At 37.5% G+C, this 57,671-nt stretch carries 50 protein-coding genes (2 of these 50 only partly in view); 34 read left to right on the forward strand and 16 right to left on the reverse strand.

All coding sequences use genetic code 11. From position 1 onward, the window contains the following. From HNP36_RS00540 to HNP36_RS00565, 6 genes are all read left to right on the forward strand, one after another. On the forward strand, positions 1–347 hold the final stretch of the coding sequence (locus HNP36_RS00540; RefSeq protein WP_184161845.1) for a hypothetical protein. It extends 472 nt beyond the left edge of the window; 347 of the gene's 819 nt are visible here — the last part of the coding sequence; its start codon lies beyond the left edge, outside the window; the stop codon is at positions 345–347. A gap of 161 nt (positions 348–508) precedes the next feature. Further along, entirely contained in the window at positions 509–907 is a 399-nt protein-coding gene (locus HNP36_RS00545; RefSeq protein WP_184161842.1) for a hypothetical protein, read from the forward strand. A 7-nt stretch (positions 908–914) separates the two neighbouring features. Next, a complete protein-coding gene (locus HNP36_RS00550; protein WP_228456194.1) occupies positions 915–1,649 on the forward strand; it encodes a curli production assembly/transport protein CsgE in 735 nt (244 codons plus the stop codon). Positions 1,650–1,660: 11 nt separating this feature from the next. Further along, positions 1,661–2,071 (forward strand): curli production assembly/transport component CsgF, encoded by a 411-nt coding sequence (locus HNP36_RS00555; RefSeq protein ID WP_184161839.1) that lies wholly within the window; start codon positions 1,661–1,663, stop codon positions 2,069–2,071. A 25-nt stretch (positions 2,072–2,096) separates the two neighbouring features. Then, entirely contained in the window at positions 2,097–3,461 is a 1,365-nt protein-coding gene (locus tag HNP36_RS00560) for a CsgG/HfaB family protein (protein WP_184161836.1), read from the forward strand. Positions 3,462–3,472: 11 nt separating this feature from the next. Further along, a complete protein-coding gene (locus HNP36_RS00565) occupies positions 3,473–4,984 on the forward strand; it encodes a carboxypeptidase-like regulatory domain-containing protein (RefSeq protein WP_184161833.1) in 1,512 nt (503 codons plus the stop codon). A 259-nt stretch (positions 4,985–5,243) separates the two neighbouring features. Here the strand turns inward: HNP36_RS00565 and HNP36_RS00570 are convergent, their stop codons facing one another. The 6 genes from HNP36_RS00570 to HNP36_RS00595 form a co-directional block, all read right to left on the reverse strand. Further along, positions 5,244–5,894 (reverse strand): response regulator transcription factor, encoded by a 651-nt coding sequence (locus HNP36_RS00570; RefSeq protein WP_228456196.1) that lies wholly within the window; start codon positions 5,892–5,894, stop codon positions 5,244–5,246. A 225-nt stretch (positions 5,895–6,119) separates the two neighbouring features. Then, on the reverse strand, positions 6,120–6,590 hold the full coding sequence (locus HNP36_RS00575) for an OsmC family protein (RefSeq protein WP_184161830.1): 471 nt from the start codon (positions 6,588–6,590) through the stop codon (positions 6,120–6,122). Positions 6,591–6,600: 10 nt separating this feature from the next. Beyond that, positions 6,601–7,530, reverse strand: a complete 930-nt coding sequence (locus HNP36_RS00580) for a PD40 domain-containing protein (protein WP_184161827.1) — start codon at positions 7,528–7,530, stop codon at positions 6,601–6,603. A 137-nt stretch (positions 7,531–7,667) separates the two neighbouring features. Next, positions 7,668–9,227: a ribonuclease E/G gene (locus HNP36_RS00585; RefSeq protein WP_184161823.1), complete on the reverse strand. Its 1,560-nt coding sequence runs from the start codon at positions 9,225–9,227 to the stop codon at positions 7,668–7,670. A 369-nt stretch (positions 9,228–9,596) separates the two neighbouring features. Beyond that, positions 9,597–9,887: an HU family DNA-binding protein gene (locus HNP36_RS00590; RefSeq protein ID WP_002984212.1), complete on the reverse strand. Its 291-nt coding sequence runs from the start codon at positions 9,885–9,887 to the stop codon at positions 9,597–9,599. Positions 9,888–10,025: 138 nt separating this feature from the next. Next, positions 10,026–10,628, reverse strand: coding sequence for a response regulator transcription factor (locus HNP36_RS00595; RefSeq protein WP_228456198.1), 603 nt, complete (start codon positions 10,626–10,628; stop codon positions 10,026–10,028). Between the two features lie 248 nt (positions 10,629–10,876). On the opposite strand from HNP36_RS00595, the gene tssO (HNP36_RS00600) reads away from it, so the two are divergent. The 7 genes from tssO (HNP36_RS00600) to tssD (HNP36_RS00630) all read left to right on the forward strand — a co-directional run bounded on the left by tssO (HNP36_RS00600) (position 10,877) and on the right by tssD (HNP36_RS00630) (position 20,433). Next, on the forward strand, positions 10,877–11,407 hold the full coding sequence (gene tssO / locus HNP36_RS00600) for a type VI secretion system TssO (protein WP_184161816.1): 531 nt from the start codon (positions 10,877–10,879) through the stop codon (positions 11,405–11,407). A gap of 15 nt (positions 11,408–11,422) precedes the next feature. Continuing rightward, the gene (gene tssO / locus HNP36_RS00605; RefSeq protein WP_184161813.1) at positions 11,423–11,947 is read left to right on the forward strand and encodes a type VI secretion system TssO; all 525 of its coding nucleotides are present in this window, start codon (positions 11,423–11,425) and stop codon (positions 11,945–11,947) included. A 48-nt stretch (positions 11,948–11,995) separates the two neighbouring features. Further along, positions 11,996–12,904: a PKD domain-containing protein gene (locus HNP36_RS00610; RefSeq protein WP_184161810.1), complete on the forward strand. Its 909-nt coding sequence runs from the start codon at positions 11,996–11,998 to the stop codon at positions 12,902–12,904. A gap of 48 nt (positions 12,905–12,952) precedes the next feature. After that, a complete protein-coding gene (gene tssR, locus HNP36_RS00615; RefSeq protein WP_184161807.1) occupies positions 12,953–15,352 on the forward strand; it encodes a type VI secretion system protein TssR in 2,400 nt (799 codons plus the stop codon). A 732-nt stretch (positions 15,353–16,084) separates the two neighbouring features. Continuing rightward, positions 16,085–18,580: an ATP-dependent Clp protease ATP-binding subunit gene (locus HNP36_RS00620; RefSeq protein WP_184161804.1), complete on the forward strand. Its 2,496-nt coding sequence runs from the start codon at positions 16,085–16,087 to the stop codon at positions 18,578–18,580. Between the two features lie 65 nt (positions 18,581–18,645). Next, positions 18,646–19,515 (forward strand): lytic transglycosylase domain-containing protein, encoded by an 870-nt coding sequence (locus tag HNP36_RS00625; protein WP_184161801.1) that lies wholly within the window; start codon positions 18,646–18,648, stop codon positions 19,513–19,515. 507 nt (positions 19,516–20,022) lie between these two features. Next, entirely contained in the window at positions 20,023–20,433 is a 411-nt protein-coding gene (gene tssD / locus HNP36_RS00630) for a type VI secretion system tube protein TssD (protein WP_184161798.1), read from the forward strand. On the opposite strand, the gene HNP36_RS00635 is transcribed toward tssD (HNP36_RS00630), so the two are convergent. After that, positions 20,430–20,621 carry a hypothetical protein gene (locus HNP36_RS00635; protein WP_184429247.1) on the reverse strand — a complete coding sequence of 64 codons (192 nt, stop codon included), beginning with the start codon at positions 20,619–20,621 and terminating at the stop codon, positions 20,430–20,432. The two genes, tssD (HNP36_RS00630) and HNP36_RS00635, sit on opposite strands and share 4 nt — an antisense overlap. 36 nt (positions 20,622–20,657) lie before the next feature. Between HNP36_RS00635 and HNP36_RS00640 the strand changes: the two genes are divergently transcribed. The 7 genes from HNP36_RS00640 (at position 20,658) to polA (ending at position 30,184) form a co-directional block, all read left to right on the forward strand. Next, a complete protein-coding gene (locus HNP36_RS00640) occupies positions 20,658–22,835 on the forward strand; it encodes a type VI secretion system Vgr family protein (protein ID WP_184161795.1) in 2,178 nt (725 codons plus the stop codon). A 2-nt stretch (positions 22,836–22,837) separates the two neighbouring features. Further along, entirely contained in the window at positions 22,838–23,902 is a 1,065-nt protein-coding gene (locus HNP36_RS00645) for a LysM peptidoglycan-binding domain-containing protein (protein ID WP_184161791.1), read from the forward strand. 4 nt (positions 23,903–23,906) lie between these two features. Next, positions 23,907–24,593, forward strand: coding sequence for a hypothetical protein (locus tag HNP36_RS00650; RefSeq protein WP_184161788.1), 687 nt, complete (start codon positions 23,907–23,909; stop codon positions 24,591–24,593). A gap of 9 nt (positions 24,594–24,602) precedes the next feature. Further along, positions 24,603–25,916, forward strand: a complete 1,314-nt coding sequence (locus HNP36_RS00655) for a hypothetical protein (RefSeq protein ID WP_184161784.1) — start codon at positions 24,603–24,605, stop codon at positions 25,914–25,916. 97 nt (positions 25,917–26,013) lie between these two features. Continuing rightward, positions 26,014–26,445, forward strand: a complete 432-nt coding sequence (locus HNP36_RS00660; RefSeq protein ID WP_184161781.1) for a tetratricopeptide repeat protein — start codon at positions 26,014–26,016, stop codon at positions 26,443–26,445. A 312-nt stretch (positions 26,446–26,757) separates the two neighbouring features. After that, the gene (gene tssD, locus HNP36_RS00665; protein ID WP_184161778.1) at positions 26,758–27,168 is read left to right on the forward strand and encodes a type VI secretion system tube protein TssD; all 411 of its coding nucleotides are present in this window, start codon (positions 26,758–26,760) and stop codon (positions 27,166–27,168) included. Positions 27,169–27,349: 181 nt separating this feature from the next. Beyond that, positions 27,350–30,184 (forward strand): DNA polymerase I, encoded by a 2,835-nt coding sequence (gene polA, locus HNP36_RS00670; protein WP_184161774.1) that lies wholly within the window; start codon positions 27,350–27,352, stop codon positions 30,182–30,184. An 89-nt stretch (positions 30,185–30,273) separates the two neighbouring features. Here the strand turns inward: polA and HNP36_RS00675 are convergent, their stop codons facing one another. The 5 genes from HNP36_RS00675 to HNP36_RS00695 all read right to left on the reverse strand — a co-directional run bounded on the left by HNP36_RS00675 (position 30,274) and on the right by HNP36_RS00695 (position 33,484). Further along, entirely contained in the window at positions 30,274–30,687 is a 414-nt protein-coding gene (locus tag HNP36_RS00675; protein ID WP_184161771.1) for a hypothetical protein, read from the reverse strand. Positions 30,688–31,028: 341 nt separating this feature from the next. Next, the gene (locus HNP36_RS00680) at positions 31,029–31,760 is read right to left on the reverse strand and encodes a hypothetical protein (protein ID WP_184161769.1); all 732 of its coding nucleotides are present in this window, start codon (positions 31,758–31,760) and stop codon (positions 31,029–31,031) included. 174 nt (positions 31,761–31,934) lie between these two features. After that, a complete protein-coding gene (locus HNP36_RS00685) occupies positions 31,935–32,495 on the reverse strand; it encodes a hypothetical protein (protein ID WP_184161765.1) in 561 nt (186 codons plus the stop codon). 6 nt (positions 32,496–32,501) lie between these two features. After that, complete coding sequence (locus HNP36_RS00690) at positions 32,502–32,900, reverse strand: immunity 22 family protein (protein WP_184161762.1); 399 nt, start codon at positions 32,898–32,900, stop codon at positions 32,502–32,504. A gap of 26 nt (positions 32,901–32,926) precedes the next feature. Next, a complete protein-coding gene (locus HNP36_RS00695) occupies positions 32,927–33,484 on the reverse strand; it encodes a YdeI/OmpD-associated family protein (protein WP_184162355.1) in 558 nt (185 codons plus the stop codon). 440 nt (positions 33,485–33,924) lie between these two features. On the opposite strand from HNP36_RS00695, the gene HNP36_RS00700 reads away from it, so the two are divergent. After that, positions 33,925–34,572 (forward strand): MgtC/SapB family protein, encoded by a 648-nt coding sequence (locus HNP36_RS00700; RefSeq protein WP_184161758.1) that lies wholly within the window; start codon positions 33,925–33,927, stop codon positions 34,570–34,572. Positions 34,573–34,602: 30 nt separating this feature from the next. On the opposite strand, the gene HNP36_RS00705 is transcribed toward HNP36_RS00700, so the two are convergent. Further along, positions 34,603–35,091, reverse strand: coding sequence for a copper resistance protein NlpE (locus HNP36_RS00705; protein WP_228456199.1), 489 nt, complete (start codon positions 35,089–35,091; stop codon positions 34,603–34,605). A 290-nt stretch (positions 35,092–35,381) separates the two neighbouring features. On the opposite strand from HNP36_RS00705, the gene HNP36_RS00710 reads away from it, so the two are divergent. The 3 genes from HNP36_RS00710 (at position 35,382) to HNP36_RS00720 (ending at position 39,667) form a co-directional block, all read left to right on the forward strand. After that, a complete protein-coding gene (locus tag HNP36_RS00710) occupies positions 35,382–37,520 on the forward strand; it encodes a S46 family peptidase (RefSeq protein ID WP_184161754.1) in 2,139 nt (712 codons plus the stop codon). A gap of 69 nt (positions 37,521–37,589) precedes the next feature. After that, a complete protein-coding gene (locus tag HNP36_RS00715; protein WP_184161751.1) occupies positions 37,590–38,588 on the forward strand; it encodes a polysaccharide deacetylase family protein in 999 nt (332 codons plus the stop codon). Beyond that, on the forward strand, positions 38,585–39,667 hold the full coding sequence (locus HNP36_RS00720) for a GNAT family N-acetyltransferase (protein ID WP_184161748.1): 1,083 nt from the start codon (positions 38,585–38,587) through the stop codon (positions 39,665–39,667). Before HNP36_RS00715 ends, HNP36_RS00720 begins: the two co-directional genes overlap by 4 nt. 58 nt (positions 39,668–39,725) lie before the next feature. Here HNP36_RS00720 and HNP36_RS19230 read toward each other — a convergent pair whose 3' ends face one another. Next, the gene (locus HNP36_RS19230) at positions 39,726–39,893 is read right to left on the reverse strand and encodes a hypothetical protein (protein WP_228456202.1); all 168 of its coding nucleotides are present in this window, start codon (positions 39,891–39,893) and stop codon (positions 39,726–39,728) included. Positions 39,894–40,016: 123 nt separating this feature from the next. Then, the gene (locus tag HNP36_RS00730) at positions 40,017–42,884 is read right to left on the reverse strand and encodes a M16 family metallopeptidase (RefSeq protein WP_184161746.1); all 2,868 of its coding nucleotides are present in this window, start codon (positions 42,882–42,884) and stop codon (positions 40,017–40,019) included. Positions 42,885–43,272: 388 nt separating this feature from the next. Here HNP36_RS00730 and HNP36_RS00735 point away from each other — a divergent pair, with 388 nt between their 5' ends. The 10 genes from HNP36_RS00735 (at position 43,273) to HNP36_RS00780 (ending at position 55,933) form a co-directional block, all read left to right on the forward strand. After that, positions 43,273–44,598 (forward strand): sigma-54-dependent transcriptional regulator, encoded by a 1,326-nt coding sequence (locus HNP36_RS00735; protein ID WP_184161743.1) that lies wholly within the window; start codon positions 43,273–43,275, stop codon positions 44,596–44,598. A gap of 553 nt (positions 44,599–45,151) precedes the next feature. Next, complete coding sequence (locus tag HNP36_RS19340; RefSeq protein WP_077415921.1) at positions 45,152–45,229, forward strand: potassium-transporting ATPase subunit F; 78 nt, start codon at positions 45,152–45,154, stop codon at positions 45,227–45,229. Positions 45,230–45,235: 6 nt separating this feature from the next. Then, positions 45,236–46,930 carry a potassium-transporting ATPase subunit KdpA gene (gene kdpA / locus HNP36_RS00745; protein WP_184161740.1) on the forward strand — a complete coding sequence of 565 codons (1,695 nt, stop codon included), beginning with the start codon at positions 45,236–45,238 and terminating at the stop codon, positions 46,928–46,930. A 167-nt stretch (positions 46,931–47,097) separates the two neighbouring features. Next, positions 47,098–49,137 carry a potassium-transporting ATPase subunit KdpB gene (gene kdpB / locus HNP36_RS00750; protein ID WP_184161737.1) on the forward strand — a complete coding sequence of 680 codons (2,040 nt, stop codon included), beginning with the start codon at positions 47,098–47,100 and terminating at the stop codon, positions 49,135–49,137. A gap of 10 nt (positions 49,138–49,147) precedes the next feature. Beyond that, positions 49,148–49,705 (forward strand): K(+)-transporting ATPase subunit C, encoded by a 558-nt coding sequence (kdpC, locus tag HNP36_RS00755; RefSeq protein WP_184161734.1) that lies wholly within the window; start codon positions 49,148–49,150, stop codon positions 49,703–49,705. Positions 49,706–49,716: 11 nt separating this feature from the next. Then, a complete protein-coding gene (locus HNP36_RS00760) occupies positions 49,717–50,805 on the forward strand; it encodes a porin (protein ID WP_184161731.1) in 1,089 nt (362 codons plus the stop codon). A gap of 280 nt (positions 50,806–51,085) precedes the next feature. Then, positions 51,086–52,195 carry a sensor protein KdpD gene (locus HNP36_RS00765; RefSeq protein ID WP_184161728.1) on the forward strand — a complete coding sequence of 370 codons (1,110 nt, stop codon included), beginning with the start codon at positions 51,086–51,088 and terminating at the stop codon, positions 52,193–52,195. A 5-nt stretch (positions 52,196–52,200) separates the two neighbouring features. After that, complete coding sequence (locus tag HNP36_RS00770; RefSeq protein ID WP_184161725.1) at positions 52,201–53,916, forward strand: ATP-binding protein; 1,716 nt, start codon at positions 52,201–52,203, stop codon at positions 53,914–53,916. Between the two features lie 111 nt (positions 53,917–54,027). Continuing rightward, positions 54,028–55,464: a hypothetical protein gene (locus HNP36_RS00775; protein ID WP_184161722.1), complete on the forward strand. Its 1,437-nt coding sequence runs from the start codon at positions 54,028–54,030 to the stop codon at positions 55,462–55,464. 7 nt (positions 55,465–55,471) lie between these two features. Further along, positions 55,472–55,933, forward strand: a complete 462-nt coding sequence (locus tag HNP36_RS00780; protein WP_184161719.1) for a hypothetical protein — start codon at positions 55,472–55,474, stop codon at positions 55,931–55,933. Between the two features lie 86 nt (positions 55,934–56,019). Here the strand turns inward: HNP36_RS00780 and HNP36_RS00785 are convergent, their stop codons facing one another. Continuing rightward, on the reverse strand, positions 56,020–57,671 hold the 3' portion of the coding sequence (locus tag HNP36_RS00785) for a T9SS type A sorting domain-containing protein (RefSeq protein WP_184161716.1). It continues 814 nt past the right edge of the window; the window shows 1,652 of its 2,466 coding nt (coding positions 815–2,466); its start codon lies off the right edge, out of view — the gene reads right to left on this strand; it ends in the stop codon at positions 56,020–56,022.

The raw sequence follows: 57,671 nt of genomic DNA on the forward strand, positions 1-57,671 counted from the left end.
AGATCCAGCTTGGAAGAAGAAACGAAGCAAGCGGTCTTCAGATAGGTGACGATAACCTTTTAATACAATACCAGGATGGTAATGATAACAGTGCAATGCACGATCAGGTAGGTGACGATAACGTTGCTGCTTCCGTTCAGATCGGTGATGACAATACAGCTATGGGTGTACAGGTTGGAAACAGCAACCAGTTATATCAAATTCAATTAGGAGATTCCAATACAGCAATTGATGTTCAGATGGGTAACAATAACTTTACCTGGGTAGCACAAAGCGGAGACGCTCACATTCATGTAGGAACTCAAATGGGTAACGGAAATTCAATGGTGGTTAATCAATCTAATTAAAATATGTACTGTAATTTAAAATAAAAGGAGAGGCTGCGGTTATCTCCTTTTTTAAGCTTTTCATGATGAAACATACCCAGAAACCGTGATTTTATATCTATCCCTGCTGGGTGTGTTTTTCTCAATCTTCTATTCGTGTACCTTTATTAAAAATTAATACCATGTTTAAACCGGGATGGGGTGCCTTTACACTTTTCGCAGTACTCTGTGTGCAAGCGCAGCAACTAGACTGGGATAAGGTCAACAGCAATACGGTTCTTGATCTTATGGCAAGACAGCAGACGGAACAAACGCTTTATGGTTCCAGTATTATACAAATAGGGGACTATAATAATGCAGAACTTTCTCTTAATGCTAAAACAAACATTGCCGTACAACAGCTGGGAGATTTCAATACACTTTATTTCATCAATTCTTTTACAGATAAAGAAACCAGAACAGCAGTTACTGCGCAGGGGAATAACAATATTATTGATATTACCGGAAGCAACAGCGTTTCAGACGGGATGCAGATCAGTGTAAAAGGCGACAACAAGACCATTTTTATGAGGAATTATTAAAATACAAATGATGAAAACTTTTTATTCTTTAAGTCTGTATACTTTATTTATCTTCCTGTCTGCAATGGTTGATGGGCAGGAGGATAAAAAAGTAAATGCCAGGATAGAAAGCAGTATCCTTGAAAACCAGATCAGGCTTAAAGCGGTTGTAACCAATAATACAGCAGTTTATAAAGAATTAAATTACCTGTTAGTTTCCATCAAAAAAGGCAATGCCGGAAATCTTTCCAATAACCAGCAGAGCGGAAAATTCTCCATAAACCCCAATGAAGTAAAAATTTTATCCGAGATCAATGTTAACCTTCAGCAGAAAGATGCTTTGAAAGCTTTTCTCTACATAAAAGATGAAGAAACTCAGAAGCTCATTGCAAAAGACAGTCTTGAAGTAAATACAGATCTGTTCAAAAAGAAAACCGCCAAAGTAGAAGAAGATGCAGTCTTTGAACTGAAAGGGCTCACCATTGATGAAACCAAAACAAAGGTCGGGAAAGATTTTTATGACCTTTTCTATCTCCAGTACAGCCAGATTCCGGATAAAAGCAGCGGCGCGGTTACCATCTCCGAACTTCCCCTTCGCGGAACCAGCGGGCAGATCAACATCCAGATCGAGGATAAAGTAATTTACAGCTTTATGACCAATCCAGGCGAAGATTACCTGAAAGAACAGCTGGCAGCCAGCTTAAAATATATCAAAGAGTTTAATGCAAAGAAAAATCTTATTAAAAATGAATTTATCTACTAAAAACGTCCGCCATGAAAACCTTTATCATTATTTTAATCTTTATTGCGGGTATTTTCTCCGGAAAATCTCAGCAGCTCGTTTATAAGCCCATTAATCCGGCCTTCGGAGGTGATACTTTTAATTACCAGTGGCTTTTAAGTTCAGCAAATGCTCAGAATCAGTTTGATGAAAAAGATGATTACAGCAGTTTGCTTGATGATGTTAATTCTCTGAACAGTTTCAGCCAGAGCCTCAACAGGCAGGTACTGAGTGAACTGTCCAGGAAATTGTTTGAAGATCAGTTCGGGGAGGGCAGTATAAAGCCCGGAAATTATCTTTTCGGTTCGCTCTATCTGCAGATTACAACTACCGCCCAGGGACTTTTGATCAATATTTTGGATACCAGCACAGGCGATCAGTCCGAGATCGTAATTCCAAAATAAAAAATAACTAAAAACCAGACTTATCATGAGAACTTACACTTACACCAGAATTTTTTTCTGTACGTTCCTGCTGTGCCTAATGCAGGCCTGCAGTTCGATCCTGGGTCTTCCTTCCGATCCTGAAAGATCCACCATGGGAGAACTCACCCCTTCTACTACAGAACTGAGGAATCTTCCTCTCCCCAAAGAAAAAATCGTTATAGGTGTCTACAAATTCAGAGACCAGACCGGCCAGTATAAACCGTCAGAAAGCGGGAATAACTGGAGCACGGCGGTTCCCCAGGGAACTACAACCATCCTCATTAAAGCATTGGAAGACAGCAGATGGTTTATTCCAATCGAAAGAGAAAATATTGCCAATCTTTTAAACGAAAGGCAGATTATCCGGTCCACAAGACAGGAATACATGAAAGATGCCGAAAAAAACAGCCAGTCGCTTCCACCTCTTCTTTATGCGGGAATTCTTCTAGAAGGTGGCGTTATTTCCTACGACAGCAATGTAATGACCGGCGGTCTGGGAGCAAGATACTTCGGAATCGGAGCTTCCACACAATACCGCCAGGACAGGATTACCATATACCTGCGTGCTGTTTCTACCCTTAACGGCGAAATCCTTAAAACAGTCTATACTTCTAAAACCATTCTTTCCACAAGTGTGAACGGAAGCTTTTTCAGATATATTGATACGGAAAGATTATTGGAAGCGGAAGTGGGACTTACCCAAAATGAGCCTGTACAGCTTGCCGTAACCGAATCCATAGAGAAAGCGGTAAGATCTCTTATTGTAGAAGGAATCAGGGATAAAATATGGGGGAAAGCATCTGAAAACTTAACGGGATACCAGGCCCTGATCAATGATTATAATAAAGAGCAGGAAAAAAATGTAGGTAGATCGGTTGGCAATAAGTTTCCTGAAAATTACAGACAGAAAATGTCCGTTTTCGCCAACATAGAAGCTCAGAAAATCAAAGATGATTATGTGAATCCTGAGATGAATGCCGGTGGAAAACTGGGAATCAAATATTTTATAAGTCCCAATTTTAATCTTGAAGCCAGCGGAAGCTTTTTCACGTTAGAAAATAAGAATATTGTTAAAAGAAATTATATTGTTCCTGAGCTTAACCTCGAATTTCTTCTGTTTCCAAAATACAGGTTCAGTCCATATGTATATGGTGGATTGGGGGCTATGTTTTCAAAATACAAACCCCAGTATAAAGGCCAGGTGGGCGGAGGTTTGGAGTATATGATCGGTAATAATACCGCAATCCGGGCTTCCTCACAGTATGATATCGGCTTTAAAGATAACTGGGAAGGCATGGTAAATGGGAAAAGAAAAGACCAGGCACTCCGGTTCGCAATTGGAATCAACTTCTATCTTGGAAACAAATAAAAACATGAACTATGAAAACTTTAATCAAAATACTCAGCATATTCATCCTTACTTTTTGTCTGTTTTCATGTGATGAAGATCTTGTGGATCAGGCTCAGACAGGGATATTGAAAGGAAAAGTTGTAAAAAGAGGTACCAATGTGCCTATTCCTAATGTGAAAGTTTTTACAGCACCAACTACTCAGACTGTTTTCAGCGGTACAGACGGCACATTCGAAATTGCTTCTATGCCTGTGGGAAATTATTCTGTGAAAGCCGAATTATCAGGTTATATCACCACTTTTCAGGGTGTTAATATACAAAACCAGGGCCAGGTTGTTACCGTGGTCTTTGAGATGGACGATGACGAATCGCTCAACTCTCCTCCTTCTGCACCGCAGCTGCTAAGTCCGGTAGACAATGCGGTCAATCAACCTTTGAACGTTGAGCTGACATGGACTGCTACAGATCCTGATACTGCCGATGTTTTAAAATATAGTTTAACAATTAAAAATAACCTTGATACAAATGTTATTCAGGTTAATGATTTGGCAGTGAATCATTATTCGCTGACCAATTTGAAGTTTGGTGTTAGTTACTTCTGGCAGGTGTCTGTTTCGGACGGCATTCACCCGCCAGTTTTAAGTTCCATCAGTAAATTTACCACCAATACAGTTCCGGCCAACCGCTATCATTATGTACAGAAACAGAATGGAAACTTTGTCATCATGTCCAGTAATGATCAGGGAAACAGTTTCCAGTTTACCAATTCTTCCTATAACAGCTGGAGGCCGAGAAAAAACAATAATGCAGGACTGATTGCATTTCTGCGGACCGAGGGTGGAAGTACCCATATTTATACTGCAAATCCTGATGGGTCAAATCCTTTCAAGGTAACGACAGTACCTGCTGCAGGATTTAACAATTATGAATTGGATTTTGCATGGAATACAAACGGTCAGGAAATTCTCTATTCAAATTTCAATAAGTTATACAGAATTAATAAAGATGGAAGCGGACTGACTCTTGTTTACACAACTCCGGACGGCAGCATGATCTCTGAATGTGACTGGAGCTATGACGGCAGCCGGATTGCTTTAAAAACCAATGACTACAGCGGTTACAATACAAAGATTTATATTATAGATATGACAGGAAGCGTATTGAAAACCGTTCTGACAGGATCATTAGGAGCATCCGGAGGACTGAATTTTTCTGTAGACGGACAAATGCTTGTTTTCACCCGTGATATTTCAGGATATCAGGACGGAAGCGGAAATTACCGTCAGCTAGATTCCCATATCTTTATCTATAACCTGACCAATGATACGGTATACGATATTTCTGAGGAAAGCGAAAAACCAATGGGAACCAATGATCTTGATCCAAGATTCTCTCCAAATAATGCCCAGGTCATCTTTATGAATACTTCCAATGACAATATATCACAGAAAAATGTGATGGTTATTGATCTCAACAGTACGATGACCGATCTTTCCAGGGCTTCTCTTTTCAGCAACGGCGAAATGCCGGATTACGAGTAAAGGAAAGTAGAATAATAAGGAATGGCCAATTGTCAATAGATAATTGGCCATTTTTTGTAGGGGAGTGAAGGATGTATAGTTCGTGTTTCCGGATTCGGGGGTTGAAAGGCTTCAGAATTTTTTTATGTGTATTTTGGTGATTGCTGGCTCTGGGTAAAGATTTTATGAAGAAACCATTATGAAATCAATCCGGAATAAAAAAATTCCAAACATTGTGGTTTGGAATCTTCGGGAGTTAATCAAAATGGTTTTTTTTTCATCAGTCGATAATGTGGTTTTCTAAGGCATATTTTACTATTCCTACGGAATTTTTTGCGTTTAATTTTAGAAGTATCCTTTTGCGGTGGGTTTCTACGGTGTTGATGCTTATGAAGAGTTTTTCAGAAATATCTTTGCTGCTGAAGCCGTCGCATATCAGTTTGAGGATCTCCATTTCTCTGCGTGTAAGGGGCTCTTTAATATGCGGATTGGGTTTTCCTTCTTCGCTGCTGATAAAATTGATCATTCTTTCTTTTGCATGATCGCAAATATAGATTTCATTTAAAAGCAGGACATTTATAGATTTCAGGAATTCGTCGTATCTGCTGTTTTTGTCGAGATAGCTTTTTATGCCCTTGTTAAAAAGCTTCCGGATGTCGATCATATCATAACTATTGCCTATGACAATAATTTTGATTTGTTTGTTTGTTGAGGTAATGTCTTCTGTAAGTCTGAAAATATCTGTAAGCATCAGCATATTGGAGCTTAGTACCAGAATTTCCGGGGGATCTAATTTTAATTGTTCAAATAGGTGTTCATAAGAATTACAAATGTCAATCGTGTTAAAAATTTTGCTCTGTGAGAGCAGTTTTGATAAACCTTCTGTGTAGAGTAACGGTTCATCAAAAATAGTTAATCTCGGTTTCATCATGGTTAGTTTTGTTTATATAAAAATATAAAAAAATATTTACATTTTACATAAAAATAATAAATATTTACACTTTATTTTGATAATAATGATTATAAAATCGAAATATTATTGATTATTTGATAAATAATTCTCTTGTTGTGGAGTTTTAAATAAATATTTTAGAGTTATTATTTTTGAAACTTAATATTGATGGGATATTTGGTTTGTTTAAGTTTTTGATATGTATTATTTAACTAACGTGGTAGGGATATGTTTTACCGGAAAGTTAACAGACCTGGCAATAAAACAAAATTGATTTGCCTTATGGTGCAGTTCTCCAGCTCTCTCAATCATAGATTTTTCCTGTACAATAACTGTGGGGTGTAAAGTAACAGATGTAAAATGTCCGCTTCCGTCAGCGGTTTCTTCCATGATTCCGGTAGCTTCGTCCGTGTAATGGGTAACAATGATGCCTTCTTCCGAACAGAAATGAAGATACCATAGCATATGGCAGGAAGAAAGTGAGGATAGAAGCAGGTCTTCAGGGTTGTGCCTGGTTTTGTCTCCCCGAAATGCCGGATCGGAAGAGCCTTCAATAAGAGCCTTATTTTCAACCTGAATGGTGTGGCTTCTTTCATAGTTTCTGTAGCTGCTGGTTCCTGTTCCTGTATTTCCGGTCCAGCTGATGGTTGCTTTGTAGTGATGTTCTTTGCCCATTTTGCAGGAGTTATTTTATGATAAAATGAGTTTTGTAGATTTTACTTAAGCCGTTTTGGCCTTCGTTGATGTATTCCTGAAAATCCGATATATTTTTGAATTTTTTTGGAGACATATTATTTCTTTTACTGGTAAAGTATAAAATCTGGTTTTTTTCGTCATAAAAAGGACAGTATTCCATAGATTTTGTATTAATGGGTATTCCCAAATTCTCTGCTTTTTGCCATTTCCCCTCAGAATCCTTTTTGGAAATATAAAGATCGCCGCTTCCTTGTCCGCCTTTTTCATTATACTTTGTAAAGAGTATAAAATTTTCTTTTTTAGAAATAAAAGCATTGAATTCATATCCATCGCTGTTGATATTTTCATCCAGTATTTGCGGACCAGAATATTGGTTGTTTTCCCATTGGCATACATAGATATCATCTTTTCCCATCCCGGTTGGTGATTCCAGGGTGAAGTATAAATTTTTATTGTCAGAAAGGGTAGGAAAGAACTCGTTCAGATCGGAATTGACAGGTTTGCCCATATTTACAGGTTCGGACCATTCTGAATTCTGATTTTTTCTTTCCACATACCATATGTCGAAATCCTTCTTTTCTGATTTTGTTTTGTCCAGAGGACGGTCAGATGCAAAATACAAACGGGTTCCATTATCAGCTAAAAAAGGCTCCATATAGGAGTAATTGTCATTAAAGGATAATAGCTGAGTCTCGGACCAATTGTTTTTTCCATTCTTTTTGATGCTGGTGATTTGTGAAATTTCCTGGTTGGGGCTCTGTATTGTGAAAAAGACCTCATTTCCATCTTCTGAAACTGAAAAATCTCTTACATTAAGAAACTGATTGAGCTTTTTCTCAAAAAGTGTTATTGTATTTGAATCCTGGGCATTGAGCAGACTGACTATAAGAAAGAGCAGGGCTGTAAATATACTTTTCATCTTTAGAAATTAATTATCTAATTTAATTAAATAATATAATTCAATTGTGTCTGATGGTCATTTAATACTGTCTTATTTGAGTAACTATGGAAATAATAAAAGGCTGCCTCAAAATATGGCAGCCTTTTTGAATTTTTTTAATTAGAAAACTCTATCAATTCTTCTTTCTTGGAATTGTAAATTTTGTATTCTAAGTACTTAAAAGAATCCCTTGGGATAATGGTTACCCATTTTTTGTATTTGATAAACCATTTCATCTGGATGCTTTTGATGCCTTTGGTAAGGTAGGCTTCCACGAAGGGGTGCACATGCAGGAAAATTTTTCCTTTCTCTTTCTGCAGGATGCTTCTGAGGGTTTCACCCATTCTTTCCACGATCACAATTGGAGCTACAATTTCTCCGTCTTTGTTCGGGTTTTCTTCTTTGGTTTCGATCTGTTTTTCCGGGCGGTTCCTTTGTCTGGTAATCTGGATCAGTCCAAATTTGCTCGGAGGAAGAATTTTGTGGCGTGCTTTGTCACGTTTCATTTCTTCTTTCAGATGCTCGTACAGGTCCCTTCTGTGTTCAGGGTTCTGCATATCGATGAAATCGATTACAATGATGCCTCCCATATCACGGAGACGAAGCTGTCTGGCAATCTCGGTGGCTGCCATTTTGTTGACTTTAAGAGCGTGCTCTTTGTTTACGGCGGTTCCGGTTGTGATATTATTTCCGGAGTTTACATCAATCACATGAAGTGCTTCTGTATGCTCTATAACAAGATAAGCACCTTTTGAACTTGGAATATTAACGTGTTTTCCAAAGCTTTGTTTAAGCTGTTTTTCAACGTTGTAATATTCGAGAAGAGGAATGTGGGAATTGTAAAACTGGACAATATTCTTTTTTTCAGGGGCTATGACCTCTACATAATTGGTCATTTCATCTACCATCTGTTCATCGTCACAGATGATGCTTACGAAATCCTGGTTGAAATTGTCCCTCAAAATAGCTGAAGCTTTGTCTTCTTCGCTTAAAACTTTAGCCGGAACTTTGCTTCTCTGAATGTTTTTGAAAGTACTTTCCCATTTCTGGATCAGCTGATTCATATCATTATGAAGGTCTGCTACTTTTTTTCCCTCGGCTACAGTTCTTATAATAACACCGAAACCTTCTGGCTTGATACTGTCAATAAGTGTTCTCAGTCTTTCTTTTTCCTCAGTAGTTCTGATTTTTTTGGAAATGGAAACTTTGTTATCGAAAGGGATCAGGACCAGAAAACGTCCTGTTAAAGAAACCTGGGTAGAGATCCTCGGACCTTTGGTGGAGATAGGTTCTTTAGTAATTTGAAGCAGAACGAGATCGTCTTTTGCAATGACTTTGTCTACGGTTCCGTTTTTGTCTATTTCGGGTTGTATCTCGAAATTTTTTAAGCTTGAAGAACTCTGTTTTTTAGAAATAGTATCTTTTAAAAACTTTCTGTAGGTGAGGTATTGTGGTCCCAGGTCCTGATAATGCAGGAATGCATCCTTATCGTACCCGATATTTACGAATGCGGCATTCAGGTTGGGGGCTAACTTTTTTACTCTTCCTACAAACAGATCTCCAACTATAAATTCGCTTTTGTCCTCTTGTTCATGAAGTTCACATAGTCTTCCGTCTTCCAGCAGTGCAATCTTTGTAAGATCATCTTCATGCGAAACTATTAGTTCTTTCTTCATTTTGTATAAGATAAAAATTTATTAAGATTATAGAAAACTGGCGTATTTTTTAGCGAATAAATAATTTTAAATATAAGAATTTAGAATGAAATTGCTGTATATTTTTAAAAATATCTGCAAAAGCCTTGCTTTCCTTTGGAAATCTTATAGTTGCAAACAAAAATATAGTCGGTGAACGCTTAAATAATTAAAATCACCAACTATATTATTATATTGTAAATCCCGAAAAAAAGAGATTATTTTTTCTTATGTCTGTTTGCTCTTCTTCTTTTCTTTCTTTTGTGAGTTGCAACCTTGTGTCTTTTTCTTTTCTTTCCGCTTGGCATAATTTTAATTTTTTAGTAACTAGTTAATATTCAGTTAATGTTCTTATTTTACTGCAACTTTTGTTTTTACTTTCTCTACAAAAGATTTTGAAGGTTTGAAAGCAGGAATATTGTGAGCAGGAATCTCAATTGCAGTGTTCTTAGAAATATTTCTCCCTGTTTTAGCAGCTCTTGTTTTAATGATAAAAGATCCAAAACCTCTCAGATAAACGTTATCCCCATTATACATAGAAGTCCTGATCTCCTGCATAAAAGCTTCTACAACTTTCTGTGTTTCATTCTTTTCTGTTCCCAACTTATTTGAGATGGTGTTTACCAATTCTGCCTTTGTCATTTCCTTTTTTAATTTTAAATTTTAGGTGTGCAAATTTAGTTAAAAAAATTGAATACTAGCAAATTAGTGGTAAAATATTTTTGTTTAAAGAGTTGGAGTTTTCATGTTTGGTTTATATTAATATTACGTTAAATCTCTTTACATGCTGGAATTGTAGTAGCCATTTTCCACACAGAAACGGATGAGGTGCAGTTTTGTTTTCAGTCCCAGCTTTTCCGTAAGCCTGTTAATATAAGTATCAATGGTGCGGGTGCTGAGGTTCAGCTTTTCCGCAATTTCCTTATTGCTATAGCCTTCATAGCAGAATTTCATGAGCTGTATCTCAGTGGGGCTGAGTTCTTCCTGGCCTTTCTTCTGCCTTTCCATGTAGTTCTGTACTGCAAGAGGCTGCTGCTCCCATTCCTTGGAATATTTTTCGTAATCGAACCCGTCAGAAGCAATACTGCCTTTAATAATATCCTTTATAATAGTGCTTTTTTTCTGGCAATAATAAATATTGGGAATTTTCGAAAGAATCTCGGCCATATCTTCCTGATAAGTGCTGGAATAGGTTACAATAGGGGTTTCCGTATTGTTTTTCCTGATGTATTTAATGGCTTCTATGCCGCTTAATACAGGCATAAACAGTTCTATAATAAACACATCTTCCTGCCTCCTGTAAATCCTGTTTACAAGCTCGTGGCCGTTATTACAGTCATTCAGAAGCATATAGAAAGGATTTTCCATAAGCGTTTTAATCATGATTTTCTTAAAATAGAAATCACTGTCAGCTATAGAAAACCGCACTGTGTTTGATAATAATTTACTCACTTTTAATATCGATTTGGTGTGTGATATTTAAAATTCAGATGCCTAATTTATGAAAAACTTATTAAAGTTGAGATTAAACTTGATTAATTAGGGTTTTCACTAAATTATGTTGGGGAAAATACGTATTGTACATAAATTTTTTTTTTTATATTTTCACAAGCCAAACAAATCACAAAAATATGTCTTCTAACAGGGAAAAAAAATTAAACAAATCTGATGTCAGAGTTGGCATCTGGAAGTTTATTCTGTCTTTCGCCGCTCTCTCGGTGGTGTCTTTTCTGTGTCTGTTCCTGTTTTTTAAAAGCTATAGCATACAACGGGAAGGAATCGTAAGACAGGCAGATGCATACAAAGAACTTATGATGCGGGGCGATGTTCTCAGGACCCATGTAGATAAAATCTATGACCAGATGAACCAGCTTAACATCAACAAAGTCGAAAATGATGTTTTTCTCAAGACCAGGATTATGGATGATGTGAGAGAAGTGAAAAACATTATGGGAAAAGACAGTGTGGATAATTTCAAACATTATGCAGTTCTGATGAAACAGATAGAGCCTATGCTGAAATTAAAGAGTGATATTATAGGAGTGGAATACAATAAAAAGATCATCCTGAGGGACCTTGAAGAATGTATTGCAAAGGTGGGAAAAGCGAACGGACAGCTTAGAAAAGATCCTACAAGGAATTTTACAGGCAAAAGAAGATAATAAAAAAGAAAGCATATGCAGGGAACTATTACACTATCTAAGAAAGAAAGACATTATCAGTTTCTTTATTTAATACTGATGCTTTTAGCAGCTTTGATATTCTTCGGGATTCTTTTTTTAAAAGGATATGAATCTCCATTCTCAGAAGAAGATATAAGAGGAATACAAAGCCTTGAACAGAAAACGGCGTTCGAAGGCCACCAAAAGCTTTTACAGCCCGAAATGGACAGTACCTACACCATGATCAGCAGAATTGCAGATAAATCTCCAGAACCTTTTGCCGAGAATAATATTTTTAACGGGATTAATGGTCTTGCCAGCTATTTCCATGGTAACGATGTGATGGATATCCGTAAAGATGCATATCCGCAGATCGCCAAATTCTACAAAATGTATTTTGAAGACAAAAAAGTTATTTCTACCACTACAGAAGATATAAAAAGATTCGAAAAAGAGGTGGAAGACTGCAGGATTGGTTTTAAAGACAAGCAAAACCGTCTCTATGAAAGAGAAAACGCACTGAGGGCAAGAACCCAGTAATCAAGAAATAAACATTACAGGAACACAACACATCACAATCACTTAACTATGAATTATTTTCAAAAAAACAAAAAGAACATTATTATTGGTGTTATCGCAACGCTGCTTATTGCGGCACTCGTTGCGTTATGGCTGCAGAAAAAGGTGATCCATTCTGCCGATGATATTGTGGGAGTGGTTTATCCTTCCTCATTATCTGTGGGAGATACACTTTTATTTGAAGACAAGACCCAGTTTGCCAAAACCAAAAGATGGAACTTCGGGGACGGAACCACTTCAGACAAAAGTACCGGGATACACTTTTACAACAAACCGGGATATTATTCGGTAAGTCTGATTATTGACAATAAATATACAAAGACCTTCCCCGTAATGGTTTCGCCAAGGTACCAGAAACCGAAAGACAGCACAAAGGCCGTTACTACTATAGAAGCTCCCACACAGGCAATGCAGAACGAAAATGTGCAGTTCCGTGCCGTTTCGGAAGCCAGCCAGTTCGCATGGAAATTCGGTGAAACAGGAAATACAGATTCCAAAGACAAACTGGCCATCTATTCCTACAAAAAACCGGGAGATTACCGTGTTACATTATACACTGAAGAAAGCCAGGAGCCTATTTATCACCTGATCAAGATCCTTCCGGCCTACAATGCTTTACAGGAAGATGAAATACCTGTGGAAGATTCCTATAAAAAAGTTGATGATGATTTCAAATATCACCTTCAGCAGATTGCCAACGGAAACAGCTTCAATATGCACTATAACTACCTGCTGAGAACCTATCTGTGTAACAACGAAAACACTGTGGTAAAAGTAAGCGACAGCAAAGCGAATAACTTTTATATGTATTGTGCCGGACTTCAGTTTGACAAAAACGTTGTGATCCAGAGCGTAAAAGTGAACCTGGATGATAAGCAGAACTGTGTAACCAAGGTAGATATTAACCAAAGCAAATAATATATTCCGGAATTCCGGATACACCACCAATCATAAAAATAAAATAGCATGAAGAATAAATTTCCTCTAGCAGCATATTATATAGGATTATCAGTATTACTGGCAAGCTGTCAGGTGAAGCTGCCCTCTAAAAGAACCCCTGAACCGTCACAATACGGGCAAGTAGACAACTCACCGGTTGTGAACGGATATCCCAAGAAATCAGTCCCGTGGATCGTCATTTCAGACAGGTCCAGAAACACGGCTTATCTTGATAAAAGCGACGAAAAGTCTTACAAGGAAGTTAAATTTCTTGAACCTTTAATGGTTCTCAAACATAGAGACGGAATGGTAAAAGTAGCGGAATATGTTCCCGATGCTTTGATGAAAAAAGTTTCGTCAAAATCCATCAAAACCTATGGCTGGATTCCGGAATCCGATCTTCTTTTGTGGAACAACTCTTTAAAAAGCGAAAAAACAGGTTTCCCGGTAAGAGTAGCCGTGGTACCGAACCACAGTGAAGTAATCAGAAGTGCGGAAAGGTATTATAAGAATGATTCCATCATGGTATTCAATTCGCCAAGCCTTATAGAAGCTGCCAATGTGAAGATTCCGAACGGGCAGATGGTGTATGTCTACAAACAGGCAGAAAACAACAAAAGATTTCTGGTAGGGAAAAAACCGTCCATTGATATAGACAGCATCAGCACCAATCTTTACGGATGGGTAAATGCAAATGTGATCTCTGCATGGGGTGAGCGTTCTGCGGTAAAACTGAAGAACGAGACCAAAGTAACTGAAACTACTTTGGGTGTACATGAAGGATACCCTGGCGCATCAGATTCAGAGAGCAGAACAGCCATTCTTCTTACCGATACCAATAAAAGAACTCCGCTTGAGAATATTTATCCGGTAAGTTTAGCATTAAATGAAGCTCCTGCACCGGACTCCAAAACAAAATATTTCACCAATATTTTAGATTACAGTAAAAATTATGTATTCAATGTTCTGGGTGAGGAAATCTATTTTGACCGTTACAGGGAAATCACGGAAAGAGATAAAAACATCAACATCGTTTTTGCTTTGGATGTAAGTGCCCCGAATGCGCCTTATGCCCCAATCGTAAAGTCCCTTCTTCAGGATCTCCAGCTTAGATTTGAAAAACCCTCTTATTTCAGCGGTGTAAAATACGGCGTTGTTTTATATAAAAATAACCCGTGCGGGGAAAATGTTATAGTTTCCAACTTGAGTACGGATTACAGTAAAATTACAAGATTCATTGACGAAAAAACCAATGAAATGAACTGTGCCAGCAATAGCGGATACCAACCGGTAGGAGAGGCGCTTTCCGCTGCAGGAAACCTGCTGTCCAATGTTCCGGATGAAACCAATGTTGTGGTAACCGTAGGAACTTCCGCGAATCAGAACGGAAACATGTACAGTGTAATCAGTTCACTTACCCAGGCTCAGGCCAGGTTGATTATGTTCCAGACCAGTGCAAGATCATCCGATACTTACAATGATTTTGTATTAATGGCTGAAAATGTAGTAACCAATACGGCAAAAAACATTGCCGAGCTTAAAAAACAAAAGATCATCAACCAGAGTGATGTGCTTACCAAAAATAACTTTAACCTTATAGAAGGAGATGCCGGGTTCTTCTCATTGGATTATCCGAAACAGAGCATGTCCCAGGGATTTGTTATTTTCCCTAAAAAAGGAGATGTGGCAACACCCGGTTACCTGAAAAAATCTGTAGACAGCCTTATTGCACAGGTAACTTTAGACAACGAAACAGTTGACAAGTCTCTCAATGAATATTTCCACTCTTCGGTTGGAGCCGGAAGAACAGATGTAGACCTGAAGTATAAATATCTGTTTCCAGGCCTTACCAATCCGGTTTCTGCAGGAATTGCCGCACAGCTCATTAACTACGGAAATCCGTTCCTTGTAAAAGGATATATCCCGAAAGACCTGAAAGATTTCAAACCGGGTATAGAAAAAGGAATCCTTATTTCTGAAACGGAATATGATAATTTAAAGAATTTCTACACAGAGGTTTATCTTAAAACAGAGCCTGAAAAAGCAAGTTTTAATCAGTCCAGAGCGATAAATGAATATGTGAGGATTCTGAAAAAATACAATCCTACCTTAAAGTTCCTCGATAAATCTGAATTGTATGAAAAACCTATGTCTTATGCCGTAGGATTAAGTACAGGTTTTGATAATTCTGAAGATGAGCTGATGTCAAAATACAAGCTCAAAGGCTGGAAAAAATCCAAGATTGTTTTACAGGAAACCGTAAGAGGGTATTTCAAAAATTACAAACAACTGGCAGAGCATATGCTTTCCCACAGAAACAATCCGGCAGTGAAAATCCAGCAGAATGGGCAGACTTTCTATTGGCTGAACGAATACTTTATGCCAACCACTCAAACCGTTGAGGAACCGGAATACACAAAACATTAAACAATAATTTGTATCATACCAAAAGCAGAACTTACACTTCTGCTTTTTTGTTTTTACCAGACGGACAATAATTTCTGTTTCTTTAAACACCAAACCAAATAATGTTCGCTTTTAAAACCTGATTTTTATTTTAAAATGTATCTATTTCTCAATTAAGTGTAAAATCTTCCTTTTTTCTTATATATCCTGATATAGATAAGCCCTCTTCCAGTGATCTCTGGCAGGGATTCTTAAATCAAAAGTCGTAGAATTACTACAAAATGTGAAATTTTTACCGAAATACTTTCGGGATAAAAATAAGCGCTATATATTTGTTAAACAATCACACCACATCACAAAATATTAATCATGAAAGAATGAAAATAATGGCAGGAAATTCGAAGAATCATAAAACTCAATGACGGGGGAATAACAAAAGTTATTGAAACTGAAATACAGTGATGATCTGCGAATTGTCCATCTAAATGAAGACACACTATTACACATCAACATTCATAAGAAAAGATCGTCCCCTAAAGGCGGTCTTTTTTTGTTTAAAGCAGTTAAATAAAAACATTTAATTTCATTATCAGGCAACTTATTACTTCTCTGATCAAAGAATTAACTATCTTTATCCTGCACACTTTTTACATAAAAAAGATATATTTGTAAAAAGGTACATTTTGACAGATTCCACCAAATAATCTGATAAAACTGAAAGAAACACAAACATATTAATATTAAAAAATTATAATGGGAGTACTAGTAACCAACGAAACAGTAAAACAGCTATTTCATATTGCCCAGTCAATAGCCAAAGAAAACTACAATGCTGCATATGGCGGTCCGCATATTTTGCAGGCTTTAATGCATAAAGATATCGGCCTTAATGAATTCCTGAAAAGTATTGATAAAGATCCCGGCTATTTCTATGAATGGGCAGACGTCCGTATTGAAGAATATCCGAAAACAGCCCATCTTCCAGATGAAGTACGTCAGGATGATGCCGTAGACACGCTTACAGAAGAAGCAGACGATATCCGGCTGAAACTGGGTCTGGATGAAATAACACCCATTTGTATCCTTACTGCTATCGTAAAACCCGAAGTGGTTTTTTCTCTGCAGCAGTTGAAATCACTTCCGTTAAGAGAACACGAGATTTTCAATTTATATAGAAAAGATACTCCTTTTGCAGTATCGGCCGACGGTGATTTTTCTTCACTTTTCTCAAACGGATCAGATTTTACAGATTCATCATTTCCGTCTATCAAAAATTATTGTGTTGACAGAACAGCGCAAGCCAGAAAAGGCGATCTGGAAAATATTATAGGAAGAGACAAAGAACTCAGGATGCTTGTTGAAATCCTTTGCCGCAGAAGCAAGCCGAATGTAATCATTATTGGTGAGCCGGGTGTAGGAAAAACAGCCTTGGTAGAAGGTTTTGCCATTGAAATTACCAAAGGAAATGTTCCCGAAATGCTTAAAAATGCAACCCTTCTGGAACTGGACACCGGAGCACTACTAGCCGGAACCTCTTATAAAGGCGAAATTGAAGACCGCTTGAAAAAAGTAATCAATGAGTGTAAGAAAATTGAAAAAGCAGTTCTTTTCATAGATGAAATTCATACCCTGTTAGACCCAAAAGGAAGCATCGGAAACGTAGCCAATCTTCTTAAGCCGGAACTGGCAAGAGGTGAGATTACAGTAATCGGGGCGACAACGCAGGAAGAATACAGGAAAATCATTGAACCTGAACAGGCCTTTAACCGCCGTTTTGAAGTTCTTACGGTTAATGAGCCGGACGAGCAGACCTGTGTTAAAATGATTGATGTACTTCTTGAAGGCTATAAAAAACACCACGGTATCGAAGTGGAAAAAACAGCCCTTCCGGAATGCGTACGTCTGGCAAAAAGATATGCAAAAGGGAAAAAACTTCCCGATGCAGCTATTGATCTTTTAGACCGAACGATGGCCGCAATTAAAATGCTGGATGAGCTTTCAGAAAAAGAACTGGCAAGCTGGAAAGAAACATATGAAGGTATTTTAAAAGAAGAATTTGCCGACAGCAAAGACCAGGCGAATGAGCTGATCTGGAACTACAATCTTCTGAGAGATAAAATAAGTCCTATCCTTTGGGGATCATTGAATGAACAGCCGGCTATAGATAACTCAATGCCCGTTGACCAGATCCATAAGATTATTGATGATACTTATGCAGAGCTTTTACAGCATGCTGCCAAGAAAAGAGAAAAAGTAGACCGTCTGGAACTGGCAGCAGTGATGGCGGCAAAAACAAGTATTCCGATCGGGAAAATCCAGGCTCAGGAAAAAGAAAAACTCCTGAATATGGAATCCCTTCTGTTAAACAGGGTTGTAGGGCAGGATCATGCCTTGAAAATCCTTTCAGATGCTATTGTTGAAAACCGAAGCGGATTAAACAAACCCGGGCAGCCAATAGGATCCTTCTTCCTTCTCGGACCTACCGGAACAGGAAAAACCGAGCTGGCAAAATCTATGGCGGAGCTTCTTTTCAATGACGAGAAAGCAATGGTACGTTTCGATATGTCCGAATTTAAAGAAGAACATTCCGCAGCATTATTGTATGGAGCACCTCCGGGGTATGTGGGGTATGAAGAGGGTGGAATGCTGGTTAACAAAATCAGGCAGCAGCCTTACACCGTTGTATTATTTGATGAAATTGAAAAGGCTCACCATTCCGTTTTTGACGTGTTTCTTCAAATTATGGATGAAGGTAAAGTTCATGATAAACTCGGAAAAGAAGGAGATTTCAGCAATGCATTGATACTATTTACATCCAATATAGGAAGCGAAGAAATCGTGAAACAGTTTGAAGAGGGAAAAATTCCTGAATCATCTTCACTGATGCAGATCATGTCCGGTTCAGGAAGATTCAGGCCGGAGTTTTTAGCAAGAATCACAGAGATTATACCTTTTGCACCAATCACAGAATCCATTGCAGAAAGAATCTTCAATATCCAGTTGAAATCCCTTCATACTTCACTGACAAGATTAGGAATGACCTTAAAAATCAGTGATGAAGCCGTGAAAAACCTGGCACTGGGAGGATTCAGCAGCAAATACGGAGCAAGGCAGATCTCCGGTGTAATCCGTGCACAGCTTGCAAGACCAATATCCAAGATGATTGTAAGAGAAGAAGTGAAATCCGGCCAGACCATTTATGTAGACTGGAATAAAGAGGAAGAAAAACCAAGCTGGAAAGTAGATTAATTATAAAGTACAAGGACTGACTGGCAATTCTGCTTTTTAGCCTTTTTGTCATAAAACATAGTAAAATGAAAACTGTATTCAAAAATATCTTTACAGCACTGATGCTGACAGGGAGTTTTGCGATGATGAACGGACAGTTTCTGGAACCTTCCGATACTTCAGACAGCAGCGTAAGAAAATACAATAACATTATAAATTCCAATAAGGAAATTGTTGAATTTATTGAATATTCCTTGGTACAGAAAGGTTTGCCAAGACACTTAAGAAATCTTGCCCTGATTGAATCCCATTTTAACAGGAATATTACTTCAGGAGCCGGAGCTGTAGGAATATGGCAGTTTATGACAGCACATGCCAACCAGTATGGTCTTACAGAACAGAACCGGACGGATGTATATAAAAGTACAAAAACAGCAGTAGTTTCACTGGCTAATCTCTATAAAAAATATGGTGACTGGATTACTGTTGTGGCAGCCTATAACTGCGGTGAGGGAAACATCGCCAAAGCTATGCAGAGTGCAGGTTCCACGCAATACCATGTGTTTTCCAGATATCTTCCGGCTGAAACCATCAACCATGTAAAAAAATACCTGAATGCCTGCTACGCAACCGGTGAGCTGGAAAGTGTTTTGAATAATTACAATTCTTCAAGACTCAACAAAGTTTTCTTCACGGAAGGTGGAAGCGGGAGAAACAATGCCGCACCCCTTCAGGAAACGGAAATTAATGCAGGATTTAACCTGAATGTTATAGCCGATGAGCTGGATGTGGAAATGAACGAAATTCTTGCCTGGAACCCGGGAATCGTAGATGAACTGCAAAGAAAAGGAGAAAGTTTACTCTATCTTCCTACCGATATTATGCCGGATTTCCTTTTGAAAAAAAATAAAATTCTTTCCCGCTCCATAAAACAAGGGGCAAATACTCAGCAGTAATATCATCTTAAATTAAAAAATAAGTATCAATCAGTTAAAAAAAATTGATTGATATTTTTTTTACAGGAATATTATGATCGCAAAGTCAACCCAGATACTTATTTTCAGAATTGGAGACTAATGCCATGAGCTTTTCCACAGCTAGGGTTTAAAATCATTAAAGAAATCTATTAATACTAATAATAAAGCACTGGACTACACCGGTGTTTATGCATTTTGTTTGTGTTAAAAACATATTGATTTTCTTAAATAAATCTTAATATTTCTCTGTTAAGTGTAAAAATACACAACAATTGTATTCTTTATTTTATTGTTAAATTATTTATAATCAGTTAATTGAGTTTTTGTTTTAAATCTAATATCGTAGAATTACTACATCAAGTCGTAGAATTACTACAAAATTTCAGATTTATATTCAAAAGCTTTTTTATCAAAATATAGCGCTATATATTTGTTATGTAATCAATCACCAAATCACAAAATATTAACGATTAAAATTTACAAATCATGGCAGCAAATTCAAGAGGAATCTTAAAATTCAACGGAGGAGAAGATCAGAAACTATTAAAGCTTAATTACAGCGTATCAAGATCTACAGACGTTTCAGGACGTGTGGCCTCAGACCCATCCAACGCTCTTATCAAAGTTACCGTAGAAGCAACTGAAAAATCTGATATCTTGGAAAGTTTATTGAACGGAAAATATAAGCCTACAACAGGAGAAGTTACATTCAATAAATCTCACGAAGAAGGTACATTAACTACTTTGAAGTGGGAAAACGGATATGTGATCCAGCACGAAGTAGATTTCGATGCCATAGACGAAAACAGTATGCTGATCAGTTTCGTAATAAGCGCAGAAGTGATCACTCTTGGTAACTCTGAGTATCGTGGAATGTGGCCTTCATCAGGTCATTAATTCTGAACAATCATCTTAATAGAAATAAATTGGTACAGAATAGTGTATTCGTAAGGATGCACTGTTCTGTTTTTGCCGTTTTTGGGAAAAAAAGACCCAATTGATCCTGCCGAAACCTTCATGTAACTGTTTACAGTAAGGATCGGGAAGCTGGTTCCATACTGTGAAAACAGCCGGAAACTATTCAAAATTTATGGTATAATTTAAACAAAAAAACACACATTATGTTTAAGGATGATCAATCGATAAAAGTACAAGACCCTGAAACCACGATACAAAATACAGCAGGAAAGCAGCTGGAAAATGCTGAAAATATTGCCGTACAAAAAGTAGATGATAAGCTTCAGAAAGCGGATGAAGCAATAAAAAAATCTGCAAAAAATGCCCAGGAAATTTATTCCGGCACCTCTCAGGGTTCCAAAATGTTCATGAATCAGACTATGGTTCCGAATAATCCATCCATTATTGAAAATAAAGTATGGTCAAAGCAGCCTACCTCCAAAATACATAATGCACAGGCCATTCCTGAAAGTATTATTGCAGGGATTAACCGCGTTGTGATGCTGGATATCGTGATAGAAGGGCAGCTGATCAAGTATTTCAAACATTTTAAGTTGGTGCAGAGTGCTTCAAAACATCATGAATTCAGCCTGATGCTGGCCCATGATACTTTGGGCGGCCCGGAAAATCATAATTTACAGGAAGCACAAAATTTCTTAGGAAAAAGAATTACAGTCGTATTTAAATATAAAGATATTGAGCAGGGACCTGAACGTAACTTTGTAGGTGTTATTACAGAAGTGGGGTTCAGCCAGGAAAAAGGAAGTCTCGGAAATATAGTTCTTAAAGGATTCAGCCCGACAGTATTATTGGATGCAGCACCCCATATTCAGAGTTTCGGAGGCGGACAGGAAGTAAGTCTCAACAGTATCGCTGATCATGTGATAAAAGAAGGCTTGGGACAGAATAAATTTGACTTCAGGGTAGATGCCCAGCATGGAAATGTTCCTTACAGTTCTCAATATGAAGAAACTCATTATAATTATCTGGCAAGAATTGCCGAAGCATACGGTGAGCAATTTTATTACGATGGTGAAGTGCTGCATTTTGGAAAACTTCCGCCACAGGAAAAACCGGTTAAACTTACCTACGGAAGCAGTGTAAGCGACATTGCAATCAAAATGAAAGCACAGCATGTAAGTCCGAGTTTTTATGGCTACAACAGCAGTAAAAATGAAAAACTGACTACAGGAAGCTCAAAGATCAGCCATACTTCAGATATTGCCAAACGTGCCTACGAAATATCAGAGAAAACCTTTAAAACACCTTCTTTGAGAGTAGCTCCAATCAAAGCCACATCATTTATGGATATTGATGCATCCCAAAAAGGAACGGCAGGAAGCAAAGCATCTGAGGTTTTCATAACTTCAGGGGCAACAACAGTTCCGTTCTTATATCCCGGATGTACCGCAGATATTGAAATGCGAAAAGCAGATACAAATGATACCTCTTATTTTACCAAACTTATGATTATAGGCGTCACTCACGAAGTTGATGCCAGAGGTTATTACGACGGAACTTTTGAAGCTATTGCGGCAGACACAGGATTTATCCCCCGTCCGGAATTTGAAAACCCAAAAGCGGAATCCCAATTTGCCAAAATAATTTCCAATACAGATCCTTTGAATCAGGGAAGAGTAAAAGTTCAGTTTGACTGGCAAAGCGGGCAGGATACCACAGAGTTTATCCGCGTTATGTCTCCAGATGCAGGAAGTAGTGATAAAGTAAGTAAAAACCGCGGTTTTATGTCTGTTCCTGAAGTGAATGACCAGGTAATTGTGAATTTCGTTCATCAGCACCCGGACCGTCCTTTTGTAATGGGAGGAATGTTTCATGGAGGTATTGGCGCTGGGGGAGGAGCTGGCAATAATGTGATGAGCTTAAGCAGCAAAAGCGGAAATATTATCCAGTTTCATGACGGATGCGGGATTGAAATTAAAGACCGCAACGGAAATCATGTAACATTAAGCGGAACAGGAGATATCAATACCTTTGTGAGCAATAACAGTACAGAAGATATTGGAAATAATCTTACAATAAATGTTGAAACAAATACTACAATCAATGTAGGAAAAGGGAAATCCAAAATTACAATGGATAATGCCGGGAAAGTTAATATTAACAGTGCAACGGAAATAAAACTGGAGACCGGGAAAAGTTCTATTACGATGAAAGAAGATGGAACCATCGATATTAATGGCAAAAAAATTAGTATTTTAGGTGAAGATGTTTTGCTTGGAGGTACAAAACTAGCTACTGTAGGCTCAGGAGGCGAGGGTAAAGTAGATATAACTGGAGGAACCGCTGTTACAGTAAAAGCTACTCAAGTTGATATTAATTAAATATGGAATTCAGACAATACGAAATAAAAAAGGGAGACACGCTTGTTACAATAGCTAAAGAATCTGGATTAACAATAAATGAATTGTTGGATTTTCATAATTCACATGCTATTCTGACGCAGCAAATTTTTAGCACTCATATTCCTGTTCATATTAAAGAGTTATTTCTCCCTGCCAAGAAAGAAGAAATTAGAAATAAACAGTTTGAACAAATAGACTTTCAACAGAAAGCAAGATATCGTTGTGAGCAAATAAATACATCCAAATTTAATAATAACTTAGTCCATTATTTTAACCAAAGATTTCAGTATTTATTAAAATTGAATTTAGATGAAGAAATAGGTTTTGTTAAATTAGAGGATTACAGCAAAGAATCCTCTCCTAAAATATCAGAAGAAGTTTTCGATTTCATTGAAGAGACAGAGAAGATCAAAAATAATGTTTTTTTTTCTTTAAATAAACAAGGAAAAATTCAGAAAATTCTTAATAAAAAGAAAATCCAAAAAGATTGGAAAAAATTCCAGGCAACAAAATTTTGGGAACTACCCTTTATTGAAAGCTTACAAAAAAATAATCCAAAAGCTGTAGATGAACTAATAGTTATGGGTGATAATCAATTTTCTGAAAATGCAGCAAATGAAGAAGAATATTGGAGAAACTTTTTTTATTTTTCGTGTTTTGATCAGTATTTATATAGTAAAGATAAATTTGAGACTATTGATTTCGATTTTGTATCTACCATACTCCCACCACTGATATTGCCCTTGAAGATTAGGTATGATAAAGTAGAAGAGAAAAACGGAATTTTAACCGTTCGAAAAATAGCTGAAGTTAGTATTTCGGAATCTCTAAAAAGTGAAATGAAAAATAGATACAATGAGCTTCATAAAAATATTGTAAAATATGAGTTTACAGAATATAAAATTGTTTTTAGATCCACAATAGAAATAGATATAAATAGTGGTCTTGTCTTAAGCGGAAAAGTAGTTTTAAAAGAAGAAGTTTCAGACAATGTTGAAAACGAATGTATTTATACAATTAATAAGTTAGAAAATTTTACCCCATAACTTAATGGAAAATAAAGAATTTAGATTTGAAGGATTGGACGCAAAAACGGAACTTAAATTAGCATTAAACCTTATTTTTCCGGGATTAGCGGTAATGATTGGAACACTTGTACTCACAAATATACTATTTCCAGGAATTCATTTTTTATATCCATTGCTTTTTGCTTCCTTCTTAACTCTTTCGGTATGTGTGCTTATTTTGAAACAGCTTGCAAAACGAGTAAAGGCTAAAGAATGGGTTATTGCAATAAATAATGAAAACTTGAAAGTAAAATTCCAAAACATACAATATCTTTTTAATTTAACTGATATTAAAATGATTAAGAATTTGGGGAACGCAGGGTTTCGTTATTTAACAATTGTCACAAGCAAGGACATTATTAAAATAAGACTTGGGAACACAGGATTGACACCGTTTTCTTCAGAAAAAGATATTGTCCAGTTGGATAAATTTGTGGAATATTTAATGCCCTATATTCGGGAGAATTTTAACCAAAAAGAACTGAAAAATATTATAAATACTAATATTTTTTCAAATTTTGGGGTATATGTTGTAAAAAGAGAAAAAATAAAATATTCAATCATCAATAAGATGAAACCTTGGCAAATCTTTGTGTTCGGTATTGGATTACTTTTTTTTGTTATTTTTCTATTCATGCAAGTTTTGTTTTATTATTTTGACAATCATTAAGATTAAATTATGGCAGTTTACTTACCAGAAAAAGTGTTTGCAGTATGTACAAACCAATTAAATTCAGATCCCAAAAAATTTGAATTAAGTGATAAGAGACCAAAAAAAACTGTAAAATTAGGATCTCAGCAAAGGACTTTTTTAATTAAATTAGATAGAAAGCTTTCAGAGGAATTCACTTGCAAAAGTGGCTGGAGCTCTGGTGCAGGAACAGCTGCTTTCGGGGGCGGTGTATTGGTAGGTCTAGGGATAGCTGCTACAGTTGCAACAGTTCCGGTAGCAGGTTGGATCGTTGGTGGTATTATTGCAATTGGAGCAATTGGATATGGGATATGGCAGATGATGCAGACTCCTACGTGTAGTGAAATGATTGGTTTCAAGGAAAGCCAATGGAAAAAACACCATACTACAGTTTATTTTGATAGTAATGGAAACAAAGGTGATTTTTTTCTTGCCTTAACAAAAAATTCATTGCTTGCCTGTAAAGAAGGGGGAGTACTGCTGCCATTCATTACAGAAACGGCAGCAAATAATGCTGCTGAGAGTATTGCGACAAATAATCGCATTGAAATGGGGGTAAATATAGTGTCAGGAGCATTAGCCGGAGTTTTATTCGGATTCAGTTTGGGAACTACTTTACCGATAGGTGGCTTTCTAGGTGGAGCAAGAACTCTGCATGTTCTTCAACAAACTGCAATTTTTGGAGCATGGATTCCAGTGGGTTATTTTCTTATAAATCCTGCTGCTTCCGCAACAGGAGGGTGGCTTAATAGTAATGAAAATTATAATGATGTAAAAGATGCTTCTATCTCAAACACTTCACTTCCTCAACCTGCTGACAGCTGGGATCCCGTTACACCAATACAGGATGTTATAGGAGTCAGAAGTTTATTACGTCAAAATAATGCAAGCCAGGGCGACATTAATAAGTTTAACGCAGGAATTACTGAAGCAGAAAGACAAGGAACCTATTCTTTAAAAAATAATCCTGAATTAAGAGAAATGATAAACAGAATGAAAGCAGGTGAGTTTGGCCCAGAGCTACAGGATAGGGTTACTAATAAGAGTGGAAATTTGAGAGGGATGGTTAATGAAAAAAATATGGGCTCTGTCAGAAATACACATAATCAAAACTCGAATGCAGCTATTAGAGAAAACATTAGATCAGCTCAAATAAAATCGGCAACTGGAGTTGGAGGTATTTTAACTTTAATTGCACCATTTATTGGTAACTATTTCGCTGAACGTGCAATTCGGGTTGCTGCAGATATGTTTGTTAATGAAGATACAAGTTCAATTAAAGTTAATGCTAATAATGCTTGATAAGCTTGTTTACAGATGCATCAATTTGCTGTTGTCCATCCATTGATTAGAATAAAAAGTATGACATATCTATTTTAGGAATGTTAGTTTTAGTATTATGAGAAAACTATTTGCTATATTGTGTGTATTGGGATTACTTGCCGGAATGGCCTATCTTTTTTTATTTAAGAATGGTAATGTAAATTTTTTTGATCAGGGAGTAGAATATTATAACCAAAAAAAATACAATGAGGCTCTGTTTTATTTTGAGAAAGCTGAACAATTAGATAATGTTGATGCATTAAAATATTCAGGGACAATATATTTAGAGACCAATGACCCTCAAAAAGCTGTTTCTAAATTTGAGAAATATATCAGTAAAATAGGTTTAAATAATAAGGACTCAAAATTTGCCTTAAATGATTTAGGCGTTGCTTATTTTAAACTCAATGATATAGAAAATGCTAAAAAATATTGGAAAAAAGCAGTGGAATTGGGAAATGAAACAAGTTTGAGTAATTTAAAAGAATTGGAAACTAAACTGAAATAGCTGAGGTGATCTCTCATATTCTTCAATACAAATAAAAAAGACCTTAAGAGGTCTTTTTTTATGCAGATATTTCCCATAATAGTGTGAAAATATATTGATTTTTAACCTGTAAAACCTCTTAAATATCTTTTAAAACAGGTGTTTTCTGCATTATGTTAAATCAAAAGTCGTAGAATTACTACATCAAATCGTAGAATTACTACAATATTTCAGATTTGCATTCAAAAACTTTTTCTTTACCAGTATCGGGTATATCTTTGCTCTGTAATCAATCACTATTCACATAATATATAACATTTTAAATCACCAATCATGGCAGCAAATTCAAGAGGAATCTTAAAATTCAACGGAGGAGAAGATCAGAAACTATTAAAGCTTAACTACAGCGTATCAAGATCTACAGACGTTTCAGGACGTGTGGCTTCAGATCCTTCCAACGCCCTTATCAAAGTTACCGTAGAAGCAACTGAAAAATCTGATATCCTGGAAAGTTTATTGAACGGAAAATATAAGCCTACAACAGGAGAAGTTACATTCAATAAATCTCACGAAGAAGGTACATTAACTACTTTGAAGTGGGAAAACGGATATGTGATCCAACACGAAGTGGATTTCGATGCCATAGACAGCAACAGTATGCTGATCAGCTTCGTAATAAGCGCAGAAGTTATCACTCTTGGTAACTCTGAGTACCGCGGAATGTGGCCTTCATCAGGTCATTAAGAAGACCCAAGTCTTTTATTAAAAAAATAACATCAAACAGAATGGCAGGAATGCTGTTCTGTTTTTTTATGATCTTTATCGAAACTTTTAGAAAGCATATCCCAAACTTACAGCATATAATTCATCATTTATAACTCAAAAAAATATTCCTATTTTCTTATATTTGTTCATTATAGATTATATGGACGCAACACAAGATAAAAGACTCTTTCTCATCGATGCCTATGCGATGATATTCAGAGGATATTACGCATTGATCAGGAATCCCAGGTTAACAAGCAAAGGTTTGGATACTTCTGCTGTTTTCGGGTTTACCAATTCCCTGATCGAACTGATCAGAAGAGAAAAACCAACCCATCTGGCAGTTGTTTTTGATGTAGGGCAGGCAAGCGTAAGAACTGATGATTATTCAGACTACAAAGCCAACAGAAGCGAAACTCCGGAAGCCATTAAAATAGCAGTTCCATATATTCACAGGATTTTGGAGGCAATGCATATCCCGATTTTAGGAGTAGAAGGTTATGAAGCGGATGATGTGATAGGAACCATTGCCTGTAAAGCAGAAAAAGAAGGATATACCACTTTTATGGTAACGCCTGATAAAGATTTTGCCCAGCTGGTTACCGATAAGATTAAAATATATAAACCCGGTTTAAAAGGAGGTGATATAGAAATTCTGGGAGTAGAAGAAGTAAAGGCCAAATACGAAATAGAAGATCCAAAACAGGTTATTGATTTCCTTGCCATGATGGGAGATGCGGTAGATAATATTCCCGGATTGGAAGGCGTAGGAGAGAAGACAGCCATGAAATTCCTTAAAGAATACGGAAATATAGAAACCTTGTTGGCCAACACAGATAAACTGAAAGGTAAACTGAAAGAAAAAGTGGAAGCTTCTGCAGAAAGAGGAATCTTATCCAAAAAACTGGCAACCATCATCTGTGATGCACCGATAGAATTCCACCAGGAACAATATGATCTTGATACACCGGACTTTGAAAAGGTAAAAGAAGTTTTTGATGAAATTGAATTCAGAAGACTGTATGAAAACCTTTACCGTGCATTTGCTCCTGCATCTGTAGAAACTGTCGTGGTAAATGAAGTTGAGGTTAAACAGGCACCGGAAGGCACCCCGGTAAAAGGACAGGTAATGCAGCTGGATCTGTTTGCCAATTTTGAAGAACTGGAGCAGGCGACTTCCACCAAAAGCTCTATTGAGCAGAATGACCATCTCTACCAGTTTGTCAACAATCCGAAAGCACAGAAAATATTGGTGGATAATTTGTTAAAGCAGCAAGCAGTCTGCTTTGATACGGAAACCACTTCCCTGAATGAGCTGGAAGCAGAACTTGTAGGAATGAGTTTTTCCTATAAAAAAGGTCTTGCTTACTACATCCCTTTATCAGAGGATAGAGGTGAAGTACTTCAGACGCTGGAAATTTTCAGGCCATTCTTCGAAAAAGAAGATTTGTTGAAAATCGCCCACAACTTAAAATTCGATTATAAAATATTAAAACAGTACGATATTACGGTAAAAGGTGCCATGTTCGATACCATGATTGCCCATTATCTGCTGAACCCGGACGGAAGACACGGCATGGACTATCTTTCCGAAGTTTACCTCAATTATAAACCGGTTTCCATTGAGACCATTATCGGGAAAAAAGGAAAAAATCAGGGAACTTTCAGAGATGCGGACCTGAGAACACAGACCGATTACGCAGCGGAAGATGCTGATGTAACTTTCCAGTTATACGAATTGTTTGCTCCACAATTGAAAAAGGAGAACCTCGAAGAACTTTTCTTTAAGATAGAAATGCCCCTTATGCAGGTTTTGGCTAAGATGGAACTGGCCGGAATTTCACTCGATGAAAAATGGCTCGCGCAGGAAAGCATTGATCTTGAAAATGATCTTAGACAGCTGGAGACCAAAATTTTTGAACTTTCAGGAGAAGAATTCAACATGAATTCACCAAAACAGCTTGGAGAAATTCTCTTTGAAAAAATGCAGCTGGACCCTAAAGCAAAAAAGACAAAAACCGGACAGTATGCCACTTCTGAAGACGTTCTTCAAAAACTGGGCTCAAAACATGAGATCATCAAGCATATCCTGGAATACAGAACCTATCAGAAATTGAAGTCTACCTATGTAGATGCCCTGCCTTCGCAGATCGACAAACAGGACAGCAGGGTACATACCAATTTCTCCCAGACTACAGCCGCTACAGGCCGTCTGGCAAGTGTAAATCCTAACCTTCAGAATATTCCGATCAGAACACTGCGGGGACAGCAGATCAGAGGAGCTTTTGTGTCAGGAGAAGGAAAAAAAATTATCTCTGCCGATTATTCCCAGATAGAACTTCGCCTGATTGCCGAAATTTCAGGAGAAGAAAATATGATCAAGGCTTTCCAGGATGGAGAAGATATTCACGCATCAACAGCGGCAAAACTGTTTAAAATTCCTTTGGAGGAAGTTTCCAAAACCCAGAGAAGCCAGGCTAAAACCGTAAATTTCGGAATTATTTATGGGCAGGGAGCTTTTGCACTGGCAGAACAGACCGGGCTTTCAAGAACAGAAGCTAAACAGATGATTGAGGCTTACTTTGAAACCTATCCAAAATTAAAGGAATATATGGCAGAGCAGGTAAGCAAAGCCCGCCAGATAGGATATGTGGAAACGATATTAGGAAGAAAACGCCATTTAAAAGATATCAATTCCAATAATTTTGTGGTACGGGGCCATGCGGAGAGAAATGCCGTAAATGCACCGGTCCAGGGAAGTGCGGCAGATGTGGTAAAGCTGGCCATGATTAAGATAGATAAAGAGCTTAAAGAGCAGCAGCTGCAAACTAAAATGCTTCTTCAGGTACATGACGAACTTATATTTGAAGCACCGATAGAGGAAATTGAAGCCGCTTCAAAATTAATCAAAACCGAGATGGAAAGTGCTTTAAAAACACAGGTGCCTTTACTGGTAGAAGTGGGAGTTGGTAATAACTGGCTGGAAGCACATTAATAAACAAAATATGATAAAATCAAAAATATGGTGAGCTAAAAACTCACCATATTTTTTTGATTTACTATTATGAAGATTTTATCAGGTGCTTATCTTCTTCTGGAAGGAGAACTTCTTGTATGAGGTTTAACGTATGTTCCGTCTTTTCTGGTATAACCTTTTACATGTACTGACCCTCCTGATCGGTAACTTGAATTATAATTGGATGTAGAGTAGCTTGATGATGTTTTAATGGGAGTATAGTTACTGTACGATGTATAACTTGGATTAAATGCCCATCCCGAATAATCATTCCATTTGATTTTTTTATAATTCTTTTTACTGGACTTGGAAGATAGGTATATGGGTGTATCTTTTGGAATAACCGTTATTACATCAGTGGAATCCTGTGACTTATACATTTTCAGATCTTCAGATAGCAAAACTGTATAATAGTTGGTGGAGCATGAGATTAATGTTATACACATAATCAATAAAAAGACTGGATTTAGAATACGTTTCATAGTTTTGTCGTTTATTTCTTCAAATCTACAGGGTATTTTTTTCAGATTGTTATGGGAAACCATAATGAAGACAAGTAATTCAAAAAAAAGAAGACTAAAAATTTTAGTCTTCCAAAACTTTCTGCATATGCAGGAAATTTTTTGTAATCATTTTTCACCTCATTGATTTTACCTTCGTCTCAGGTTTTTAAGGCCTGTATTTCAAAAGAATGATTATTCATTCAGAATCTATACAAGTCTAAAGATAAGAAGTTTAAATTTCCTGTGAAATACTACTTTTGTATTAATTTTATGAAAAACATTAATCATTTTACGATTCTTAATGTAAAATACAGGACTGTTTATTCATCACTTATAGATCCGTATGCCTTCTGAACAATATCATCCGGGGAGATTTTTTCAAATAAATACCTTTCTTTTTTGAGATGTGACGTTTTAGATTCCGAAGGCATTTCCTCTTCCATTGTATTAATGGTCTCCAGAACGAGTTTTCCCTTCATTGGTTCATAATAGAGCGCAGAATGAGACCCTGCTCCCATATTATAGGTCTCAATATAGGTAAGAATAAGATTTCCGTTCAGGTACTTAAATGTGCTGAACTGATTCCCATAAGGACCAATATCATATAGGTTAATATGCAATTCTCCCTTTTCAATAGAAATATCTTCCGGGTCATGCATTTTATAGCCGGCTTCATTGTATTCATTGGGAAGAACGGTGTCTGATATTTTATCAAGTCTGTAAGTTTTGTCAGGATTTTTTAACAGGATCATCATTTTCCTGTCGGCCAGTGTATCTTCTTTTTTCCTGATAACAAGGGCAACATCTGTAAGTCCGTCCAGGTTAAGATCTCCCTCCGCATCATATTGGATTTCATATCCGGCTGGAACCAGATCAGAAGGTTTCTTTCCGGTTTTAAGAGTTAGAGTTTGCTGTTCCTGAAGATTATTTGCCGTATCTTTTATTGTGATCTTTTCAGAGGTGCTGCTGTTTTTCTGATCTGATCTTTTATCTTTTTTGCAGGCGTAAAAAATCAGAAGGCACAAAATAAGCAGAGGGATAATTTTTTTCAATGGTTTTATGTTTTTGTAAATTTAAATTTTATTCATGATAATTTAAAGCCTACGTATTATTCTGATAATAATAAGATTACCGGTAGATTTTAACCGTAACTGTGTTCCGGTTTTTTGAGAAGCTTACCCAAGTTTTCAATAACAGGCTATGTAATATGGTGTATCGTTTTGATTTTAGTAAGGATAATTCTTTTTAATCACTTCAAGTTTAATACCCAAATCTTTCTTGATCTTCCCGTTCACAGCAGGCCAGCCGGAAAAATTATCAAGTGTGAAATCTTTATACACAGCAAGAAGGTCTACAAAATTAGTTTTAAAAAGCCTTAGTCTTTCATGAACCTCGTTCAGGTTTAATTCAATATGCTCATCAAAGCGGTAGAGAAGGAACTGTTCATCAAAAGTAAGATGTTCTTCGTAGGAAATATGAGTGGCGATATCAGAAACAGTTTTTAAAACCACTTTTTCATCCTGCAGCATATGATATAGAATTCCCAATACTGCCCTGGAAGTAATTTCCGGATCTGCATCTGTAGAATTTTTAATTAAAATCTGTGTGGTATCATGCACATTTGCAGACGTGAACAGCTCAATAAATGCATATTCAGATTCATTCTCACCAGCCAGAACAGAATCTGCCCACCTGGTAACATGATCTCTTTTAATCGCACCATAATTCAAAAGGATCATAAAAACCTTCAGCAGATTTTCATGATCCTTTATTGAAGCTCTTTTCATGTAGTGCTAAATATTATATTCAATCTCACCGATGTAGTATAAAGCATATTCATCATCATTCACGGAAACCGGCTTGGGAATAGCATGCCTGTTCGCAAAAATGATAACATTCACAGGAGTTTCCAGGCCCAGCTGATTGATCTTCTGTTCGATAACCGGAAGCCATTGGTCTGCATATGAATAATCTGCAAATTTTTCATAAATGCCTAAACTTTCATCCTCAAAACCGTATTCCATAAAATCATAATCAAACCATTGTATGTTTTGTGATTCGGCAAATTTTGAGATATAAAGGTCCTCATTTTCCTCTTCTGTGTAATATCTTTCGTCCTCTTCTGCAAAATCATTAAAATCCTTTTCATTTTTAAAATATCCCAGCCAAAAGTGTGAAATCTCTTTCTCCATAAATTATTTTTTAAGTATATCGTATATTATTTTAATCTTCTTGACTGCTCACTCTCATGAATCACCTTTTCCAGTCTTGAAAGCCTTGTTTTTTCCTGTTTTGCACTCATTAACCAGTGAATGACTGTTCTTTTATAAGAAGGCGCCTGTTTTTCAAAAAAGCTCCATGCATTTTTATGAGTTTTAAACTGGTTTTCATACACAGGATCAAGAATAATATGTTCTGCTTCATGTGAATAAATACCTGTTTTTTCTTCTTTTCTTGCCTCAAATGCTTTTTGCCCTTCCGAAGTCATCAGTCCTGCTTTTGTAAGCTCTTCCACCTTGTTTATATTGATGATGCTCCATGTGCTGCCCGGTTTTCTTGGGGTAAAGCGGTTGGCATAGCTTTCCGCATCCAAAGACCTTCTTACACCGTCAATCCACCCGAAGCACAACGCCTGATCCACAGATTCAGACCAGTTCATAGAAGGTTTTCCGGTTCCTTTTTTATAAAAACCCACCAGGATTTCCTTTTCGTTGGTATGATTTTCTTCCAGCCACTTTCTGAATTCTTCTTTTGTGGCAAAAAAAATAGGTGTTATCATGAATCCTTATTTATCAGTGAACTTGTTTTAAACTTGTATTGGTGAACCATTAAAAACATCATGCCTTAAACAGATTTGATATTAAAATGTAATATTACAAAACTTTTCCCTTAAACCGGAATTTTGAACAATATAAGGGCCTTGTGTCAAAAAATAGTAAAATAACGTGAGTTCGATGTAAATAATTAAAACACAATGAACACAATGTGCTGTTTTTAAATGAATTATGAAAATAATTACGCCTGCAAAGGCGCTTCACTCAGCTAAACGAAGTGGCTTTGCGAACGTAAAAAAGTTTTTCTGTCAAAAAATCTTTGCTTTCTTTGCGATTAAATGTACAAAATACTGATTATTAGTTTTTTAAATTTATTTTTATATCGAACTCACGTTAAAATAAACTTTTTTATCGTAATTTTATTAGGATAAAACTCTATACAATGGAATTCCTTCAGGATCATTACGCGGTACAAAATGAGCTGTTGCTGATACTGATCTCCGTCCTTCTGGGACTGCTGATCGGTGCGGAACGCGAATACCGGAACAAATCAGCGGGTCTCCGTACTTTTATCCTGGTATGTTTCGGGTCCTGTCTGTTTACCATACTTTCCATCAAAATAGGAGTAGGAAATCCTGACCGTCTTGCAGCCAATATCATTACCGGAATCGGATTTCTGGGAGCTGGTGTTATTTTTAAAGGCGATAATAAGATTGAGGGAATTACCACGGCAACCACTATCTGGGCTACTGCCTCAATAGGAATGGCCGTAGGTTCAGGGTATGTTTACCTTTCACTGCTGGGGACGGTTTTGGTTCTTTTGATCCTGAGTGCGCTCATTTATCTTCAGAATTTTATAGATAGCAGCCATAAGATCAGGGAATACAGAATAACTGTAGCCGGATCAGAAGACATCAGACATTGTGAAAAAATATTCGAGGAACATCACCTGAAATATCTTATGCTGAAACTGCAGTATGCACAGGGAAATCTTTCTGTAACGTGGAGGCTCACCGGAAAACATACAAAACATGATGAAGTTATAAGAAGCCTTATTAATGACCCTAAGATTACAGCTTATCAGTTTTAGGATGACATAAAAAAATAAAGGCCTGAGCCTTTATTTTTTCTTGAAAACATACAGATCCTTGTTCGGACCGGTTATTTCTTTTCCGTCCATATCCAGCTGGATAAGAATATTTTCACCTACTTTATACTTGTAATTGGCGGTTTTTCCTTTCAGGGTAATTACACTTCCTGCGGAATCCCATTCAAAAGTTCCTTTATCCTCATTTTTTGAGTTTCTGTCGATATATTCTTCAGTGATGCTGAAAGTTTTATCATTGTTAATCGTAAGAGCAGTTTTAATTCCCGGGCAGTCTGCACACGGAACTACAGCCTCATAGGTCCCCGGCCAGTCAAGAGCATTTTCCGAAGTATCCCCCGGCGCCGTAGGAGTTGCTTTTACAATACTGTCAGTTGGTGTAGTCTGTACAGTCGCAGAATCCGTTGCAGCATCTGTAGTTTCCGTAGTTTTCTCTTTAGGATTACACGATGCCAGAAATACAGCAGATGCAATTCCCAGAATGAACATTTTGCTATTCGTCATGATAAAGTAATTTTGATATATTAATAATTTAAGCATTTTATTTGCAACAAAAACCAAGCCATGGAAGGAGCTGGAGCGTTACAGGGTTTGAGAGTTCAGGAGTTTGAAGTATAGGAAAAGGCAAATTTCGAAAACCTACAATATCCAAGTATAAAATCTGAAATCTGTTATCTGAAGTCTTGCCTCCTGATTCTTGGCTTTGATTCTTCGTCCACCAAAAACCAATTTTCACTGTCATTTCATAAGGCATATGTATAATATTCTTTGTAAATTGGGGCAAAATTTTGATTATGACAAAAAAGATACTTTTATCTGTATTTCTTTTGCCGGCTGCAATGGCATTTGCACAACAATATGGAGGAATGTGGATTCCTACAGAGCTGAATGAAAAGGAAATGAAGGATTTGGGAATGAAAATCTCTGCCAAAGACATTTTCAATACTCAGAAGCCGAGCATAAAGGATGCGGTGGTACAGTTTAACGGCGGATGTACTGCAGAAATTATTTCACCCAAAGGATTATTGCTGACGAACCACCATTGCGGGTATGGGCAGATCCAGGCACATTCCACGGTTCAGAATGACCTTCTTTCCAATGGTTTCTGGGCTAAGAATCCGGAGGGAGAACTTCCGAATCCGGGGGTAAAAGTAGACTTCATTGTAGATATCAAAGAAGTGACAGATCAGATCCTGGAAGGTACAGACAACCTTGTAGAGCCTGAACTGACTAAAAAAATCAATAAAAATATAGAAGTTTATAAAAACTCCCAGAAAATAGAATCTTACCAGTCGATCATTGTAAAATCAATGTATTACGGTAACAAATATTACGCTTTTACTACTGAAACTTACAAAGATATCCGTCTGGTTGGGGCACCGCCTCAAAGCATAGGAAAGTTCGGAAGTGATACGGATAACTGGGTCTGGCCAAGACATACCGGGGATTTCTCCATGTTCAGAATTTATGCTGGCAAAGACAATAAACCGGCAGAATATTCAAAAGACAATGTTCCTTACGTTCCGAAACATTACCTTCCGGTTTCCATAAAAGATAAAACTGAAAACGATTTTACATTCGTATTCGGATTCCCGGGGAAAACAACGGAATATCTTCCTGCAGTGGCTGTTGAGAAAATCATGACCGATATAGATCCTGCGAGGATTGCCGTTCGGGAGGTAGCCCTGAAAACATTAGACGAAAAAATGCGTGTAGACAGTGAAACACGTATCAAATATGCTTCAAAATATGCTTCGGTAGCCAATTACTGGAAAAAGTGGATTGGTGAAGTAGAAGGCTTGAAAAAATCGAATGCAGTAGAGAAAAAAGTAATGTATGAAGGCTCTCTGGTGGCTAAAAATCATGAGATCAAAGCTACTTTGGACCAGCTGAATAAGCTGTACAGCGATCAGGCACCTTACGCATTGAACAATGCCTACTATACAGAAGTAGTGAAAAATGCAGAAACATTGAAGCTTGCAGGAGATTACTACGACTATATAAATTCCGTAGAATCAGGAAAAATGGATGAAAAAGAGCTTGCCAAATTAAAGACAAAGCTGACTTCATTCTACAAAGATTACAGCGCAGAACTTGATGCTAAAGTAACTGCAAAATTACTGGCTCTGTATGCCAATAAAACAGCTCCTCAGTTCCTGCCTGTAGGTTTTGCCAAATATAAGGATGATAACCAGAATATTCCGGTGATTGAGGAAATGTCTAAAAACTCTGTCATCACAGGAAGAGCGCAGGTAAACGGTGCAGCTCTGACAAGTGACATTGAAAAAGCGTTTTCCAATCAGGACAAGCTGATCAAAACTTTGAAAAAAGATCCTGTTTACCAGCTGTATGTTTCTATGAAAGAGACATATATGAAAAACGCTGATCCTCAGTTTACTTCTCTTCAGGGGAAAATTGATGATCTGCAGAAAAAATTCATGGCCCAGCAGATGGCAACGGATAAGGACAGAAAATTCTTCCCGGATGCCAATTCTACCCTTCGTGTAACTTATGGAAAAGTAAAAGGCTCAACTCCAAGAGATGCAGTTTCTTACGGATACCAGACACATTTAGCGGGAGTTATTGAAAAATATGTTCCGGGAGATTACGAATTTGATGTTCCTAAAAAGCTGATCGATCTTTACAATAAAAAAGATTACAGCATTTATAAAGACAAAACTGGCGATGTTCCTGTAGGATTTACCGCTACCAACCATACGACTGGAGGAAATTCAGGAAGCCCGGCACTCGATGCGAACGGAAACCTTGTAGGACTGAACTTCGACAGACAGTGGGAGGGAACAATGAGCGATATCAACTACGACCCGCGTTTCAGCCGAAACATCATGGTAGATACAAAATATATCCTTTTCATTATTGATAAATATGCCGATTCCAAATGGCTTATCGATGAAATGAAGGTGATAAAATAACACATAAAAGTAATACCTTTAAGAATCTATTTAAATACCATTTGAATAGATTCTTTTTATTTAATGAAGATGAAAGATAATATCATCAATCTGCTTGCAGCTTTTGAGACGGAAAATATCGGGAAATCCTTTCCGATGGAGTACTGTTTACCTGTTTACCATTGCGTTTCTGATGAAAAATTACCCCATATCAGGCATATTATTCAATATAAAAATACCAGGCAGTTTGAAGAGGATCTGGATTATCTTTCAAAACATTTTCAGTTTGTAAGCTGGGCAGAGTTCAAAGATTTTGTCAATGGTCATTTTAAGCCTGAGAAAAAGATTGCCTTACTGACTTTTGATGATGGTTTCAGGGAGTTTTATGATACAGTACTTCCTGTTCTGGAACGGAAAGGAATATATGCCTGTAATTTTATAAATCCTGCGTTTATTGACAACCGTGAGCTGATGTTCAGATGTAAGGCAAGCTTAATTATTGACGCAGCAGAAAAAGCAAAAACAGTTGATCCGGAAATTTACAGTATACTTTCCCTGGAGAACCCTTCAAAAGAGAACTTAAAACAAAAGGTTTTAAAGATCGGTTATCATGAAAAAGATCTGCTGGACAGTATAACAGAAAAATTAGAAATAGACTGTAATGCCTATTTAAGAGAGTATAAACCTTATCTTACCACAGACCAACTAAAAACACTGACCCAAAAAGGCTATGGGATTTCCTCTCACAGCTGGGATCATCCAAAATACGGGGAACTTACCCTACAGGAACAGATGGAAAGTACCAACCGGACCTTTAATTACTTAAAAGAAAACGGTTTTATTTACGAAAGCTTTGCATTCCCGTTCACTGATTTTGGAGTGAAAAAAGATTTTTTTGATGAGCTGTTTAAAAATAAAGAAATGTTCTGCAGCTTTGGAAGTGCAGGAGCAAAATGGGACAGTGTGGAACGAAATTTTCACAGGATACCAATGGAAATGGGAGAGAGCGGAGAACAGATACTAAAAAAAGAAACTGCCTATTTCCGGCTGAAAAAAATAATCAACAAAAATAAAATAGTGAGAAGATGACAGAGCTGAAAACATTTAACAAAAAAGAACTTCAAGATTTTATTTTATCAGGAGACTTCAGCAGCTTTGATTTTCTTCCCATTTCAGAACACAGGGCAAAATCCCAGATCAGAAATCCGAAAGCACTGGATAATCAGACGCTTTTGGTTCTGGCCTTTTATGACGGAGAACTGGCAGGATATGTAGGCTGTTTTCCGGATCATTATGTAATAGACGGAGAAATATTCCATTATGCCTGGTTGAGTACCTTATTTGTAAGCGAAGAATTCCGCGGTAAAAAGATTGCAAAATCATTACTGAATAAGATGTTTGAGGAATACGACGGTAATATTATCGCAACAGAATTTACCAAAGAAGCAGAAGCGCTGTATAATATGCTTGGTGTTTTCGAGTATATTTATCCAAAAGCTGGAAAAAGATACTATTTCCGCTCTGATGCAGCTTTTATGATTCCTGAGAAGAAGCCCGGAACCAAAGCACTGAAACCTGTTTTTCAGATTGCTGATATTGCCGCTAATTCTTTGATTGCTGTAAAAAATTCAATGGTGAAAAAGCCCGGATTCAGATTTGAAATTCTTGATCAGATTGATGCGGAAAGTTCAGTATTTATGTCGAAATTCCAGAGCAGGCGTAATGCAGATGAAATCAATGTATATATGAAAAATCCGTGGGTGCTGGAAAGTAAGAAAAAAGAAGAAAAATACCTGTTTTCAGGTTATGCTGAGGTTTTTAAATATTTCTGGGTGAAAATATACAATGATAATCATGTTCTGACAGCCTGTTCATTGCTTCAGCTCAGAGACGGCAACCTTAAAATTCCTTATTTGTTTTCAGAAGTTCCGGAACTTGAACGGTTTATTGAGTTCTTAAGCTATTTTATTGTTAAAAATAAAGTGAAAACACTGACCAGCTACCAGAAAGAGCTCAATAATAAGCTGGAACAATCTAAAATATTTCCTCAAATCTACAAACGTGATTTTGAAAGAAGATACCTGTTTCACAAACAGCTTATCCAACATCTTCCCCAAGGGTTTAATCCGGAATATCAGGATGGAGACGGAGATTGTATGATGACATAATAACAATATAAAATAGCACCTGAAACAGATGCTATTTTTTTAATAATAATTTTAGTTTTTATTGAGCAGCTGCACCAATAAGTACCCCTCCTATAAGGATAGGGGCTACATCAGATAGCTTTTTATGCGGAACACTGGTTGTTTCAGTGGCATCGCCGCCTGTTACAGATCTCATTTTTTTACTGTTCAATACTTTGATTGACTTTCTTGGAGTAACTTTTTTCATAATACATATATTTTGTTAATGCTAATATAAATAATTTCAGGCAATTACATGATGTTAGATAACGGTCTGCAGATTTAACTTTAAAACAGGTTAAAGTTTTGCAAATCATTTTTTCTAATATAATTAATGTCCGAAAATTTCTTCCAGCGTTAATTCTTTAAAGGTTCCCATTTCGTTAACGGCATTCATATCCAAATTCTCTTTCTTACCGATAATTGCAGTATTAAAATGTATTGGACTGATTTTCGTTTGATAGAATTCCTTCAGGCCTTCGAATTTCAGGTTCTCAATTTGTCCGTAAATATCTTTTCTGAAATCATGATAGATTCCGAGCTTTTTTAATCGTAATGTATTGAAAAATATATTATTACGGGTAATCCTGGTTGAGGCGATCTGTTTCAAGGCAGCATTTTTGGCATTTTCGAACTGTATGGGTACGTCAGGAAGTTCATTCATCAGCTCACTCATCGTGCTTACGGCGGTCTGAAGCTTATCCGGCTGCGTTCCGATGTAAGTGGTGATATAGTCAGGATGTCCCAGCTCCGCATTGGCAGCATAGGAAACATAAGCAGAGTAGGCCAGACTTTTGCTTTCACGGATCTCCTGGAAAACGATGGACGAAAGCCCTCTTCCGAAATATTCATTGAAAACATTGATCTTTCCGAAATTTGAAGGATCAACTTCGTATCCTTTTCCTACCTTGCTCATTTCCATCTGTACCATATCGTAATTCATGAAATAAACATGCCCGCTGGTTTCCGGTTCAGGATATTGTTTAGGTTGAGGAATCTGGTAGCTTTCATGGTCTACATATTTTCCGATGTAGTTTTTAAAACCTTCAAGATCTTTTCCATAGAAAAATACCTGATAAGGATATTTGAAAAGATTTTTCATCCTGTCTGTAAATACCTCTGCATGGCTGTTTTCAAGCTCTTCTTTTGAAATAATATCCGTATAACGTGAAATGTTGCCCAGTTTTGTATAATTCGTCAGCGCGGTCATGATCCGGTTTTTATCCTTTTTTGTTGCCTGGCGGTTTTCCAAGACAGTTTCTACAAATTGTTTATAAATTTCCTGATCCGGTTTTACATCATACATCCAGTGCTGGAGAAGGGCAATTCCTTTTTCAATATTTTCTTCCAGGCCGCTTAAGGTGATCAGAAGCTGGTCATTTGTTGTTTTAAAATCATTGCTGATCCCGACCTTGAAAAATTCTTTCTTTAAATTCTCAGGCGAAAGATCTTCGGTTCCTAGATACTGCAAAAGCTGTGTGGAAATTCCGAGATCCCTGTCATGATCACTCCCGAAAGAGAAAATGAAGTGCACCTGCGCAATATCATTGTATTTATTGCGGACAAAGCTCAGTTTTTTATCCTTTATCGTATCTGTAACGATTTCTTTCTCATAATCAATGAATTCAGGCTGTATATCTTCTGTTTTTTCTGCAATAATTTCCTTTAAAAACTCAGACTGGGCATCACGGTTTATTTTAATAGGGGTAATTCCCGGGTTTTCAACTCTTAGCAATTGGTCATTAACTCCTTTTTCCTTATCAATAATCACATAATTGTCCTTAAAAAAAGAATTGGCAAAATCTACCACATCTTCTTTGGTAAAGCTCTGGTATACGCCCAGTTCATTCAATTCCTGTTCCCATAATCTTCCCTTGATATAGGCATCGTAAAGATTAGTGGCTAAACCATCCGCCGTTTCAAGCCCTTTCAGGCGCTGGAGCTTAAAATCACTGATGATTGCAGGAAGCATCCAGTCCGGAAAATCTCCTTTTTTAATCAGCTCCAGTTGTTCCAGAACCATATTTTTCGCTTCATCTAAAGTTTGTGTTTCCTTCGGAACTGCTACAATAGAAAAATAACCGTACTGCTTCAACCCTACAGAAAAGGCCTGTGCCCAAAGCATTCTTTGAGTCTGGTTGATATTCAGATCCAGTAAACCGGCTTCACCTCTGTTGCTGAGAATATTGGCAGTAATATCTGCCAGCATTGCCTCCCGGGTGCCATAGCTGTCCGTTCTCCAGGCTAACTGAACCCGTGGAGTTGTAGGACTTTTTACCGTTCTTTTTACAATTTCAGTTAAAGGCTGCTCAATTACAGGCGTTTTTTTCGGAAGCTCTCTGTACGGAATTGTCCCAAAATACTGTTCAACAAGCTGAATCGTTTCCTCAAAATCCAGATCTCCTACCAAAACCATGGCATAATTATTCGGAACGTAATATTCATCAAAATATTTATGAATAGCCTTCATGGAAGGGTTTTTCAGATGTTCCGGTCTGCCTAGTGTTGTTTGCTGTCCGTTTGGATGTGTTGGAAAAAGAGCGCTCATCAGCTCATAATTCACAAGCCTTGAATCATTATCCTGAGCCCTGTTGAATTCCTCATATACAGATTCAAGTTCTGTATGGAAAAGGCGAAGCACAATCTCTGAGAATCTTTCCTTTTCTATTTTGAGCCATTTTTCAAGCTCATTATTGGGAATGTTATTTTTATAGACCGTTTCATCAAACCAGGTATGGGCATTTGTCCCGCTGGCTCCAAGTGAGGAAATAGCTTTATCATATTCGTTGGCAATCGCATACTGGCTGGCTTCCTGGGAAATACTGTCTATTTTTTTGTAGATTTCCTTCTTCTTATCAGGATCCGGTTCTGCTTTATGTTCTTCGTACAGGGCAGAAATCTGGTCAAGAAGCCCTTTTTCCTTCTCCCAGTTCTGAGTTCCTATTTTTGAAGTCCCCTTAAACATCATGTGTTCAAGATAATGGGCCAAACCGGTATTATCAGCAGGATCATTATTGCTTCCCGTTCTCACGGGAATATAGGTCTGAATCCTGGGTGCATCAAAATTCTGGGCAAGAAAAACCTTCAAACCGTTTTTTAAAGTATAGATTCTTACCTTATTTTCGTCGTTGGAAATCGTGATATATTCGTAGTTGTTTTTATCTGTATGAACCGTTTCTTTGTATCTTTTGTCAATCATAAGCTAACTCATTTCACTCCTGAAAATCGGAATGCATTACAAATGTAAGGAATCGGGAAAGAACAAACAGGAATTTCCCTTTTATTGCATCTATAGTTTAAATCTATATCAGAAAAAATATTGGGCATTATATGCAAACTTACACTTATTGAGATTGCAAAAGGATGTATAAGATTTTAACCACAGATTTCACGGATTTACACAGATGATTGCGCATAATTTTAACAATTTCAATAAAGTATAACATAAACATCTGTGTAAATCCGTGAAATCTGGGGTAAATAAAAAATAAGAAATAGTTATCAACTCGCTCACCTTCTCCATTTTCTTTACTTCTTTTCCAAAATAAATTCAATAAGTTTGCAGTAGTTTTCCAAAAATTCACACCATGCACGGAAACATTCTGATCATCGATGACGAGATCAAGCTCCTGAAACTATTAGGAATGATTCTTTCCCAGGAAGATTTTAACGTAAAAGAAGCTTCAACAGCACGTTCTGCAATGACCATGCTCGAACAGCATGAATTTGATGTCGTTCTATGTGATATCCGCCTTCCTGATGCATTCGGGGTAGAGCTGGTACGATCTATCAAAACCAAATATCCACACCTCGAAATTATTCTGATGACCGCTTTCGGAAATATTACAGATGCGGTTCAGGCCATGAAAAACGGAGCTTATGATTACCTTGTGAAAGGAGATGATAATGAGAAAATTATTCCTTTGGTATATAAAGCACTGGAAAAAGCAAAAGATAATCGTTCTAAAATTGGTCAAAAAACAGCCATATCAAAAGGATTCGGACAGATCATAGGAACTTCTCCATCCATCCTTCAGGCTAAAAAACTGGCTGAAAAAGTGGCCTTAACGGATGCTGCTGTTCTTCTGACCGGGGAAACCGGAACAGGAAAAGAGGTTTTTGCAAACGCCATTCATGAAGGTAGTGAAAGAAAGAAAAACAACTTTGTAGCGATCAACTGTTCAGCTTTTAGTAAAGAAATTCTGGAAAGTGAGCTTTTCGGGCATAAGCAGGGAGCTTTCACTGGTGCTGTAAAAGACAAAAAAGGTCTGATAGAGGAAGCCAACGGAGGAACTCTATTTTTAGATGAAATAGGAGAGATGCCTGTAGAATTGCAGGCGAAACTGCTTCGTGTCCTCGAAACCGGGGAATTTATAAAAATGGGGGAGACCAAAGTGTCCAGATCCAATTTCAGACTGATTGCAGCTACCAACCGGGATCTTGAAGATGAAATTAAGCAGGGACATTTCCGTGAAGATCTTTATTTCAGGCTCAATGTTTTTGAAATTCATCTTCCACCGTTACGCGAAAGAAAAGAAGATCTGAAAATACTGGCCAAAAATTTCATAGATATTTTCTCTCAAAAACTGCATCTTTCTGGCGTTCAGGTAAATCCGGATTATTATAAAACCCTGGAAAAAAACGAATGGAAAGGAAATATCCGTGAGCTTAGAAACGCCGTGGAAAGAAGTCTTATTCTAATGGAAAATAATATTCTGGATGCTGAAAGTCTTCCACACTATTCTGAAAAACAAATTCCAGAGAATGATTCCCTAAGTATAAGATCTCTGGAAAAAATACATATACAGAAAGTCCTTCAATATACAAAAGGCAATAAAGCCGAAGCCGCAAGATTACTTGAGATCGGGATTGCAACACTGTACCGCAAGCTTGAGGAGTATGGATTAAGGTAGATGAGTTTCGGGGTTACAGGATCGGGGCGTTTGAGAGTTTTTAGGTTAAACCCTTTAAGAATTTAGAGGTGTGAATCCAGAAATATTGAATAAACGCCAAACATCTGGTGGCTGAGACCCTCGAAGCCACCAGCAATACATACAGAAAAGATCAGATAACCATCCTCAATTTATTCTAGTCCCTGTATATACAATTTTACTTCTTATCATTTCAATAAACGAGCCTATCAAAATGATAGGCTTTTGTGTTTTTATATAAATGTATTTAATTGGTTAATTTGTTGTATTTCATTTATTTAAGTGTTTTATTTTAAAAGTGGACTTTATTTTGGCCTATAGGTTTTGAATAAAATATTTTAAAAATGACAATTTCAAGAAAAACGTTCAAAAAACGTGAGCATGCAGGCTTCAGTCTGCTGATGGTATCGTACGTACTGCTAACCCTATTAACCTTAATAATAACGATATGATGCTGATAAGTTTGATCCTGCTTTTTGCAGTGATGTTCTGGCTTCTCTATAAATCCGTTGAATTTTTTGATAAAATATAAAATATGTGGAGTTTATTTTTTCTTTCCATTCTGGCCTTTGTGTACATCTGCTATGTTTTGATAAAACCTGAAAAATTTTAACCGGTCATGAATACAGAAATTTTAGGCGTTATTGCCATGTTTGTAATAACATTAGTGATTGGGATATTCCTTGGAAAATACATTGCTAATGTGTACGGGTACAAAAAGACCTTTTTAGATCCCGTTTTTGAACCTGTTGAAAAATTAATTTATAAAATATCCGGCATCAACCCGGCCCGTCAGATGATCTGGAAACAGAATATGTATGCCATGCTGACGATCAATCTGGTTTGGTTCATTATAGGATTCCTGATTCTGCTGAACCAGTCGTGGCTTCCTCTGAATCCTGATGAGAATCCCAATATGTCACCTGATCTTGCCTTTAATACGGCTATTTCCTTTTTGGTAAACTGTAACCTTCAGCATTATTCGGGAGAAACAGGGGTAAGTTACTTAAGTCAGCTTTATTTGATGTTCCTTCAGTTTGTGACCGCAGCTACCGGAATGGCGGCAATGGCTGTCCTTTTCAAAGCTTTTAAAGATAAAACAACTACAGAATTAGGAAATTTCTATGATTTCTTTACTAAATCTGTGATCAGGATATTAGTACCCATAAGTATTCTCGTTGCCCTGATTCTTTCAGCTAATGGAAGTCCAATGACTTTCGAGGGAAAAGATCATATTACCACTTTGGAAGGCCAAAAAACAGATGTTTCCAGAGGTCCTGTAGCTGCTTTTGTGGCCATCAAACATTTGGGAACCAATGGAGGAGGTTTCTTCGGAGCCAACTCGGCACACCCGCTTGAAAACCCGAATTATGCAACGAACATAACTGAGATGGTCACACAGATGATTATTCCGTTTGCATTGGTTTTTGCGCTGGGGTTTTACCTGAAAAAAAGAAAACTGTCATGGGTAATTTTTACCGTAATGACAGTTGGTTTTCTGGCACTTGCCGTCCCGAATATTGTCAATGAAACCAATGGCAATCCCCTTATCACTCAGATGGGAGCTGACAGCAGTCTTGGGGCTATGGAAGGAAAAGAAATCCGTTTTGGAAGTGCATCTTCAGGATACTGGAGCATCGCAACGACAGTAATTTCAACGGGTTCTATCAATGCCATGCACGACAGCACCATGCCACTTTCAGGAATGAACGAGTTGCTTGCGATGATGATCAACTGTTTTTATGGTGGCTGCGGTGTAGGAATTCTGAACTATTTCATCTTCATTATTCTTGCCGTATTCATCAGTGGTCTGATGGTAGGACGAACACCGGAATTTATGGGCAAAAAGATTGAGGCTAAAGAGATGAAGATCGCCATGATTGTAGCTTTGTTTCACCCATTCTTAATACTTGTTGGAACCGCGTTAACTGCTTATTTGCCTGAATTCGGAGCAAAAACATTGAATAATCCCGGTTTCCACGGCTTCAGTGAAATGCTGTACGAATTTACATCCTCCTCAGCGAACAACGGTTCAGGATTTGAAGGGCTGGGCGATAATACTCCATGGTGGAATATCTCAACGGGAATCGTATTGCTGTTATCCAGATTCATCCCAATCATCGGGCCTATAGCAATTGCAGGATTACTGGCGCAGAAAAAGTTCATTCCGGAAAGTTCAGGAACCCTGAAAACAGATACAGCCACTTTCGGCTTTATGACGCTGGCGGTAATCCTTCTTATCGCGGCTCTGTCCTTCTTCCCGGCACTTACATTGGGGCCTATTGCAGAACAGATACAGTATTTCTTTAAATAAACATTAAAATTAAAATCAATAGTCAGCCATTAAGAAGATTGAATCAGGGAACCAGTCTAAAAATCTCATCGAAACATTCACCTGAAATATTATCCATTTTCACCTCCTTAGTTTTAATCTGTCTTAATGGTTACCGTTGATCTGTAATGATATAATTCTTTCAAAAAATGAAAAATCAATCCCAGACATTGTTTCAAAAAGATTTGGTAAACGAAGCAATCAAACAGTCCTTCGTGAAACTGAATCCGAAAATCATGTTTAAAAATCCCGTAATGTTCCTGGTAGAGGTTGGAACGGTTGTGATGCTCATGGTAAGCCTTTTCAGTCTTACAGGTGAAAAATCACAGGGGAGCTTTACGTATAACTTCACCGTATTCATCATATTATTTTTTACTGTCCTGTTTGCCAATTTTGCTGAAGCCATTGCCGAAGCCAGAGGAAAAGCCCAGGCTGATACCCTCAGAAAAACACGTGAAGAAACACCAGCCAAAGTGGTTGCAGAGAACAAACCCGGATTTCAGGTAACAACCGTTCTGAAAAGGTCCGCCGAAATGAAGCTGGGGGATATCTTTCTGTGCGAAGCCGGAGATCAGATCCCGATGGACGGAGAAATCATTGAAGGGCTTGCCACCATTGATGAATCTGCCATTACCGGAGAAAGTGCACCCGTGATCCGTGAAGCCGGAGGTGACAAAAGTTCTGTAACCGGAGGCACAAAAGTTCTGTCGGACAGGATCAAAGTAAAAGTGACCACCAAACCCGGAGAATCCTTTTTAGATAAGATGATTGCCCTTGTAGAAGGAGCTTCAAGGCAGAAAACACCTAACGAAATCGCATTAACCATACTTCTGGCAGGATTTACCCTGACCTTTATTATCGTCACACTCACTTTAAAACCTTTTGCAGACTATGCGCAGACTCCCATTACTATTGCGGCATTTATCTCACTTTTCGTTTGTTTGATTCCCACAACCATTGGAGGTCTGCTTTCTGCAATCGGAATTGCCGGAATGGACCGGGCGTTAAGAGCAAACGTAATCACCAAAAGTGGTAAAGCCGTGGAAACAGCCGGGGATATTGATGTGCTGTTGCTTGATAAAACAGGAACCATCACCATAGGGAACCGTAAAGCAACGGAATTTCATCCTGCAGACGGAATCAGGCTGCCGGATTTTATTAAAGCTTCTGCCTTAAGTTCAGTAGCAGATGAAACACCGGAAGGTAAATCAATTATAGAATTAAGTCAGTTAAAACTACAAGACCTTCTTGTTCCCAATCCCGTTTATATTGATTTTACCGCAGAAACAAGAACTTCAGGAATTGATTTTGAAGAGACAAGAATCAGAAAAGGAGCTTATGACACGATCAAAAAACTGACCGAAAAAGCCGGGAATATCTTCCCGAAAGAAACCCAGGATGCCGTTACCAAAATTTCTGAAAACGGGGGAACTCCACTGGTTGTAAGCGTTAATGAAAAAGTATGGGGTGTAATCGAACTTCAGGATATCATTAAAACAGGAATCCAGGAACGTTTCCAGAGACTGAGAAAAATGGGGGTGAAAACCGTAATGGTAACCGGGGATAATCCTCTGACTGCAAAATTCATAGCCGAAAAAGCAGGAGTAGACGATTTTATTGCCGAAGCCAAACCTGAGGATAAAATGAACTACATCAAAAAAGAGCAGCAGGAAGGAAAACTGGTTGCCATGATGGGTGACGGAACCAATGATGCTCCGGCGCTGGCCCAGGCCGATGTAGGTGTAGCGATGAACAGCGGAACACAGGCCGCCAAAGAAGCCGGGAACATGGTAGATCTGGACAACGACCCCACAAAGCTGATTGAAATTGTGGAAATCGGGAAACAATTATTAATGACCCGGGGAACACTGACGACTTTCAGTATAGCGAATGATGTAGCCAAATATTTTGCCATTATTCCTGCATTGTTCATCACCTTTATTCCTTCACTTCAGAAGCTCAATATCATGAATCTCCACAGCCCGGAAACAGCCATATTATCAGCTGTTATATTCAATGCGGTGATTATCCCTTTCCTTATTCCGTTAGCCTTAAAAGGAGTTGCGTACAAGCCCATCGGAGCCAGTGCATTATTAAGGAGAAACCTTCTGATTTATGGACTGGGAGGTGTTATTGTGCCGTTCATCGGTATAAAAATTATCGATTTACTGATCAGTTTATTCTATTAAAATTAAAAAAATGAAAAATCATATTGTTGCAGCATTCAGACTGACTTTAGTAATGCTTGCTGTTGTTGGAATTTATCTTTTGATTGTATATGGAGGCTCAAAAATACTGCCTACAAAAGGAAATACAGAGATCATTACCTGGAACGGACAAAAATTCTACGCCAATATCGGACAGGAATTTAAGTCTGAAAAATATTTCCACGGACGCCCTTCATCCGTTAATTATAACGCCGCAGGAAGCGGGGGAAGCAACAAAGGGCCAAGTAATGAAGAATATCTGGATATTGTGCAGAAAAGAATAGACACCTTAAAAATAAATCATCCGGAAATGAACAATACAAAAGTTCCTGTAGAACTGGTAACGGCCAGTGGAAGCGGCCTTGATCCTGATATTTCTGAAGAAGGAGCAATGTACCAGGTAAAAAAAATTGCAGAAGTAAGAAATCTTTCTGAAGAAAAAGTAAGAAATTTGCTTAAAAATCAGACAGAGAAACCGTTTTTAGGACTTTTAGGGCCTTCAAAAGTAAATGTGCTGAAGCTTAATATGGCTTTGGACCAATTAAAATAATAAAAATTACCGTGAAAAAAAATATCATTATCAGTGCAGTATTATTCGGAGTATTTTTCCCGAAAGCACAATTATCAGACTCATTAAAAACAGGAAATAAAGTGACATTTTCTGCCTATGCAGAACTTTTTTATACGTATGATTTTAATGAGCCTGCCAATCATCTCCGTCAGAACTTTTTATATTCCTACAACAGGCATAATGAGCTCAATCTGAATTTAGGATTGGTAAAAGCGAATTACCAGAGTGAAAACCTCCGCGCCAATATTGCTTTAATGGCCGGAACTTATGCACAGGACAATATGGCTGCCGAACAGGAAGCATTACGTTATGTAAATGAGGCTAATGTAGGAATCAAAATTTCAAAAACCGGAAATTTATGGATTGATGCCGGAATTATGCCTTCCCACATCGGTTGGGAAAGCGCTATAGGAAAAGACAATATTAACCTGACCAGAAGCTTTGCCGCTGAAAATTCTCCTTATTTTGAAACCGGGGCAAAAATCTCATATACATCAGACAGCGGAAAATGGTTTTTAAGCGGATTGGTGCTAAACGGCTGGCAGCGGATTGCAAAACCGGAAGGAAACCAAAGTATCTCCTTCGGGCATCAGGTGACTTATAAGCCAACAGAAAAGATAACCCTGAACAGCAGCTCATTCATCGGAAATGATAAATCAAAAGAGGAAAAAAGAATGCGCTATTTCCATGATCTTTACGGAAGTTTTCAGTTAACAGACCAATTTTCCGCTTTGCTGGGTTTTGATATCGGAGCAGAACAGAAAACAAAAGGAAGCAGCAGTTATAATATCTGGTACACTCCAAATATATTAATGAAATACCAGATTGACAACAAATGGGCCCTGGCAGGAAGATTGGAATATTATAACGATAAAAATAGCGTAATCATCAGTACCGAAACTCCAAACGGTTTCCAGACCTTCGGCTATTCCCTGAATGTAGATTATGCAATTCTGAAGAACGTAATTTTCCGTACAGAAGCCAGAGGATTTACTTCCAAAGATGCCATTTTTGTGAAAAATGATGAAATGAAACAAGGAAACTTCTTTATCATAACAAGCTTGGCCGTCTGGTTTTAGAAGCCGGAAAAATTAGTATATAATTAACCACAAAAGTCACAAAAGTTTTTTAGTGCTTAAGTTATTTAAAGTTCAGTAATTTGTGGGTAGGAAGTTCATAAAAGATCAATGATTTTTCTTCTGACTAATGACAATTACTGAACCGGAGAATTCCCCTCCTGTGGAGGGGTGTCAAAAATTCAAAGAATTTTTGACGGGGTGGTCTTATAAAGAACACCTGAAATAACCGAAAACAAAACTTTTGTACTTTTCAATTAAAAAATAGTAAAGAGAAAAATCCATGTCATCAGCAAAACATTTTTTAGAACTGATCCAGAAATCCCGGAAAGGAAAATTCAAGATCTATATCGGGATGAGCGCAGGTGTGGGGAAAACTTTCCGTATGCTTCAGGAGGCGCAGTCCCTTCTGCGGAACGGCATTGATGTAAAGATCGGTTATATTGAAACCCATGGCCGGGAAGAAACGGTAGCTCTTACCCGCGGGATTCCTGAAATACCGAGGAGATCGGTTTTTTATAAAGGTAAAAGTCTTGAAGAAATGGACCTTCAGGCCATTATCAACAGTCATCCCGAAGTTGTGCTGGTGGATGAACTGGCCCATACCAATGTAGAAGGTTCGAAAAACAAAAAAAGATGGCAGGATGTGCTGGAAATCCTTGATAATGGAATCAATGTGATCAGTGCGATGAATATCCAGCATATTGAAAGCCTGAATGAAGAAGTCAAAAATATCACAGGAATAGAAGTGTCAGAACGGGTTCCTGATAAAATTTTAAGCCTTGCTGATGAGGTAGTCAATATAGACCTCACCGCTGATGAACTGCTGACCCGTCTGAAAGAAGGAAAAATCTACAAAAAAGAAAAGATCCAGACGGCACTTACCAATTTTTTTCAGAGCGGGCATATCCTGCAGCTCCGGGAACTTGCTTTGAAGGAAGTGGCTGCCCATGTGGAAAGAAAAGTGGAAACCGAGATCAAGACCGAAAATTTTAAGCCTATAAAATTCCTGGCGTGTATTAGCAGTAACGAAAAGATTGCTAAAAACATTATCAGGAAAACAGCCCGTCTGGCGAGCTATTATAACAGCCCGTGGACGGTTATTTATGTTCAGAAACCCTCCGAAAATCCCGAAAAAATTGCCCTGGACAAACAGCGATATTTGATTAATAATTTTAATTTAGCACAGGAATTGGGAGCAAAGGTGATCCGGATAAAAGAAACCAGTGTCCATAAAGGAATTCTGGACTATGTGATCGCTCATAATATCACAACGGTCTGCATCGGGAAACCCCATGCACAGCTCTGGCAGCGCCTTTCCGGCTACAGTTGGATTTATACACTGATGAACAGGCTCAATGAAAGGCAGATAGATATTATTATTTTATCTTAGAAGTAATGAAACTTAAAACAAAACTTACTTTAGGCGTAGGTCTTTTATTCTTACTGATCGTTCTTATGTCAGTGATCGGGTCCGTCTATATCAATAAACTGAAATCCGATACCGAAAAAATCCTTACAGCCAATTACAACAGCCTGGAGTTTTCCAAAAATATGCTTCTTGCACTGGATAAAATTACTACTGACAGTGCTGTTGCTGTTACGGATTTCCAGAAAAATAATAAACTGCAGGAAAAAAACCTTACTGAATTCGGGGAAAAAGAAGCAACCCAAAGCCTGAATCTTCATTTCAACAGCTACCTGAAACAACGTTCCCCGGAAAAAGAAAAACTGATCCGCGAAGACCTGGCCAGGATCATGTCCCTCAACATGAAAGGTATCGAAAGAAAAAGTGATATTGCCATCATTACTGCTGAAAATGCCACTTTCTGGATCGTGAGCCTGGGAACCATATGTTTCCTGATTGCTTTTACCCTGCTTTTCAACCTGCCCCAAACCATTGCTGAGCCTATTAACCAGCTGACATTCAGTATCAGGCAGATTGCAGCTAAAAATTATAATGAAAGAGTACATTTCAAAGGAAGTGAGGAATTTAACAGTCTTGCAGATTCTTTCAATACCATGGCGGAAAAACTTCAGGAATATGAAAGCAGCAGTCTTTCCAAGCAGCTGATGGATAAAAAAAGAATTGAAACACTGGTCAATAATATGCATGATGCCGTGATAGGGCTGGACGAGAATCATTTTATCTACATGATCAATGATGAAGCCCTGAAAATCACCAATCTTCATAAAGAAGAAATTATAGGCAAGACGGCTCATGAGGTAGCGGTGAATAATGATTTAATGCGTGAACTGCTTAAAAACATAGATCATCCGGTAAAAGAACCCATTAAGATTGTCCGTGATCATAAAGAAAATTATTTTGAACAGGATATTATCCCCATCAATATTGTTAAAACCGGCGAAAAAGAAACAAAATATATTGGAAAAGTAATCCTTCTGCGGAATATTACCCCTTTCAAAGAGCTTGATTTTGCCAAAACCAATTTTATAGCTACCATTTCCCATGAACTTAAAACACCGATATCGGCAATAAAAATGGGTGTACAGCTGCTGGGGAACCAAAAATTCGGGGAACTGAATGACCAGCAGAAAGAGCTTTTAAAAAGTATTAATGATGATGGGCAAAGGTTACTGAATATCACCGGAGAGCTCCTGAACCTTTCACAGGTAGAAACCGGAAACATCCGTCTGACGATGGAGAAATGTTCACCTAAAGAAATGGTACAGGCAGCCGTGAAAAATGTTGAAAAACTTGCAGAACAGAAGAATATTCCGATCCGGACCGAATATCTTATAGGAGATAATGATTTTGTGAATGCTGATTTTGACAAGACAGTCTGGGTGATCAATAATTTCCTTACCAATGCGGTAAAACATTCTTTCCAGGACGAAAATATCCAGGTTTTGGTAGAAAAATCAGATTCGATGATCCAGTTCAGCATTACAGATACCGGAAGCGGAATTGATGAAAAATACCATCGACAGATTTTCGACAGGTACTTTCAGGTTCCCGGAGAACAGCAGAACGGGACAGGTCTCGGACTGGCTATTTCCAAAAATTTCATAGAAAAACAGAATGGCGAGATAGGAGTGAAGAGTACTCCGAACCAGGGAAGTACTTTTTATTTCAGGCTGCCTGTAGTTTAAACTGATTTCATATAAAAGCTGGATTCAAATATAAAATTGAAACAGATACAGAAGTAGTTGTAAAGATTCAACGAAATTCTTTTAAATTTACAGAAAAACAAAGACCTCTCTATGAAAAGACCTGCCAGTCTGTTATTATTCCTGTTTTTCTTCTATGTCTCCTCTCAGGTTTCTAATAGAACAGCAGCTATCGTAAAGCCTATTGGAAAATATAGTTCTTTCAGTGATAGTAATGAAAATATTAAACAGATTGAAGACAAACTGTTTAAAGAAGCAAGCCCTGAAGAGCTTATGTCTTTGGTTGAAGATGGCAAAACTGTTTATGTAAAAGCCATAGCCGTTAATGTATTAGCCAGAAAAGGAGAGGGCATCAAAATATTGGAGCTTTTTAAAAGAAATCTTCATTCGGAGGAGAAATTAGTTCACCGGACGACTTGTTTATCGAGCGAATATCCTTTATCCATACATATCTTTGAATCAGTTTCCATAAGTGGCAGTTTTTCGGAAGAAGAGAAAGAAAATCTTGAAGGTAAGATGGTGTCTTTAGCCCTGAATGCTAAGCCCATTAACAGGGAATTGCTGGAAGCTCTGAGTTATGGCATGCCAATCAATGCTGATAATTATTCTAAAATCAGGGCACTGGTCATTGAAACAAAATCACCAATGCTGCTTACTGCGCTCGCAAACTATAAAAATCCCAATGATATAGAACTGATTAAAAGTTTTGGCAAAGAAGCTTATCCTGCGATTGAAAACTTCCCCGATCCGAAGTTTCTGCCGTTCATGAAGGAGCATATTAAAGATTCTTCCGAGTATCCTTTTATGTTTGCATTAGCCAAATTTTGCAGTGAAGAAGCTAAAGAAATAGTGATTAAAGCTATTGAGTACAACAAGGAGCTCAATAAAGGACGTGATTGTGGTAATGAATGCCTTTCTTTTCTTTACCAGCAGATTGATAAGGAAAAATGTAATTTATATGCTCCGGTATTGGCAGATCTTTGGATAACAGATAAAATCATTTCATTTGATATTCTGGACTCTTATGAAAAAACGCATACCCAAAGTGAAACAGAAAAATTTCTTTTGAATGGATTTTCAAAGTCCGGGGAGGCGGAGATTATTGCCGCTAATGCGTATGATGTGGACCAAGTAATGGATTATGTATCCGGCGATATGACCTTTGACGGTAATTTAAGGCTTGCAAAGCTGTTGGAAAAAACAAAAAAGATTTCTCAGGAAGCCTATAAAAAAGGAGTAAGGAATTCTCTTCAATATATTGATGATCTCGATTTTGACCGTTTTATTTCCAAACTGAAAGACAATGCTTCAGTACTGCAAAATAAAGATATTCTTCTGGACAGGCTTAAAAATAATGAAACTGCTTATGGTACCCTCATTATTATGGACGGAATAAAAATGCTTAACGATAAAAAACTTTTCAATGAAGGAGCAGCCATTGTGATCAGCAGAAAAAAGGAATTTGAAAAATCCCAGGTATGGGAAAAAAGCTACAGAAACTTTATTAAAGAAAATAATATTAAAGAATAACCGGGATATGAACAATTTAAAAATATTCTTAATCAGTATTTTTTGCCTTCTTATGCATTCACATATGTCCGGACAGGCTTTTAAATTGGAAGAGCTTGCTGCGTTCAATAAACTTGATATGGCTACTTTTAAAACAGAAATCAGAAAGCACAAATACACATTTTACGACAGAACGGAAAGTCCTGATTTTATTCTTTTTGAATACGACAGTCCTGATTATGTCTATAAAATAGGAAAATTCGAATATACAGGAGAAAACTCAGAGAATCATATTGAGTTTCAGTTCAAAGACAAAAAAGATTATAATTTCTATGTAAAAGCAGTTCTGGCTGCAGGCTATAAACAGACAACAACAGGAAAGATCATTACCGATGAAGGTTATACCGATTACTTCAAAAATAAATCTCATATCAGGATTGTTGAGCCCGAAAACGCAGAAGATAGCTACACGATTCTCGTTTTCAGATAGAACAACTTTCATTTTGTTTCTGAAGCATCAAAAAAACAGAGCTGTAAAAAAATTACAGCCCTGCAGATATAGATCAGGTTATTAGTTTAGTTTTTAATGAATTTCCGGACTACTGTTTTATCTTTTGTAAACAATGTAATGATATAGCTTCCTTTGGCCAGTTCAGAGACATTCACGGAATTGCCGTTTACACCTTTCGCATTCAGAATTCTTCCTGATGCATCATAGATCTCTGTTTTAATGATTTTTTCACCGGATCTGATGTAAAGGATATCCTGAACCGGATTAGGATAAATCGTTATATTTTCCTGCGGTTTAGCTTCAGCAGCAGCCAGTGTACCTCTTACAGTAGTAGTGTAAGTGTTGGTAATAATCGGAGCATTATAATCAAAATAAATATTCGCGGTATTGCTGAACGCATCTCCTGTTGCCAGACTGGTTTTCGTTTTGATCTTGAAAGAAATATATCCGTCGTTATGATCATCATCAAACGGCAGCTGTATATTCTCAAAAATAAATTCAGCTGTATTGGTTCCGGATATTCTTGTTACAAAGTGATGACTTCCGTTTAATGGGGTCAGTGTGGAAATATCAAATTTTGAAATGTCTATATTATCTTTTACAACAATATTTCTTGCATTGGCAGTACCTGTATTCTCAAAACGGATCAGGTAATGTACAAAATCACCTACCTGGGTTTGGGAAATCATGGTTCCTTCAAGACAGGTTTTATCATTCGGATCCAGGGAATTGACAACTGTCTGGTTCAGGGTAAATAGGTTGTCTGCCGGTGTATCATCCGCAGCTCCGTTAATCTGTGCAGTATAATGAAGGATATCGCCATCGTTTACCGGAGGGGTATCGGTAGGTGTATTCAGTTCAAATTTAGCCTTGATTTCTCTTGTTTCAAAAGGAAGAAGGTTTGAAAAGTTCCAGCTTAGGCTTCCCGTTGATTGTGAATTAGGGGTTACACTGGCATTCAGGAAATCCATTATATTGTCATTATAGCTGAATATAACAGTTCCGGACTGCATGGTTGTCCCTTTATTTTTAAACACGATTTTATAATCAGAATTAAATCCTGGCACAGCAGAATCTAGCGGAATAATTACAATTTCAAGATCAGGGTGCGAACCATTGGCTGCAATACAGAAATTTTGAGTCAATGGACTGGCTTGTGCAGGGAAATTGGCGGTGAAAGATGCCGGGGAAATATTGAAGTAAACCGGGTTTTCAAGAATTGGCACCACCGTATGAGATCCTGCCTGTACCGGAACAGAATAATTTCCTGACTGGTCACCAATAATACTTCCCGTAGTTCCCCCACCTGCAATATTGAATTTTTGAAATGTCTTATTCAGATCCGCCGGATCGCAGCCGTTTCCGTTAAGGTCGTATTTTGTATTCCCTTTGATGGTATAGAAAGTTCCGCCCGGAGTGAATGAACAGTAAGAATTTACAGTTACATTATTATATCCGAATGAGGTATTATTGGCAATTGTCTGGTTAATTTCAGATTCATCACAGCAGATATAGCTTAAATTGGGATTGTTTTGATAAAGACCGCTGGTTAGCCTGCCGTTTTTCATGAAAATACTCTGCAGATTGTTATTGGGAGCATTAAATGAATTCAGAATTGTATTATTGCTGATATTAAGAGAAGTAAGCTGGTTGTTATTAAGGAAAAGCGTCTGCAATAAAGGAACTCCCGAAAGATCAATACTTGTGAACTGGTTAT

Source organism: Chryseobacterium shigense (genome assembly GCF_014207845.1).
GTDB lineage: Bacteria > Bacteroidota > Bacteroidia > Flavobacteriales > Weeksellaceae > Chryseobacterium > Chryseobacterium shigense_A.

Coding starts and splice junctions, on each gene's coding strand:
- HNP36_RS00780 (WP_184161719.1), top strand. CDS start 55,472: ATGAACAATTTAAAAATATTCTTAATCAGTATTTTTTGCCTTCTTATG.
- kdpA (WP_184161740.1), top strand. CDS start 45,236: ATGAATACAGAAATTTTAGGCGTTATTGCCATGTTTGTAATAACATTA.
- HNP36_RS00700 (WP_184161758.1), top strand. CDS start 33,925: ATGGAATTCCTTCAGGATCATTACGCGGTACAAAATGAGCTGTTGCTG.
- HNP36_RS00720 (WP_184161748.1), top strand. CDS start 38,585: ATGACAGAGCTGAAAACATTTAACAAAAAAGAACTTCAAGATTTTATT.
- tssD (WP_184161798.1), top strand. CDS start 20,023: ATGGCAGCAAATTCAAGAGGAATCTTAAAATTCAACGGAGGAGAAGAT.
- HNP36_RS00555 (WP_184161839.1), top strand. CDS start 1,661: ATGAAAACCTTTATCATTATTTTAATCTTTATTGCGGGTATTTTCTCC.
- tssD (WP_184161778.1), top strand. CDS start 26,758: ATGGCAGCAAATTCAAGAGGAATCTTAAAATTCAACGGAGGAGAAGAT.
- HNP36_RS00585 (WP_184161823.1), bottom strand. CDS start 9,227: ATGAAGAAAGAACTAATAGTTTCGCATGAAGATGATCTTACAAAGATT.
- HNP36_RS00570 (WP_228456196.1), bottom strand. CDS start 5,894: ATGATGAAACCGAGATTAACTATTTTTGATGAACCGTTACTCTACACA.
- polA (WP_184161774.1), top strand. CDS start 27,350: ATGGACGCAACACAAGATAAAAGACTCTTTCTCATCGATGCCTATGCG.
- HNP36_RS00590 (WP_002984212.1), bottom strand. CDS start 9,887: ATGACAAAGGCAGAATTGGTAAACACCATCTCAAATAAGTTGGGAACA.
- HNP36_RS00575 (WP_184161830.1), bottom strand. CDS start 6,590: ATGGGCAAAGAACATCACTACAAAGCAACCATCAGCTGGACCGGAAAT.
- HNP36_RS00715 (WP_184161751.1), top strand. CDS start 37,590: ATGAAAGATAATATCATCAATCTGCTTGCAGCTTTTGAGACGGAAAAT.
- HNP36_RS00645 (WP_184161791.1), top strand. CDS start 22,838: ATGGAATTCAGACAATACGAAATAAAAAAGGGAGACACGCTTGTTACA.
- HNP36_RS00675 (WP_184161771.1), bottom strand. CDS start 30,687: ATGAAACGTATTCTAAATCCAGTCTTTTTATTGATTATGTGTATAACA.
- tssO (WP_184161816.1), top strand. CDS start 10,877: ATGTCTTCTAACAGGGAAAAAAAATTAAACAAATCTGATGTCAGAGTT.
- HNP36_RS00710 (WP_184161754.1), top strand. CDS start 35,382: ATGACAAAAAAGATACTTTTATCTGTATTTCTTTTGCCGGCTGCAATG.
- HNP36_RS00735 (WP_184161743.1), top strand. CDS start 43,273: ATGCACGGAAACATTCTGATCATCGATGACGAGATCAAGCTCCTGAAA.
- HNP36_RS00580 (WP_184161827.1), bottom strand. CDS start 7,530: ATGAAAAGTATATTTACAGCCCTGCTCTTTCTTATAGTCAGTCTGCTC.
- tssO (WP_184161813.1), top strand. CDS start 11,423: ATGCAGGGAACTATTACACTATCTAAGAAAGAAAGACATTATCAGTTT.
- HNP36_RS00560 (WP_184161836.1), top strand. CDS start 2,097: ATGAGAACTTACACTTACACCAGAATTTTTTTCTGTACGTTCCTGCTG.
- HNP36_RS19340 (WP_077415921.1), top strand. CDS start 45,152: ATGTGGAGTTTATTTTTTCTTTCCATTCTGGCCTTTGTGTACATCTGC.
- HNP36_RS00660 (WP_184161781.1), top strand. CDS start 26,014: ATGAGAAAACTATTTGCTATATTGTGTGTATTGGGATTACTTGCCGGA.
- HNP36_RS00730 (WP_184161746.1), bottom strand. CDS start 42,884: ATGATTGACAAAAGATACAAAGAAACGGTTCATACAGATAAAAACAAC.
- HNP36_RS19230 (WP_228456202.1), bottom strand. CDS start 39,893: ATGAAAAAAGTTACTCCAAGAAAGTCAATCAAAGTATTGAACAGTAAA.
- HNP36_RS00545 (WP_184161842.1), top strand. CDS start 509: ATGTTTAAACCGGGATGGGGTGCCTTTACACTTTTCGCAGTACTCTGT.
- HNP36_RS00640 (WP_184161795.1), top strand. CDS start 20,658: ATGTTTAAGGATGATCAATCGATAAAAGTACAAGACCCTGAAACCACG.
- HNP36_RS00685 (WP_184161765.1), bottom strand. CDS start 32,495: ATGAAAAGAGCTTCAATAAAGGATCATGAAAATCTGCTGAAGGTTTTT.
- HNP36_RS00765 (WP_184161728.1), top strand. CDS start 51,086: ATGTCATCAGCAAAACATTTTTTAGAACTGATCCAGAAATCCCGGAAA.
- kdpC (WP_184161734.1), top strand. CDS start 49,148: ATGAAAAATCATATTGTTGCAGCATTCAGACTGACTTTAGTAATGCTT.
- HNP36_RS00690 (WP_184161762.1), bottom strand. CDS start 32,900: ATGGAGAAAGAGATTTCACACTTTTGGCTGGGATATTTTAAAAATGAA.
- HNP36_RS00620 (WP_184161804.1), top strand. CDS start 16,085: ATGGGAGTACTAGTAACCAACGAAACAGTAAAACAGCTATTTCATATT.
- HNP36_RS00625 (WP_184161801.1), top strand. CDS start 18,646: ATGAAAACTGTATTCAAAAATATCTTTACAGCACTGATGCTGACAGGG.
- HNP36_RS00550 (WP_228456194.1), top strand. CDS start 915: ATGATGAAAACTTTTTATTCTTTAAGTCTGTATACTTTATTTATCTTC.
- tssR (WP_184161807.1), top strand. CDS start 12,953: ATGAAGAATAAATTTCCTCTAGCAGCATATTATATAGGATTATCAGTA.
- kdpB (WP_184161737.1), top strand. CDS start 47,098: ATGAAAAATCAATCCCAGACATTGTTTCAAAAAGATTTGGTAAACGAA.
- HNP36_RS00770 (WP_184161725.1), top strand. CDS start 52,201: ATGAAACTTAAAACAAAACTTACTTTAGGCGTAGGTCTTTTATTCTTA.
- HNP36_RS00705 (WP_228456199.1), bottom strand. CDS start 35,091: ATGACGAATAGCAAAATGTTCATTCTGGGAATTGCATCTGCTGTATTT.
- HNP36_RS00650 (WP_184161788.1), top strand. CDS start 23,907: ATGGAAAATAAAGAATTTAGATTTGAAGGATTGGACGCAAAAACGGAA.
- HNP36_RS00595 (WP_228456198.1), bottom strand. CDS start 10,628: ATGATTAAAACGCTTATGGAAAATCCTTTCTATATGCTTCTGAATGAC.
- HNP36_RS00655 (WP_184161784.1), top strand. CDS start 24,603: ATGGCAGTTTACTTACCAGAAAAAGTGTTTGCAGTATGTACAAACCAA.
- HNP36_RS00775 (WP_184161722.1), top strand. CDS start 54,028: ATGAAAAGACCTGCCAGTCTGTTATTATTCCTGTTTTTCTTCTATGTC.
- HNP36_RS00610 (WP_184161810.1), top strand. CDS start 11,996: ATGAATTATTTTCAAAAAAACAAAAAGAACATTATTATTGGTGTTATC.
- HNP36_RS00565 (WP_184161833.1), top strand. CDS start 3,473: ATGAAAACTTTAATCAAAATACTCAGCATATTCATCCTTACTTTTTGT.